This is a genomic window from Maribacter sp. 4U21 (assembly GCF_002742365.1).
Classification (GTDB): domain Bacteria; phylum Bacteroidota; class Bacteroidia; order Flavobacteriales; family Flavobacteriaceae; genus Maribacter.
The window spans coordinates 57339-115009 of record NZ_MDGN01000074.1; the positions used below are offsets into that span (position 1 = coordinate 57339).

Consider the following 57671-nt stretch of genomic DNA (forward strand, 5'->3'; position numbering starts at 1 on the left):
CTATAGCGAATTGCCCGAACACGCCATAACACTATTTCAAACTTTAGACTGGCCATTGCTCGTAGCCATAGTATTCGTTACTTCCCCGTCAGCGATTATCATGGGACAACTGTTGGAGGGGATGTCCAATCAAATAGAGACGAACCATAAGTCATTACCCAACGCGGGAAAATATATAGGAATTATAGAGCGGCTATTTGTGCTTGTTTTCATAATTATAGGCAAGTGGGAGGCCATAGGTTTGCTGATTACGGCCAAATCGGTATTTCGGTTTAACGATTTAAAGGAGACCAATAATAGAAAGCTTACCGAGTATATTCTGATCGGTACTTTAGTAAGTTTTGGTTTAGCTATAGTAACCGGCTTAATTTATACCATGTCAGTATGAAAAAGTATCATAGCTATTCGTTTTCCTCAATTTGTATCTTTCTCCTGATGTTCTCAAATGCTAGGGCACAAACCAATTATTTCACTTCATTTGATGACGTAGAGATTACCTATTCGGATGAAGGGTTTGGTAAGCCCGTATTACTTCTTCATGGATTTATTAATTCTAGAACATCTTGGGATATAACGCCATTAAAAAGTGAGCTTCTAAAAAAAGGCTATCGTGTTATCGTTCCGGATTTAAGGGGAAATGGTAATTCCGGCAAACCTCAAACGGAAGAATCGTACGCTAATGATGCGGAAGTAAATGATATAATACTACTGATGAGCCACCTTAATTCAAAAGAATTTTATGCCATTGGCTATTCTAGAGGAAGTATTGTACTGGCAAAATTAATGACCAAAGAGCCCCGCATTAAGAAAGCTGTTTTAGGGGGTATGGGTATTGATTTTACAGACCCGGACTGGGATAGGAGAATTATGTTTATGAAAGCTTTTGACGGAGAAGTCACAGAAGAAACTAAAGGAGCTGTTGCCTATGCCAAATCAATAGGGGCAGATTTGCGCTCCTTGCATTTGCAACAAAAGTACCAACCTGTCACTTCCATTGAAGAGCTGGGGGCTATAAAGGCTAAAATTTTGGTTATCGCGGGAGATGAGGATTTGGAGAACGGTAATCCAGAATTACTTCATAAAGCTTTTGGCAAGAGTAAATTGGTCATTGTACCTTGCGACCATAACCAAACCTATAAAACGGAGGCATTTTCAAAGGCAATTCTAAACTTTCTGTAGTACGGCTCTAAAATAGGTGGGCGTTATTTCCATAACACCTCAAAAACACTAAGCTGTGACGAAATTCCTATCAAAATCATAGGTTTTGGTTATAGGGATAACTTTTGATAACATTACTGTACTTCGGGTCGAATAAATTTTTATTTTTACCGCTTGTTTTTATTTGAATTCAAGGAATAAGAAAGTCATTAAAAATGGTAGAAGCAGGAAGAAAATATGTTTTTGATTTCGATAGTACGTTAACAAGGGTAGAAGCTTTGGATGTACTTGCGGAAATGACCCTACAGGGAAAATCCAATAAAGAAGAAATCATCAACGAAATACAGAAAATTACCAACTTGGGTATCGATGGTGATATTTCCTTTACGGAATCTCTTGAAAAGCGCATCAAACTATTAAATGCCAATAAATCTGATCTCGAAGGCCTCGTTGAGGAATTGCGTCAAAAAATATCAAAATCCATAGCTTCCAACAAAGAGTTTTTTGAAAAATATGCGGATGATATTTATGTAATCTCCTGCGGGTTCAAGGAATTTATTGACCCTATCGTAAAGGAGTATAATATTCCTTCGGAAAGGGTATACGCCAATACCTTTACATTTGATGAGGACGGAAATATTGTTGGGTTCGACGAAGACAATGTACTGTCTCAGCACAATGGTAAAATCGAGTGTCTTAAACAAATGAACCTAGAAGGGGAAGTACAGGTTATAGGTGATGGTTATAGTGATTATGTGATGCGGGAAGCCGGAATAGCAGATAAATTCTTCGCCTACACGGAAAACGTTCATAGGGATAAAGCTGCGGACAATGCCGACCATGTAACACCGAGTCTGGATGAATTTTTATTTGTGAACGATTTACCTAGGAATATATCTTATCCTAAGAATAGGATTAAAATTCTTTTGTTAGAGAATGTGCATACCGCTGCTTTTGAAAATCTATCGGACGAAGGTTTTTCGGTAGAATTGGTAAAACATAGTTTGCCAGAAGAGGAGCTCATAGAAAAGATTAAGGGCGTCCATGTTTTAGGTATCCGTTCAAAAACACAGGTAACCCAAAAGGTTTTGGATGCCGCGGATAAATTATTGGTCGTAGGTGCTTTTTGTATAGGTACTACTCAAATAAATTTAGAGTATGCCAAAAAGAAGGGTGTGGTAGTCTTTAATGCGCCATATAGTAATACACGTTCCGTAGTAGAACTCGCCATAGGTGAAATCATCATGTTAATGCGTAGTGTATTCGCCAGAAGTTCTGAAATCCATAACGGACAATGGCAAAAAACAGCCGCTGGATCAAGGGAAGTCCGTGGTAAGAACCTTGGTATTGTAGGTTACGGTAACATAGGCAAGCAATTGTCCGTTCTAGCGGAGGCCATAGGCATGCGGGTGTATTATTATGATGTTGAGGATAGCCTTGCACTTGGTAATGCCAAAAAATGCAACACCCTAGAGGATTTACTGAATATATCGGACGTGGTAACGCTTCATATTGATGACAATCCCGCCAATAAGAATTTTATTGGGGAACGAGAATTGAATCAAATGAAGAAAGGTGCCATGTTAGTTAATTTGTCCAGAGGTTTTGTAGTGGATATCGATGCTTTGGTAGCGGCACTGGAAAGCGGTCAAATCGGTGGAGCCGCGGTAGATGTATATCCTGAAGAACCCAGAAGTAATGGAGATTTTAAGACAAAACTCCAAGGTTTTTCAAATGTGATATTAACTCCTCACGTAGGTGGTAGTACAGAGGAAGCACAAAGAGATATAGCCGATTTTGTTCCGAATAAAATCATGGACTATATCAATTCTGGGAATACGGTAGACGCCGTTAACTTCCCTAATATCAGACTTCCGAAACAGAATAAAGCACACCGTTTCTTGCATATTCATAAGAACGTACCCGGTATTATGGCAAAAATCAACGAAGTACTGGCTAAGTTTGAGCTTAATATTTCCAGTCAATACCTGTCTACCGATAACGAAGTTGGTTACGTGATTACAGATTTGGATAAGGAATACAACAAAGACGTTATTAAAGCCTTGAAAAAGGTAGAGAATACCATTAAGTTTAGAGTGCTTTATTAGAATACCACAATGCAATAGTTATCAAATAGAGAATAATTAACAACTGGGTTTTTCGCCAGTTGAATTAACGCAATACTTTAAAAGGGTATAGCATGTATTGACCAGAGGCGGCCTCTAAATTGAGTTCGAATTTTTTAGTTGAATCCCTTTTTTCTATTGATGGTGATAGGGTTCATTCTTTAAAATGGTAAAGGCTCGGTACAACTGTTCAACCATGAACAACCGCACCATTTGATGGGAGAAAGTCATTTTAGACAAACTTATTTTCCCTGAAGCAGCCTTATAAACCGAATCACTAAAACCATAGGGTCCCCCGATTACGAATACCAATTGTTTGAGGCCAGAATTCATCTTTTTTTGTAGATACCCGGAAAAATCGATAGAAGAAAATTGTTTACCGCCTTCGTCCAAAAGAATAAGAGTATCCGTGCTAACCAGCTGTTTGAGAATTAACGCTCCTTCCTTTTCTTTTTGTTGTTCTTGGGAAAGGTTTTTGGTTTTTTTCAAATCGGGAATTACTTCCATCTTAAAATTGATATAATATCCCAAGCGTTTTTGGTACACGGCAATAAGTTGTTCCAGTTGGGTACTATCTGTTTTGCCAATAACCAATAGTTTTATAGTCATACACCAAAAGTAAATCAATTTCCCAAAATGGATTCGTATTTTAGCAGGTGATAATACGGTTTTATGATTTCAGAAGAACAGTTCAATAAAGAGATTAAAGGCATCATTTCAAATGCCATACGAGAGGACGTAGGTGATGGTGACCATAGTTCGCTGGCGTGTATTCCTGAGGACGCTATGGGCAAAGCAAAGTTATTGGTAAAGGACAAGGGAATAATTGCGGGCATCGCTTTCGCTAAAGAAGTCTTTTCATATGTTGATGAAAACCTAGAGGTAGAAACCTTGATTGAAGACGGCAGCCAAGTTACCCATGGTGATATTGTGTTTTATGTAAAAGGGAGCTCACAAAGTATTCTAAAGGCGGAAAGATTAGTGCTCAATGCCATGCAACGTATGAGTGCAATAGCGACTAAGACCAATTTTTTTGTCAATTTATTGGAGGGTACGGATACTAAAATTCTGGATACAAGAAAAACTACTCCGGGCATACGGGCTTTGGAAAAATGGGCGGTAAAGATTGGTGGAGGAGAGAACCACAGGTTTGCCCTTTACGACATGATTATGTTGAAGGACAACCATATCGATTTTGCCGGAGGTATTACAAAGGCCATTGAAAAGACACAGCGTTATTTAAGCGATACGGGCCGTGATTTAAAGATTATCGTCGAAGCCCGAAACCTCGAAGAGATAAAAGAAATCCTAAAATCAGATGGGGTCTACCGTATTCTTATCGATAACTTCAATTATGAAGATACGCGAGAAGCGGTTAGACTGATCGGTGACAAATGCCTAACGGAATCCTCAGGAGGTATTAACGAAGAAACAATCCGTAATTATGCGGAGTGCGGTGTGGACTATATTTCCTCAGGAGCGCTAACACATTCGGTTTATAATATGGACCTAAGCCTTAAAGCGGTATAAATGTCTGTAGAGATCGAGGAAAAATTGGATAAGATTCCTATTGTAAATTGGGTGGTTCGGCTATTGAAAACCGTGAAACTTCCCGGTTTTGAGGGTTTATCCATCTACGATCTCGCAGAGATGTATATTTTGGGAATTCTTGAGGGCACCTTATCTACCAGAGCAAGTGCCATCGCCTTTAGTCTGTTCATGGCACTTTTTCCACTTTTAATATTTATGGTCACCTTGGTACCGTTTCTGGTCTCGTACGTAAGTCTTGAGAACAGTAATTTTGATGCCGAATTCCTTTCTTTTCTAGAATCTTTCCTACCCTCGGTAACAGGGGAATATTTTGGGGAAATTTTTCAGCAGATCAAGGACCAAAAAAGAGGGGGCTTATTGTCGTCTTCTTTCATAATTTCCATATTCCTGGTGGCAAATGGGGTAAATGCGATTTTTGGAGGTTTTGAAACCTCATATCATATAGATTTAACGCGTAATTTTTTTAGACAATACCTGTTTGCGCTAATGGTAGGGCTTATTTTGGCCATACTTATCATTGTGGGCTTTGTTGCCTTCATTTATTTTGAATTCTATGTATTGGGCTATTTAACGGAATTTGCTGCTAGGCAAGGGGGCTATGTACTCGGTGAGGATGATATCATGGGCGTACAGATCGCCAAGGTGCTATTCTTTGTCATTTTATCCTATTTTACAACGGCTATCTTATATTATTTTGGAACTAGGGAAGGTAAACAAGCGCGTTTTTTTTCTATAGGTGCCTTAATGACTACCATTCTATTTTTGGTAACCTCCTACCTTTTTGGAATATATGTAGAAAAATTCGCCAGATATAATGAGCTGTACGGCGCATTGGGAGGTTTATTGATTTTGATGGTTTACATCTGGTTAAATTCTAATATCTTGCTACTTGGATTTGAGTTGAACGCCTCCTTGAATTCGCTAAGAAAAATTGCTAAAAAAGAAGAATGATAAATTCCGTTAGAGTATTGCTCATGCTATTTTTTGTGTGCGTCACAGGCACAATGATGTCTCAGTCCGTTTTTGGAAAATGGAAGACCATTGACGATCGCACCGGTAAACCCAAGGGGATTATCAATATTTATGAGAAAAATGGCTTAATGTACGGCTATGTTGAAGATATTTTGGAAAAAGGAAAAGAAAACGCCAAATGCATTAAATGTGATGGGGAATTAAAGGATAAACCTGTTGTTGGTATGGAAATCATCACGGCAGCAAAAGAAAATGAAGACGGAGAATGGAAGGGCAAACGTTTGTTCGATCCAGAACAGGCGATGACATTTCGATGTAAAATTTGGTTGAACCCCGATAATCCAAATGAACTAAAGGTTAGGGGTTATCTTGCTTTTATTTATCGAACGCAAACCTGGTTGCGTGTGGAGGGCTAATACGTATGGCACATTTTATAGATGTAATTTTACCTATTCCGCTAGAAAAGACGTTTACTTATGCCATAAATACGGAAGAAGTATCGTTCGTGGAAACGGGTATGCGGGTTTCCGTACCTTTTGGTAAATCAAAAATATATACAGGAATTGTAGCGGCCGTGCATCAAACGGCCCCAGAAATATACGAGGCAAAGGAAATACATCAAATTCTCGATGATTACCCTATAGTTTCTCCTTTACAGTTGCAGCATTGGAAGTGGATCGCTAATTACTACATGTGTACGCTCGGAGAAGTGCTACGAAGCGCCTTGCCTAGTGCATTTCTTTTAGAGAGTGAAACGTTGGTACTCTTGAATAAGGATGCTGAGGTAGATGAAGATATCTTAATGGATAACGAATTTTTGGTATATGAGGCGCTACAGCATCAATCCGTTCTAAAGGTCCATGAGGTTTCGGCCATTACGGAACGTAAGAATGTAATGCCGATTTTACAACGTTTGTTAGAAAAGAAAATCATTCTATTAAAGGAAGAGATTTATGAGCAGTACAAACCTAAATTGGTCAAATATATTCGGCTTGGGTCAGCTTACAAAACTGATGATGCTTTAGCGCTATTGTTAGAATCTTTAAAACGCGCTCCCAAACAGAGTCAGGCAGTATTGGCACTTTTTCAACTTCAAGGTGCTTCCAAGAAACCAATAGCCAGTACAGATTTGGAGAAATCCAGTAATACCTCTACGGCAGTGATCAAGGCACTGGTGGATAAGGGTATTCTAGAGACCTATTTCATTAGAAAAGATAGGGTAAGTTTTGATGGCTCCAAGGATGATAACGATACCAAGGATTTGAACGAGTACCAAGTAGCGGCTCTAAATGATATAAGAAAATCGTTGAATGAGGAAAAAGTTACATTGCTTCATGGTGTCACCTCCTCGGGTAAAACCGAAGTATATGTAAAATTGATTGCCGATTATATTAAAAAAGGAAAGCAAATCCTCTATTTGCTCCCGGAAATTGCACTGACTACACAGCTTATTTCTCGATTGCAGGAATATTTCGGAGAAAAGATCGCCATCTACCATTCAAAGTATAACGTCCACGAAAGGATAGAGGTATGGAATAACGTCTTGCGTCAAAAGCCCAAGGCACAACTGGTCATAGGGGCCAGGTCTGCTTTATTTCTACCTTTTAAGGAACTGGGACTTATTATTATTGATGAAGAGCACGAGAGTTCCTTTAAACAGTTTGACCCCGCACCAAGGTACCATGCTAGGGACGCTGCCATAGTTCTTGGGAACTTACATCAATCCATAATTGTTCTTGGATCCGCCACACCAAGCGTAGAAAGTTTTTACAATGTGCAACAAGGGAAATACGGCTACGCTGAAATAACTAGAAGGTTCGGTAATGTACTTATGCCGGATATGGAGTTGGTAGATATAAAGGAAGCCCAACGCAAGAAAAGACTTAAGGGCCATTTTTCAGAACGCTTACTCCAAGAAATGTCAGAAGCATTGGAAATGGGGGAGCAAATTATTCTTTTTCAAAATAGAAGAGGCTATGCACCCGTATTGGAATGCTTAACCTGCGGGCACACACCACAATGCCCTAATTGTGATGTTAGCCTTACCTACCATCAATATAAAAAGCAATTACGCTGTCACTATTGTAGTCACGCTACGGCAATTCCGGAGAGTTGCCTTGCCTGTGGAGGTTCGGATTTAGATACAAAAGGATTTGGAACGGAGCAGATTGAGGAAGAAGTAAAAAAACTATTTCCAGAGCGTAAGGTGGGGCGTATGGATTTAGATACCACCAGAGGCAAATATGCATATGAAAAAATTATAACGGCTTTTGAACAACAAGAGATGGATATCTTGATCGGAACACAGATGATTACAAAAGGCTTGGATTTTAGGAACGTGAGCCTTGTTGGAGTCATGAATGCCGATGCCCTTCTAAATTTTCCGGATTATCGTGCCCATGAACGTACCTTTCAATTGTTGACCCAGGTATCGGGCAGGGCAGGGAGGACCAAAAAAAGGGGAAAAGTAATTATCCAGACCTATAATCCTTATCATCAAATATTAAAGCAGGTATCCACGGGAGAGTATGACGGTATGTACCGAGAACAATTATATGAAAGGGAACAATACAAATATCCTCCTACGAATAGAATTATAAAAATCACCTTAAAACACAAGAATTACTATATTCTGAACGAGGCTGCCGATTGGTTCAGTAGCGCATTGAAGAATGTGGTGAAAGCTACGGTTTTAGGGCCAGAATACCCACCAGTATCGCGTATTCGTAACCAATATTTAAAAAACATATTGGTAAAAATAGATAAGAACGAATCACTCGGAATTTCAAAAAGAAATATCAAGAGAATAGAAAAGTCGTTCAAGGCAATCTCGGCATACCGCAGTGTCCGTGTTCTCTATAATGTAGACCATATATAAAAAAACCGCCTTCTAAGGCGGTTTTTTAAAGTACAATTTATATCATATAAGTCTTTATACGTTGCTCAGCGCTTCGGCCAATTCGGTTTTCTTATTTCTACTTAAAGGAATAGATCTTCCACTAACTTCCACGTTTTTACTATTGAATTTCTCAACTTTTTCCAAATTCACGATGTAAGACTTGTGAATCCTTAAAAATTTCTCCTCTGGCAATTGCTTTTCAAAGGACTTCATTGTTGATAAAATTACGATATTCGCCTCATCCGTAACCAGTTTAATGTAGTCACCAAGGGCTTCAATCCACTTAATATCATTTAAAATAACCTTTCTTTTCTTAAGATTACTTTTCACGAAAATATGCTCTTCGTCTTCGGTTACCCTGTTCAATTGCTCATATTTGGCAACAGCTCTTTTGACGGAGGCATCAAAACGTGCCATAGTAATCGGTTTATGTAAATAATCCGTTACATCATAATCAAAAGCTTTAAGGGCGTAATCAGGTTTTCCGGTAATCAAAATTACCTGAGGACTGTTATCTAGGGACTCCAGTAGGTCGAATCCTGTGATGATAGGCATCTCAACATCGAGAAAGATAAGGTCTATCTCGTTGTTTTTAATACCGTTTTTTGCCTCGATCGCATTGCTGTATTCAGCTACCATTGCTAAGTTAGGATGGTTGTTAACCAGTTTTGCAACGGCCATCCTTTGCATGGATGAGTCGTCAACGATAATACTTCTTAATTTCATAAGGGCTGATTTGTGGGGTTAAATCATCGACAAATTACCGAAAAACAACGCTGAACTGCAACAAAAGATGTAAACAATGCATTGTTAATTGTGTAACCGGCGATAACCATGGGTTTTAAGATTTGGTTTATTAATTTCAATATTGCTTCTTCCTATAACGAAGAATTTTCTCTTTTCTTATATTTATTTTAAAATAATACCTATTTTTGCACTCCTTAAAACAAAATATAATTATGAACCATTACGAAACTGTTTTCATTTTGAATCCCGTGCTTTCTGATGATCAGATTGCGGAAACAGTTAAGAAATTTGAAGATTTCTTAATTAAGAATGGAGCCAAAATGGTCGCCAAAGAGAATTGGGGACTGAAAAAATTGGCCTATCCTATCCAAAACAAAAAAAGTGGTTTTTACCACTTGTTCGAATTTACTAACTCCGGTGAGGTGGTTACGCCTTACGAACAAGAGTTTAGAAGAGATGAACGTGTTATGCGCTTTTTGACCGTTAAACTGGACAAGCACGCAATAGCATGGGCAGAAAAAAGGAGAACAAGAAACAAAACAGCTAAAGCTTAAGTATTATGTCTACATTACAACAACAAGCGAAAGGTAAAAAGGATGGGGAGATTAGGTATCTAACTCCATTGAACATTGAAACCAATACAAAAAAGAAATACTGTCGTTTTAAAAAATCCGGCATCAAGTATGTTGATTACAAAGACGCGGATTTCTTGATGAAGTTGGTAAACGAACAAGGTAAATTGTTACCAAGAAGACTTACAGGAACTTCCTTGAAGTATCAGAGAAAAGTAGCCCAGGCTGTTAAAAGAGCACGTCATTTGGCTTTAATGCCTTACGTTGGTGATTTATTAAAATAAAAGAAAAGGAATCATGGAGCTTATATTAAAGGAAGACGTAGAAAATTTAGGTTTTAAAGACGACTTGGTAACGGTAAAGAACGGATATGGTAGAAATTACCTTATTCCTCAAGGATTGGCTGCAATGGCCACCGTTTCCGCTAAAAAGGTCTTGGCCGAGAATTTAAAGCAAAGAGCGCACAAAGAGAAGAAAGTTGTTGACGCTGCAAAAAAAACGGCTGATGCATTAAAAGCATTAGAATTGAAGATTTCCGCTAAGACAGGAGCTGGGGACAAATTGTTCGGATCTGTTACTACAATGGATTTAGCTGCTGCTTTAGAGAAGGAAGGTCATGCAATAGATAAGAAATTTATCAGCATACAAGGTGGTTCCGTAAAAAGAACAGGCCCTTACAATGCTCAGATAAGACTACACAGAGAAGTCGTTTTAGATTTCCCTTTTGAAGTAGTTGCAGAAAAAAAGTAATTTTCATTACTTTAAGATGATAAGCCTTTCAGTTTTCTGAAGGGCTTATTTGTTTAGGCGATAATCGAAATTAAACCTGATTTTCCTTTCAATACCTCGTGGACTTGCCCCGAGATAGTTTACAACTATGAAGTATACAAGACTTACTAAAGAACAATTAGAGGAGTTGAACCAAGAATTCATCAATTTTTTGGCTACCCAGTCCATAACAGGGGAAGAGTGGGCTAAAATTAAAAAAAATACCCCAGAAGTTGCAGAAGAAGAGCTCGATGTGTTCAGTGATTTAATATGGGAAGGTGTTTTGACCAAGGTGAAATATTTAGAGAATATTTCAGAGCAACAAATGCATCTCTTCCATTTAGCTGAGAAAGAGATGAAACTCATTGCCGTTAAAGTGATGAATCCCGAAATTGATTTGACCACCAAAGTGGGATTTGAATGGTTCAAGAAAAATTGGCAATCCGATTTTGTGGACTATATGACCGCGTCCAAGGCATATACAGACGATAAGAACTTAGACAAATTTCAATTAATACGTCAAGGGGCCGTAATTACAAAGGGCGATTTATATCAATGGTTTGAATCAATGATGGAAGTTTCCTAGCGTAGGACTATATTTGCAAGAGAATTTTATTTCATGCCACAGAAACCATCCATATCCAAAGGCACAAGGGATTTTACCCCGTCCGAAGTTAGCAAGCGCAACTATATCTTTGACATTGTCAAAAAAAATTTCCAAACTTTTGGATATCAACCCATTGAAACTCCTTCTTTTGAAAACTCGGACACTCTATTGGGGAAGTACGGAGAAGAAGGGGATAGGCTAATTTTTAAGATTTTGAACTCGGGGGATTTTATAAGCAAAGTCGATGATGTAACTTATAGTTCTAAAAATTCGAATACCTTATCTCCAAAAATTTCGGAAAAAGCCCTTCGTTATGACTTGACCGTACCTTTTGCACGTTATGTGGTAATGCATCAAAATGAGCTGGATTTCCCGTTCAAGCGTTATCAAATTCAACCGGTATGGAGAGCGGATAGGCCCCAAAAAGGAAGATTTAGAGAATTCTTTCAGTGTGATGCAGATGTCGTAGGTTTCGATTCCTTGTTACAGGAAGTAGAGCTGATTCAATTATATGATACCGTATTTTCCGATTTAAGTTTAAATGGGGTTACCATTAAGATGAACAATCGTAAAATTCTATCCGGTATCGCTGAAATCATAGGCGCAAAGCACCAACTGATAGATTTTACGGTAGCGCTTGATAAATTGGATAAAATAGGAGAGGAGGGCGTTAAGAAAGAGATGTGGGCCAAAGGCATTGCTGAAACCGCTATTCAAAAGGCAGCTCCATTATTCTCTTTAAAAGGTAGCAACGCGGAGCAATTGGACAGCCTGTCAGACCTCCTGAGCGAATCTGAGGAAGGGAGTAAGGGCGTAGCTGAATTACGTTCTATTTTTGAGGCTATTGCTGAGCTAGGTCTGCAGTCAGCTCAATTAACCATAGACGTGACCCTAGCTAGGGGACTTAATTATTATACGGGAGCTATTTTCGAAGTAGCAGCTCCTGAAGGTGTCGCCATGGGCTCTATAGGTGGTGGTGGTCGTTATGACGACCTTACCGGTATTTTTGGGCTAAAAGACGTGAGCGGAGTCGGAATATCTTTTGGCTTGGACCGTATCTATTTGGTGTTGGAGGAATTGAACCTTTTTCCAGAAGCCATAGACCAATCGCTAGATGTGCTCTGTCTCAATTTTGGTGCTAGAGAAAGTATGGCCGCTCTTAAATTAACCACAGTTTTGAGAAAGGCAGGTTTAAAAGCAGACTTATATCCTACGGATGCTAAAATTCAAAAACAGTTTAAATACGCGAATAACCGCAGGGTTCCCTATGTAATTTTGTTAGGAGAAAAAGAATTGACGAATCAGTCTTTCGTAGTTAAAAATATGGAAAGCGGAGAACAGAAAATCTATAAATTACAAGAGACTCAACGTTTTATAGATAGTTTATAGTTGTTGTCTAATGGCTTTAATTACTCGCTTAAAATAAGAAGATTCGTGAGGAACGTACTTTTTTAGCCGTTCATTATTTTGAATTTCTTCATGAAATTTATCGATTAAAACCAAGTTTAATGCCGCTACCTCACTATCCTGTTTTTTTAACTGATGTAGTGGTAGCTGAAGTTCACAAATAAAGGTTTGATGGAATTCGCAATCTATGAGATTTTCATGATGTTTCTGAACAGATTTAAAAACACCTAATTTCTTTAATTGTTCCTTCTTAATCGGTAAACCTATTTCCTCTGCTACTTCCCTAACCGCAGAAATTTCGATTTCTTCTCCTGCACCAATATGGCCTGCGACGGAAACATCCCAAAGCAAGGGGTATGTGTCCTTTTTTTCTCCACGTTGTTGAATTAAGATAGCACCATCTTTGGTATAGAACCAGACATGTACGGTAGCATGAAAAAGTCCCATGCGATGCGCCTGGGACTTCAATTCAATTTTTCCAGTATAATCTCCTTTGGAATCTAAAATGTCTAGTAGTTCGTCCATAGATCGGTAACATCCTTTCCTTAGGGAGAATTTAAGAGGGTTCTTTAGTCAAAATAGCTAAAAGTTTCACCTTCCTTTATGTTCAGTAGCGTTTCGTAAATAAGCCGTATTACATTTTCAACATCATCCCTGTGAACGGTTTCAACAGTGGTATGCATATATCTCAAAGGCAGGGAAATCAAAGCCGACGCAACACCTCCATTACTGTAGGCAAAAGCATCCGTATCCGTTCCTGTTGACCTTGAAGCTGCCATACGTTGAAAAGGGATTTTATTTTTTTCGGCAGTGTCTATGATACGTTCCCTAAGTTTGTTCTGTACGGCGGGAGCATAAGAAATTACAGGTCCCGCACCAATTTCAGTATGTCCCTGAACCTTTTTATCGATTAATGGGGTAGTGGTATCATGGCACACATCCGTTACGATAGCAATATTAGGCTTAATGGTCTGTGTAATCATTTCCGCACCGCGCAAACCAATTTCTTCCTGTACGGAGTTGGTGATATAGAGTCCAAAAGGAAGCTCTTTTTTGTTTTCATGTAATAAACGCGCTACCTCTGCAATCATGAAGCCTCCAGCTCGATTATCTATGGCCCTACAAACGAATTTATCTTTGTTCAATATATGGAACTCGTCCGGATAGGTAATGACACATCCTACGTGAACGCCCATTTTCTCCACTTCTTTTTTATCCTTTGCTCCAATATCTATAAAAATATTATCCAATTTCGGTGGTTCTTCCTTACCGCTCTTTCGGGTATGGATGGCCGGCCAGCCAAAAACACCTTTTACAATTCCGTTCTTCGTATGGATATTTACCCATTTGGAAGGTGCTATTTGGTGATCACTACCACCATTGCGGATAACATAAAGTAAGCCGTTGTCTGTAATATAATTTACATACCAAGATATTTCATCGGAATGTCCCTCGATGACCACTTTAAATTCGGCATCAGGATTTATCACTCCCACTGCAGAACCGTACGTATCGGTAATAAAAGTATCCACGTAGGGTTTTAGATAGTTCATCCATAATTTCTGTCCTTCCCACTCATAACCCGTAGGGGAAGCATTGTTCAGGTATTTTTCAAAAAACTCTAGGGACTTTTTTGTGATAATGTTTTTTTTGGCCATATATAATTTGTTTACTCGATAGTTGAGATTAAAAATGCTCCAAGGAATACCTAGGAACTATACGATATCTTCCTTTCCAATACCCTGTAAACTTTTTACAAGGTAATTTACATACAAACTTAGCAATATTCGCTTGTTTTTGAATACTATGCTTTCTGAATTATCATTAATTTTGGCAAGGCTTTTGCTTTAAACGGATTATGAAAAAAGGTTTTTGGTTCTTATTTCTAGATTTACTACTAATAGGTAATGCTACAGGTCAGGTGGCAGAACAACCTTTGGATTCGGTTTCTGAGAAATTGATAATCATTGAAGGAGATTCTATCGTTCAAAGTTCCATAGCCTTGGAAGAGGCTTACGTTTTTGGAAGGCTGAAATTTAGCTCTTATGATGAAAAGCTACGGTACTATATTCTGCGTAGGAAAACACAAAAAGTATATCCGTATGCCAAACTGGCCGCAGAACGTTTGGTAGAATTGAACGATAGTCTGAAGTATATCAAAAGAAAAGGGAAACGTAAAAAATATACGAAGAAGGTTCAGAAATACATTGAGGAAGAATTTTCCGAGGAACTAAAGAAATTAACAAGAACAGAAGGACAAATCCTCGTAAAGCTTATCTACCGGCAAACGGGTACCACTGCATTTGACTTAGTAAAGGAGCTTAGGAGTGGATGGAGGGCGTTCTGGTACAATACCACTGCCAAACTTTTTAAGATTAGCATAAAGGAGGAATTTCATCCAGATAAAATAGAGGAAGATTACCTTATTGAGGACATATTGCAACGCGCTTTTGCAGCTGGAAAGTTAGAGCGTCAAGAATCTGTCTTGGACTATAATTATGCGGATCTATCCAATAAATGGAAGAAAAAACCCAAACCCAAGAGTTAAGGTTACATTACTTCTTTCCAAATAGAGAGTTCATAATTGTTTTGATTCCCCTAAAACCCATTCCAATGGCGGCTATCGCTAAAAGTATCCCGACTACTAAAACAGGCCAGTAAAAAGGATGGTCTTCATTCTTAAAAGCTTGCCATATGACTATAGGAGCTAAAAACATAAGCATTACCGTATAGGCTAACTGCTTAACACCCTTTACTAATATATCTTTATTGGTTCTCCTCATTCTTTTATAATGCGCTCTGAATATTGTTGGAATATAGCAAAATAACCAAGAGGAAAATTGTCAGGCTGATTTACGTTGTCGAAAAAATCATCGTTGTCAATATCCGTAACATCAAAAATATTACCACGTGCCGTACTAACGGGTGTTTCAAAAATATCGAATTCTCCACTGCTCTGTTCCAACACAACATTCATAAAATTATAATAAGCTTGGTCTATGCCCATAATTTTAATAATTATCTCCTGCTCAGGTTCAATGGTATTTTCGTAAAAATGAGAGAAGGAAAAGGATTGTCCTTGATAAAAAGTGTCCTCTGTAGTTTGAAAAGTATTACCCCCAAAATTAAAAAGGTAAAAGTCCTTTCTATCCTCTTTATCCGTATAATGTATGATTATTTCTAATTCGTCGTCGTCATTAAAACTATTTGTGCCTTGTACGAGGCTATCAATAGGCACGGTGGGAACATATCTGGTTCTGGAAAAATAGAGTCTATCCTGATAACGTAATTGAAGAATCAATTCTCCGTCTGTCAAAAATTCGGTCCCAACTTCACCTCTATATATGCCACTATCTTCCTCTTGCTCTATCAATATAACAAAACTATTACTGTCATCTGGATCTGTTCCATTTCCCAAATTGGTTATGGTAATTTGTGAAAGGTTGGCAACAGGTATGGTCTCGAAAAATGAATTGGTGAGACTAACCTTTACTTCAATTGGTATCGTATTCAATGAGGTGTTTACAGGTATTAGTGCTTCCACAACTAGCCTATGTCTCGTTTCGGGTAAACTTATTTCCACTACATCTTCGCAACCGGACAGTACTAATACAAAAACTAGAAATACAGCCAAGTTTCTCATAAGCTATGGTATCGCATCCAAAAGGTTATTCTATAGTAATGGTTCTTGAGAATTGTTGCACAACGGCAAAGTAACCCAGCACAAAATTTTCTGGTTGTCCCACATTGTCAAAAACCTCTTCGTTATCAATGTTACTGGCATTGATAATGTTGCCACGAACGGTTGCAGACGGCGTTTGGAAAGGTCCCTGATCACCTCCAGCTTGCACAATAAGCTGATTCATGTAGTTGTAAAACCCTTCATCGGCACCAAGAATATTAATAGCCACTTCATCACCAGCATTCAATTCATTATCGTAGAAATAGGAGAATTCAAATGTTTGTCCCTGGTAAAATTCGTCTTCGGTAACCAAGTATTCATTAAAATCAAAATCGAATATATAAAAGTCATCACGTTCCGCATCATCATTAAAAGAGACAATGATTTCCGTTTCATCCCCACTAAAGAGTGTTTCTGTACCTTGAGCTAAACTGGCAATGGGTACTGTTGGCACGTATTCCGTACGCGCTACGTAAATATCATCTTCATAATTTATACTCAAAAGAAGTCTACCTTCGGTCAGAAGGCTATTATCAACAGTTTTTTCATAAATACCACTTCCAGGTTCTTCTTCTATCAGCACCATAACATTCCCCGCCATATCGGTAGAGGCATCTAAATTGGTCACTGTAATCTGTTCTAGATTAGCAACGGGAGTGGGTTCAAAAAAAGAGCTCGTAAGTCTTACTTTAACCTGAATGTTGGTTATGGCGGAGCTATCCTGTATGCGTATCAGAGCATCCACACTTAATCTGGGAGGCTCCGACGGCGTCTCTATCTCAATGACATCTTCACAGGCCAAAAAACTAAACGTAGCCATTAGAATATATACCAATCTTTTCATCTTTTAAAATTTAAAATTATAAGTTACTGCAGGCACTACTCCGAATATGGAAGTTCTTATGGCCTCATTAACCCCCGTGTCCTGATTTCTTCTAAAATTAATAGATGCCGCATTACGTCTATTGTATAAATTGTAAATACTAAAAATCCATTCTCCCTGTACTTTTCTGTTGGCATTTTTCTTAGGTGTTAAAGTGGCCGATACATCAATACGGTGATAGTCAGGCAGACGTTCCTCGTTTCTAAGCCCAAAATAAGGTATGGTCAGTCCCTGAAATTCAAATTGTCCAACAGGATAATTGGTCGGTTGCCCTGTTTGATAAACGAAATTGGTGTTAAAACTCCATTTCTTGTTGAGTTCATAACTCGCAAAAAGGGAGACATCATGTGTTTTGTCGTAAGGGGTGTTGTACCATTGCCCCAAGTTTATTCCACTTTCTAAGTTACTTCTACCATTATCTTCAACCGCAGGCCTTCCTGGTGTTCTTTGTTCTGATTTTGATAAGGTATAGGCCAGCCACCCTTGAAATCTACCTTCATTTTTACGAAGTAGGAATTCCAAACCGTAAGCTCTCGCCTCCCCATTGAGAATAACTTGCTCTATGGCGTCGTTTGCTATAAGATTTGCCCCGTCAATATAATCTATCCTATTCTGTATGTCTTTATAAAAAACTTCCGATTCTATTGAATACTCCCCATCGTTTATATTCCTGAAATAACCAAGAGCGTATTGGTCCAAAAGTTGGGGTTCTACAAAAGGGCCACTGGGTGTCCAAACATCCAAAGGAGTAGGGGAGCTGGTGTTAGAAAGTAAATGCAGGTACTGAGCCAAACGGGTATAACTCGCTTTTATCGAACTTTTAGAGTTGAAAGTATATGCTAGAGAGGCCCTTGGTTCAAAATTACTGAAGGTGGCAAGGCTACCGCCTCTACCGGGATTAATTACCTCTATCGGCTCCGCCTCTTGATAAATGAGTAGAAATGGGTCAAATAACACTGGATTGTCATTTTCATAAATATTAAGTTCATCTTGCCCTAGTCGTATAAAATTACTGAAACGTAAGCCATAACCTAAGCTAAGATTTTCCGTCACCCGATGCTCCACATCGATATAGGCGGCAAATTCATTAGCATATTTTTGAGTAAGCTGTTCCTCAAGAATTCCGGATTCCGAATTACTAGGCTCAATTTTGCCCGGATTAAATTGGTAATAGATATTGTTAAGACCGTAGTTGATCTGTAATTTATCGTTCACATAGTGCTTGAGGTCGTATTTTACATTAAAATTTCGAATTCCAGAATTCCAGTTAAAGCCTACAAAATCCAATTTAAGACCGTAATAGTAATCAGAATATATTAAGGATAGGTTGGAAAATAATTTATCGGAGAATAAATGGTTCCATCTAAAATTGGCTACGGTATTCCCATAGGTATTAACAAAACTATCGTTTATGCCAAAAACGTCTCGACCAAAATAACCGGAGAGAAAAATATTATTATTTGCATTCAGCTTATAATTTAATTTAGTGTTCAAATCAAAGAAATAGGCGGTATTATCAACATCAAAGAGCGGTAAAAATAAATGCGCATAGGACGCTCTTCCACCGATTAAGAAAGCCGCCTTATCCTTCTTTATTGGACCCTCGACCAAAAGTCTACTGGCTACCGCACCAATACCACCATTCACTTTAAGTTCCCTGCTATTACCTTCTTTTTGAAAAATATCCAAAACCGAGGAAACCCTACCTCCATATCTGGCTGGAATCCCACCTTTATACAGTTTAATATCTTTAATGGCATCAGGGTTAAAAACAGAAAAGAATCCAAAAAGATGTGAAGAATTGAAAATGATGGCTTCATCCAAAAGAATAAGATTTTGGTCAACCGCGCCACCACGTACATTAAAACCAGAGGCCCCTTCACCTGCGTTGGTTACACCCGGCAATAGGAGAATGGATTTTATAACATCCGCTTCTCCAAGGATTACAGGTATTTTTCTTATGGTGCTCACGGATAAGGTGTTTACACTCATCTGGGGTTTTCTAATATCCATTTTTTCCACATTCTCGGTAACCACAACTTCCTCTAGCTGTTCAGCCTCTTCAGTGAGCTTAAAATCGATTTTGGTGTCTTTATCTAAAGCAATGTTCTGCACAATTTCCTTAAAACCTAAATAGCTTACCAAAACTTGATACTCACCTTCTGGAAGTGTTATGGAGTAAAAGCCATATTCGTTAGTGGTAACGCCTGTACGCAACTCTGGAAAGGCAATGGTTACGCCTATTAGGGTTTCGTTACTGTTCTCCTCAGTAATTGTGCCACTGAGGGTATACTTTTGTTGGGCCGTTATTGTAATTAGGGAAAAAAAAGATAGTCCGAGGAGAAGACTTTTAAGGTTATTCATTCAAAGTTTTTTTAAAAATAAACAGAAATGTGAGACGTTTGAAAACCTTAACAGTTTTTCAATAAAAAAAAGGTCCGCTAAAGAAGCGGACCTTTTTTTGAGTTTGATATATTTTAACTTATATCATATCTAAAATCTCGTTGAACGTAGCACTAGGGCGCATGGCCTTTGAGACCAATGCTGCGTCTGGGATATAATAACCACCAATATTCTGGCCACTTCCTTGAGCATCTATCAACTCGGTCAATATCTGTTGTTCCTTTTCCTTAATGGCTTTATCAATTTTTTCGAAAATGGTCTTTAGTTCCATATCCTTGTGCTGTTCAGCAAGTGCTTCTGCCCAGTACATGGCTAAATAAAAATGACTACCTCTGGTGTCTAGCTCTTTTACTTTTCTAGAGGGTGATTTATCGTTCAGGAGAAATTTTTCTGTGGCCGTATCCAAAGCGTCGCCCAGAATCTTGGCTTTTGTATTGTTATTCTTATCACCATAAAAGTCCAACGAAACACCTAGCGCTAGGAACTCCCCCAAAGAATCCCAACGTAAATGACCTTCTTCGATAAATTGCTCTACGTGTTTTGGAGCCGAGCCACCTGCACCGGTTTCAAATAATCCCCCGCCGTTCATCAACGGCACTATGGATAACATTTTGGCACTGGTGCCAACTTCTAAAATCGGGAATAAATCTGTTAGATAGTCCCTTAGAACATTACCGGATACTGAAATGGTGTCCTTACCTTCTTTAATCCTTTTTAAGGTATAGGTCGTAGCCTTGATGGGAGACATGATTTTTAGGTCCAGACCTGTAGTGTCATGATCCTTTAGGTACAAATTCACTTTTTTAATCAACTCCGCATCGTGTGCCCGCGCTTCATCCAACCAAAAAATCGCAGGATCGTTCGTGGCCCTAGCTCTGCCTACCGCAAGTTTTACCCAATCTTGAATCGGCGCATCCTTAACTTGGCACATGCGCCATATATCTCCGGTTTCTACGGTATGTTGCAGTAATACTTCTCCCGTTGCCAAATCCTCGACACTTACTGTACCACTATCCTTTATTTCGAATGTTTTATCATGCGAACCGTATTCTTCAGCTTTTTGTGCCATTAGACCAACATTGGGAACGGTTCCCATGGTAGTGGGGTCAAAGGCGCCGTTTGCCTTGCAAAATTCTATAGTGGCGTCGTAGATACCGGCATAACTACTATCTGGAATAACCGCTTTTGTATCTTGGGATTCACCCTCGGCATTCCACATTTTTCCGGAGTTCCGTATCATAGCGGGCATAGAAGCATCAATAATAACATCACTCGGAACATGTAAGTTGGTTATGCCTTTGTCAGAATTGACCATAGCTAATGCCGGACCTTCATTCAAAATATCCGCTATATCTTTTTCTATTTCTTTACGTTCGTTGGCAGGCAACCCTTCCAATTTGGTGTAAAGATTTTCAAGTCCGTCATTAGGCTTAACCCCAAGTGCATTGAAAGTCGCAGCATGTTTTTCAAAAAGCGGAGCCAAAAACGTTTCCAGTACATGACCAAAAATAATGGGGTCGGAAACTTTCATCATCGTTGCTTTCATGTGTACCGAGAAGAGCACTCCTTTTTCTCTGGCATCCTTGACCTGTTCTTTTAAGAATGCCAACAACGCCTTTTTACTCATCACCGTGGCATCTATGATTTCCTTTTCCTGTAGCTCAACTTTATCTTTCAAAAGCGTTGATTCACCATTAGATTTGTGTAGTACAATTTTAACGTTTGCGGCCTTGCCTAGTGTTAGGGATTTTTCATTGGATTTAAAATCACCCTGCGACATCGTGGCCACATGTGTCTTGGAGTCGGAGCTCCATGCGCCCATTGTATGTGGATTCTGTTTTGCGTAGTTTTTTACGGCCCTTGGTGCACGGCGATCAGAATTCCCCTCACGCAGCACAGGGTTAACGGCACTGCCCTTAATTTTGTCATATTTGGATTTTATTTCTTTTTCGGATTCATTCTGCGGATCATCCGGGTAGTTGGGCACGTTATAACCCTTTTGTTGTAATTCTGCAATGGCCTCTTTAAGCTGTGGTATGGAGGCACTGATGTTCGGTAGTTTTATAATATTCGCCTCGGGAAGCTTTGCCATTGTACCAAGTTCTTCTAAATCATTGGTTACACGTTGTTCAGCTGTTAGACAATCAGGGAATATGGCGCAAATTCTTCCTGCTAAGGAAATATCTTTAGTTTCTATCGTTATTCCGGAAGTTTTAGTAAAAGCTTCGATGATAGGAAGAAAAGAAACCGTTGCCAAAGCAGGCGCTTCGTCGGTTTTGGTATAAAAAATTTTGGACATGCGTGTTAGTTTTATTTCAAGCGGAGCAAAGATACAATATTATCTAGCCTATCTATAATTGGGTGATGCTGAATATTTGGTGATTTTGTTAGATTCTTTAAATGACAAAAGCCATATCATTGTACAAGTACATTGATATGGCTTTTTAGAAATAGCTTACAGACTTTTGTCCCAACATTTAAATTGAAACGGCAACCATTGATTGCCTCTGCATCACTAATTCAACGTTGTGAAATGTTTCTGTTCTTCAGTAGTACACCAAGCAACAGCTCCGATTTTTTCTTATTGTCTTAATGCAATTTAAAATTTAGTTTTCATTATTTTTTTTACATCCATAATGCGCTTCAAAGGCGACAGCTTTTGAGCTATTAATCACCGTAGGCATATATTCTTCCTATGGAAGATGCTATGCTTTACAGTTGAACAATAATGTAAAGAACGTAAACTCTATAATGAACATCAGTTACATCCTTAGCGATGTTTCTCTTTGTTCATATTTAAAGATACAAAAAAATAATAAGGAGTAGTATTTCGTAAAAAATTAATAATCAACACCTTATGAACCATAGTTGTTCACAAATGTTCATAAAAAAACACCAACTCTAGGTTGGTGTTTTTGTTTATCGTTTCGCTAAGTTTAAGACCTTACTTCTTTAATTCTAGCTTTCTTACCGGTTAAGCCTCTAAAGTAGTAAATACGTGATCTTCGAACTTTACCTTTCTTATTGACCTCTATTTTCTGTAGTGCAGGTAAGTTGACCGGAAATATACGTTCAACACCTACGGTACCAGACATTTTTCTTATTGTAAACGTTTCCGTTGTACCAGACCCTCTTCGTTGTATTACGACTCCTTTAAAGAACTGCGTACGTGTTTTCTCACCTTCTTTAATTTCATAATAAACCGTTAGGGTATCTCCTGCGGAAAATTTTGGGAATTCTTTTTTTGTTACGAATTCGTCCTGTACATATTTTATTAGTGATTCCATTGTCTTTTAAATTGGAATTGAATCAAAACAACTTTCACGATTTTCGTCAGAGGTTGATTTAACAGTGTGCAAAAATAGTTCTAAAATTAGAACCTACAAGTATTTTTATAAGATTTTTAAGGGTTGTCTATTCTAATAGGTCCGGCCTCAGTGCTTCCGTTCTTAAATGCGCCTGTTCTTCTCGCCATTGTTCTATTTTTCCAAAATTGCCACTCAACAATACCTCAGGCACTTTCATGCCCTTATATTCTGATGGTCTTGTGTATACCGGTGGTGCCAAAAGACCATCTTGAAAGCTATCCGTTAATGCCGAGGTCTCATCGTTAAGCACGCCCGGGAGTAATCGTATGATTGTATCACAAAGTACGGCGGCACCCAGCTCGCCCCCTGAAAGAACGTAATCGCCAATAGAAATTTCTTTAGTTATGAACCTATCCCTGACTCTCTGGTCAACACCTTTATAATGACCACATAAAATGATAATATTTTTTAAGAGTGATAAGTTATTCGAAATTTTTTGATTTAACCGCTCTCCGTCAGGAGTCATATAGATTACCTCGTCGTAGTCTCTTTGTTCGGTTAGGGCGGTGATGCACTTATCAATAGGTTCTATCATGAGCACCATACCAGCGCCACCACCAAATTGATAATCGTCCACCTGATTATAACTTTTTTCGGTATAATCCCTAATATTATGAAAATGAACTTCAACAAGATTTTTGTCAATGGCTCTTTTTAGAATAGAGGCGTCAAACGGACTTCTTAACAACTCAGGTAACACCGTTATGATATCGATTCGCATATTTCTTTAAAGGATTTAATTTTAGGCTGTCCAAAAATAATGAAAACAATGAGAATCCTTTTTCCACTCCAGTTTCTCGTAAAGCTTTTGCGCAGGGTTGTCAATTGCGGTCTCCATGGCCAATCCTTTTTGCCCTTTTTCCCTACAATACTTTTTAGCGCTTTCGAGAAGTTGTGACCCTACTTTCTTTTGACGGTGATTTTTCAGAACAAATAAGTCGTTCAGAATAAGATACGGTTGCAAGGATACTGAAGAGAAAGTTTGATATAGTTGCGTAAACCCTACAGGAATCGCCTTTTCATAAGCGATAAAAATAACGGACTCCTGTTTGGTAATCCTATCTTTTAAGAATTCGGTCGCTGCTTCCTGATTCGATGGTTGATAGTAAAACACACGATATAGATCAAACAGGGGAACTACATCCTCCAAATCCAATAAGTCGGCTTGTTTTATAGTAATCATAACGTATAAAAAAGCTCCTTTAAAAGGAGCTAAAATATTATTTAGGTTTTTTCTGTTTGTTTATTTCGTCCTGTAACTGCCTACTGATTTTCTGTTCTCGTTCTAGCGCCCTTCTTCGGTGATCTTCATATTCCAATTCCAGTTCAGAAAGATTCTGCTTGGCCTCTTGTGTTAAGATATTACTATTTCTGAATTTATAAACGAATAATCCTAAAAGTAAAAATAGTCCGGCTATAATAGTCCAGAGAATAATATTGTAAGTTCCTTTGGATACCTGTATCCCTAAAAAGGACATACTATCCTTTTCTTCTGTAACAGCCGTTAAATTAGTGGTCGTTTCCTCAAGTTTTTTATTCAAGGAAGTAATTGTGGTTTCATGACCGGATATGGTCGATTTTAATTCCGCCGTTTTCTTGTTCATTACGGCGATGGAATCCAGTACATTTTTCCTGATTTTATAGAGGTTGGATTCTTTGACCACTTCGTACCTGACGCCATCTGCTCTATAATTACCAGAACGTTTAGAGATATAATCAAACTGCTGGCTTATGGGTCCTTCGTTTAATGATAATTTTTGCTCTTCAGTAGAATCTTGCCCATAATCGATGTTAACAGTAAGTAGGACCGTCAAAACATATAATAGTCTCGTGATTTTCATTTTATAAAAAAATTGCCGTTAAATAATGATTTAGAGAGAACTAAAGTAATTGAATAAAATCAATTAAGAAAAAAAAACGGGTAAACCTTATTCGCCTCTTTAAACGTACGTTTCAACTAGGGGAAGTGGACGTCTTAATTTTAAATTTTAATAATAGGTATACCTTCTAACTTTAGAAATATATTTAGCTAATCTGATTACTTGGTGGGAGTAGCCATATTCGTTATCATACCAGATATACAGAATAAGGTTTTTCCCGTTATCCGATACTAGTGTCGCCTTGCTGTCGTATATAGAAGGTGCAGAAGTACCTACGATGTCCGACGATACTAACTCCTTACTTAGGGAGTATTTTATCTGCTCTACCAAATCTCCCTCCAGAGCATACTTCTTAAGAATAGTGTTGATGCCACTTAAGGAAGTTTTATTTTTAAGGTCTAAGTTTAGAATAGCCAAAGAACCATTGGGTACGGGAACCCTTATGGCATTGGAGCTTAGCTTACCCTTTAAAGCGGGTAAGGCTTTCGCTACCGCTTCTCCCGCACCGGTTTCTGTAATGACCATGTTAAGACCGGCGGCGCGTCCACGTCGGTATTTGCCATGCATGTTATCTACTAGGTTCTGGTCATTGGTATAAGCGTGTATGGTTTCTAAATGTCCCTTTCTGATACCCAGCGAATCTTCCACAACTTTCAATATTGGTGTAATGGCATTGGTGGTACAGGAAGCAGCGGAGTATATGTTAGTAGTATCCGGATCATGTTCCAAATGGTTTACGCCATGAACAATGTTGGGAACTTCTTTGCCGGGAGCAGTGAGAAGCACCTTACAGGCACCCTTGGCCTTTAAGTGCCGGGATAATGCTTTTTTATCTCTGAAAGCGCCAGTATTGTCAATAATTAGTGCATCGCATATCCCATATTTGGTATAATCTATTTCTTCGGGTTGGTTGGCATTTATGACATGAACCGTAGTGCCGTTTATGATAAGTGCCTTGTTTTTGCTGTCAATACTCACCGTACCCATAAAATTACCATGAACGGAATCCGTTCGTAAAAGACTTGCTCTTTTCTCAAGTACAGCCTCATCCATTGTACCTCTTACTACTATGGCACGGAGCCTCATTTGATTGCCCTTACCTGTTTTAGACATTAACTCCCTTGCCAAAAGACGACCAATTCTACCAAAACCGTAAAGTACCACATCTTTAGGTTGAATCCCGTCATAATCGGCTGCTGACTTCAATTTTTCAATGACGAAGGCTTTAACGTTGTTGGAATTGTTATCGTCAGCGTGATATTCATACGTTAATTTTCCAATATCCAATTTAGAGGGCGGAAGCTTTAAATCATTGATAGCCCTTAAAAGTTCTACAGAATCAAATATGGAAATAGGTTTTTGAACGAACTCGCCCGCATATTCATGAAGGTGTATGATATCGCTAACATTTCTGTCAATGACCTGGTTTTTAAAAAGGACTATTTCAATGGACTTATCATACCAAAGGTCACTTATAATTTTAATGAACTCAGTGGTGGCTTTTCTTCTGTCTGCCTGGAAGGCCAACTCTTTTTCGTAAGATACTTTACGTGACATATTTTGGGTATAGGTTGTTATATTTTTTTGCAAAATTACTATTTTCAAACGTTTTCGTAACAATTTCGCATTAAAAAAGCATCTGCTTTTAACAGATGCTTTTTTTTACCAATAGCTTATAATCTATTGAAATATCAGTCGTTCTCTTTCCCCATCTTCGTTCAGCATTGTAATAACTGTTTTACCATACCTGGAGATGCCCCCGAAGGCATTTTTCGCGTCGGTAATATTTTCAATCTCTTTGTCGTCTACCTTGATAATAACTTTTCCATCAAGACCGTAGCCTCTATATCTTTCTGGAACACCGGTGATTTTAACGCCGATTTTAGTCTTAAACTGTTTTTTATCCTTTTCGGATAGATTTTTTACTTCCATACCCATTTCAGGTACAATAATCGTTTGGCGTTCTTTTAGTGTCACTGCTACCGTAATCTCCTCATCGTCTCTATCAATTAGCATCTCTACCGTATCTCCAGGTCTTTTGGTACTTAAGTACCCCGTTAAATCCGGGTATTTCTTAATTTTTATTTTATCTATCATCTTTACGATGTCACCTTCTCTCAAATCAGCCTCTTCCGCACCAGAATCTTCAACGATACCGGATATGTATACCCCTTCTATCTCATTTAATCCTTTCTCTATGGCATAGGGTGTATTTACGGGAGCCACATTAATTCCTAGCACACCTTTCTGTACATTTCCATACTCTAGGATATCATCGATTACTTTTTTAGCGATATTACTAGGAACCGCAAAGGAGTACCCTACATAAGAACCTGTACGTGAAGAAATGGCCGTATTTATTCCAATTAAATCTCCGTTGGTATTCACTAAAGCACCGCCAGAATTTCCGGGATTTACGGCAGCATCAGTTTGTATAAAGGATTGGTTAGACCTTGTATCCAAGCTCCTCGCTTTGGCACTAACTATGCCCGCAGTTACGGTCGATGTTAAATTGAAAGGATTGCCAACCGCTAAGACCCATTCCCCAATTTTGGTGTTATCAGAATCTCCAAAGGCGAGGTAAGGAAGCTTTTCATTGGTTTCAATCTTTATCAGAGCGATATCGGAATTTGGGTCACTACCCACGAGCTGCGCATCATAGGTTTTATTGTTGTTCAAGGTAACCTGCAATTGACTTGCGTTGGCAATGACGTGGTTGTTGGTGACGATATGGCCGTCCTGTGAGATAATAACCCCGGACCCTGTTCCTACCTGGGGAGCTGACTTACTTCCTCCAGAACCGTAGAAGAAATCAAAAATATTATTGGGACTTTTACCGAGTGTTACGTTCTTCACGTGTACCACGGCATTCACGGTATTCTCCGCAGCCAAGGTAAAATCTACCTCATTGATACCTGCACCTTTTGCCGAAGTAGGGGTAAAGCTGGTATTTATTAAGGAACTGTTTTCATCTGCCGCAACAACGGTATACGAATTCTTTTCGAAGAGGAATTTGTAGGCCCCTAAAGTTATGGCTCCTGCAAATACTGCTACTATCAATAGACTTCCAATTCTTCTCATATGCTTTGAATTTTAACTTATTCCTTGTAAAATTAGTTGAAATTATAATTTTTCATTGTGATTTAACGACTTTTTAACTGCCAAAAAACCCTTAATAATATCCTATCTTTGTTGCTTTAACTACGGCATGGAAACAACATTTTTTAAATATCAAGGGACTGGGAACGACTTTGTTATGATAGATAATCGAAAGTCCTTATTTCCAAAGGACGATTATAAGCTTATAGCGAAGCTATGCGATAGAAGATTTGGTATTGGTGCTGATGGGTTGATTTTGTTAGAGAATGATGCGTCTACAGACTTTAGAATGGTGTATTTCAACGCGGATGGTAGAGAAGGTTCCATGTGTGGCAACGGAGGCCGGTGTATTGTCGCTTTTGCCAAGTTTTTGGGTATAATCGATATGAATACCGCATTTATGGCCGTAGACGGTTTACATGAAGCCACTGTAGCTAAAGATTTGGTCAGTCTGAAAATGCAGAACGTAACGGAAATTAAATCAAAAACCAATTCCTTATTTATGGATACCGGCTCCCCTCATCACGTTCAATTGGTAGCAGGTCTTAAGGATGTTAATGTGGTAAAAGAAGGTGCAAAACTCAGATACGGACTATATGGTGAGTCAGGTTCAAATATCAATTTTGTTCAACAAGATACACCAGATTCATTTTCCATTAGAACCTACGAAAGAGGTGTAGAAGATGAAACTCTATCATGTGGCACGGGGGTTACTGCAGTAGCTTTAGGCATGCATAATTCAGGAAAAACGAAATCAAATACGGTTAAGGTCAACGCCCTGGGAGGGGCCTTAGAGGTATCCTTTGAGCTAGAGGAAGGTGTTTACCAAAATATTTATCTCAAAGGTGCCGCAAAACAGGTTTTTAAAGGAGAAGTGTCTTGGTAACGTTAGAAGGAAAACACATATATCTCAGGGCTCTTGAGAAAGAGGACCTTGATTTTTTATATAAACTAGAGAACAGTACTGCGGTCTGGGAAATTAGCGGAACCGTTACGCCTTATTCTAAAAATGTTCTTGAACTTTATCTAGAGAATGCCCATAGAGACATTTATGATGTAAAGCAGTTACGACTGGTAATTTGTAATACCGACCATAAACGTATTGGGCTAATAGACTTGTTCGATTTTGACCCTAAGAACAAGAGAGCTGGTGTAGGAATCATTATTTTGGATAAGGCGGATAGAAATCACGGTGCTGGTTTTGAATCCTTACAGGTACTCTGCGCTTATGCCTTCAAAACTCTTGGATTACGACAAGTTTATGCCAATATTCTCGAGGAGAACAGCGCAAGTATTCATTTATTTCAAAAACTTGGTTTTGAACGTGTAGGTATAAAAAAGGATTGGATTTACTCCGATGGTGAATATAAAAATGAAGTCTTATTTCAAAAGATAGAACACTAATGTATATTAAACGTATTTTACTAGCTATTGCAATAATCGGTCTTTTGGCTGGGGGAGCCTTTGCCTATATGGTCTACAGTGTATTCTTCACTCCCAATACCGCCTTCAATAATGAGGAAGCCTTTGTGTATATTCCGTCTGATGCCTCGTTTGCAGAAGTTAAGACCAACCTAGAACCCATACTGATAGATTTGGATGCGTTCGAGTCGGCCGCAGAAAGAAAAGGATATGCCCAAAACGTTCGGGGAGGGAAGTACCGTATTGCGAAAGGAATGACGAACAATGATATTATAAACACCCTGAGAGTGAACAATATTCCCGTGAAGGTTGCCTTTAACAATCAGGAACGCGTGGAGGATTTAGCCGGTAGAGTAGCTATGCAGATAGAAGCGGACAGCGTATCGCTACTGCGTGTATTCACGGATAACGATTTTTTAGAGTCCAATGGTTTTAATGAGGCCAACCAAATTTCCTTATATATTCCAAATAGTTATGAGTTCTTCTGGAATACGACGGCCGAAGGGTTTAGGGCCCGTATGCTCAAGGAGTATAAAAAGTTTTGGAACAAGGAGCGTATGGCAAAGGCAAAGACTTTGGGACTAACACCTAACGAGGTCATTACTTTGGCATCCATAGTACATAAAGAAAGTGCAAAGGTAGATGAGCGGCCACGTGTGGCCGGGGTGTATTTAAATAGACTCAAAGCCGGTATGCTCTTGCAAGCTGACCCAACCCTTATTTATGGAATAAAAAAGAAGGCCAATGACTTTGGTCTGGTCATCAAAAGAGTGCTATACAAAGATTTTGAGTTAGAATCGCCGTACAATACCTATAAATATGGTGGTCTTCCTCCAGGACCTATAACAATGCCCGATATTAGTGCCATTGATGGTGTCCTCAATGCCGAAAAACATAAGTATTATTATTTTGTGGCAAATGTTAAAAACTTCGGATATCACATGTTTGCGGAGGATTTAGCGCAACACAACCGGAATAAGGCGCAGTACATCCGATGGATTAATAGTAAAAATATCAACAGGTAGTCCATAATCGGAATTTTAAGACATGTTAACTAAATCTGTATTAATTTAACAAAGACTTCTCAAACTCTCATTTTCTCCGACATAACTTTGTACTGTGAAATTTAAGCACGCAATTTTAATGCTATAAGTCTTAAGAAAAGCAAGTTATGAGAAAATGGATATATTATGCATTTCCGATTATCGTAATATTTATTCTGTCTAGCTACGGCTTTACCCTTAATAAAGTAGAGGTACCAAAAGCACTACGGGTAAGTGAGGCATTTTTAGTAGCAAACCCCCAACGACATAGCCAAATTAATGAACAAGAAGTAATCCCTCCTTTTTTAGGGAGTAGGTTTACTGGTTTTAAAGAGGCCTTGGCTTTTAAGGAATCTCAAGGTAATTATTTTGTAGTAAATACCTACGGGTACTTGGGCAAATATCAATTTGGTATAAATACGCTCAATTTGGTAGGGGTATACAGTGGTAAGGAGTTTTTAAGTGATCCACAGCTTCAGGAAAAGGTTTTTGATATCAATCTTTCTCGGAACAAATGGATTTTAAGAAGGGATATCAAAAGGTTTCAGGGTAAATATATCGACGGAATAAAAATCACGGAATCCGGTATTTTGGCTGCGGCACACTTAGCAGGACCAGGAAACGTGCAACGGTACTTACGTTCTTTTGGAAAAAAAGATGTGACCGATGGTTATGGTACATCCATAGCCAACTACATTCATAAGTTTTCTGGATACGACACCTCAGTAGTCACAGCGGTAAGAAACCCAAGGATATAAAAAGTTAAATTAGATATGAAAATGGGGAACCCTGGCATTAAGTTGTCAGGGTTTTTTTATGCTTGAATAATAAAGATAGTGGGTCTTTTGTGTAAATCGATATGCTCGTGCTTCCATTGAGCAATGGATTTAGTAGCAATATATTCTGTGGTCAAGGTAATATCGCAAGCTACACATACCATAGTGGAGGGAAGCAAGGTTTTCTGTAGTTCTTCTAAAAGCTTGTTGTTTCGATAAGGGGTTTCTATAAAGAGTTGCGACTGTGCTTCTTCCCTAGATTTTTTCTCCAAGCGTTTAATTTCTTTTTTTCTATCCGAACTATCTATCGGTAGGTAGCCGTTAAAAGCAAAATTCTGTCCGTTAAGACCACTTGCCATCAAAGCAAGAAGGATAGAGGAGGGGCCTACCAAAGGAACTACCTTAATATGCTTTTCGTGTGCTATTTTCACCACCGCAGCACCAGGGTCTGCTACCCCTGGGCAACCAGCTTCCGAAAGAATGCCCATATCGTAACCTTCTAGACAGGGGTCTAAAAAATTGGGTATTTCAGAGGCCTCGGTAAATTTATTGAGTGCAAATAACTTTAGGGATGGTTGGGATTTTCTTGGGCTAATTTTTTTTATGAAATGGCGTGCTGTCTTTTCGTTTTCAACAATATAGTGTTCAATTTCCTCAATAGCTCTCTTAATGGAAATGGGCAATACTTCCAATGGCGGTATATCTCCCAAAGTGGAAGGTATCAAATAAAGTTTTCCAAGTTTATCGGCCATAATTTATTTCAAGTTTTGCAGCAATTTTGGCACAGGCGCTATCAATGAGGTGATACACCATCTCAAAGCCATCATGTTCACCATAATAGGGGTCGGGAACCTCCGTTTCAGCACTGTCCGATTCCTCTAAAAGCAATTTTACTTTTGATATGTCATCCGCAGTTGTAGCCAGACGAACGATATTATTATAGTTGCTTTCGTCCATAGCATAAATCATGTCAAAGCTATCAAAATCACTGGGTGTAAATTTCCGGCACCTTTGTTGGCTAATATCCATACCATATTTCTTGGCTACCGCAATAGACCTTGGGTCCGGCGCATTACCTATATGATAGCCTGCTGTACCCGCGGAATCTACAAAAACATTTGATGTATCCACTTTATTTTTGAGAATACCTTCCGCCAATGGTGACCTACAAATATTTCCTAGGCATACCATTAAAACACTCTTTTTCATCTAAATTTTAAGAGAATTTCTTTGTCAGATCGTCAATATACTTACGAAACTGCTTATCTGTTTCGGCAAGATTATCTACTGTTTTACAGGCGTGTAGTACTGTGGCGTGATCTCTTTTACCTATCTGTGAACCAATACTGGCGAGAGAGGCTTTCGTAAACTTCTTAGCAAAGAACATTGCCAGTTGCCTTGCTTGAACAATATGTCTTTTTCTAGTCTTGGACTGTAAAGTGGCCACATCCATTTCAAAGTAGTCGGACACCACTTTTTGAATATAGTCTATAGATACTTCTCGTTTGGTGTTTTTTACGAATTTCTCAACCACCTGTTGTGCTAATTCTAGAGTAACCTCACGTTTATTCAGTGTGGACTGGGCTATTAGGGAAATTATGGCACCCTCTAACTCTCGGATATTCGTTTTTATATGTTTGGCAACGTACTCGATAATATCTTCGGGCATTTCAACGCCGTCACGGTATAGCTTATTCTTTAGAATAGAAATACGGGTTTCGTAATCCGGACTTTGCAATTCTGCGGATAAGCCCCATTTGAAACGGGATAGTAAGCGTTGTTCAATATCCTGCATGTCTACAGGAGCTTTATCGGACGTGAGCACCACCTGTTTGCCGTTTTGATGTAAATGATTGAAGATGTGGAAGAAAACATCTTGAGTTCCGGACTTACCGGAAAGAAATTGGACATCATCAATTATCAATACGTCAATAAGCTGATAGAAATGAATGAAATCGTTTCTGGTATTCTTTTTTACGGACTCTATATACTGTTGAGTGAACTTCTCCGCAGAGATATACAGCACCGTACGTTCTGGGTATTTATCTTTTATTTCAACGCCAATGGCGTGGGCTAAATGGGTTTTACCTAAACCAACACCACCAAAAATCAATAAGGGATTAAAAGAAGTGCCCCCCGGTTTGTTCGCAACCGCCATACCGGCAGAACGCGCAAGCCTGTTGGAATCTCCTTCCAAGAAATTATCAAAATTATAATTAGGGTTCAGTTGCGATTCTATCTTAATATTGCGGATACCTGGAATAACAAATGGATTCCGAAGTTCAGGATTTTTAGATTTAATAGGAACATCCATTTCCTGCGGAGTCATGTTACCACGATTAGAACTTGGTATTTTCTCCGTAAAGGGTTCCTTGTTACCATACGTGTTTTCCATACGTATGATGTAGACCAATTTGGCAGTTTCACCTAGTTCCTTCGTAAGGGCCACTTTTAAGAGTTTTACATAGTGTTCCTCTAGCCACTCGTAAAAGAATTTACTAGGTACCTGAATGCTTAATGCATTCTCTGTTAATTTGATAGGCTTAATGGGTTCAAACCAAGTTTTGAATGCCTGCGGTTGGATATTATCCTTGATAAATTCCAAACAATTTTCCCAAACGGAATTAGCAGTAACACTCATAGTTGAAAACGTTCTCGTTTATTGGTTAGTTAATAGTTTGCTAGAGCTTCAATTTCGTATAGATTTGATGCTCTTATAAGGTAGGCAAATATGTGAACAAAAATTCTAAAAAAAAAATCAATTACTATTGAATTTGAGCTTTTTTTTTACCATGTTCGCTGCCCTAAAGGGGGAGCTTCTAAATATATACCTTTTACTTTAAAAAAATGAAAGATAATACAATTTCTTTTCGCGTTAGGTATGGAGAAACAGACCAGATGGGCGTGGTTTATCACGGTAATTATGCTCAATATTTGGAGATGGGGAGAGTAGAGTGGCTCCGTAAACTGGGCATTTCTTATAAGGAAATGGAAGAAAATGGAATTATGCTACCCGTTATCAATCTCAATATCAAGTATTTAAAGTCGGCTTATTATGACGATCTAATTTTTGTAAAGACCACACTCAAAAAAACGCCCTCCGTGAGGATTGAGTTCGACTATATCATTATCAATGAGAAGGAAGAAGTTTTGGTAGAGGCGAACACCGTTTTGGTCTTCATGAACGTTAGTAAGAAAAGACCTATAAAATGTCCAGATTTTATTCTAGATAGATTGGAGTCTTGATAATACTTTTTTAAAAGGAAAGAATACCGTTCAGTCCATTACGGATACCTCAATTTTATGCAAGGTTTTTAAATCATCGACTACCGATTTCATTTCGCTCTTGCGGACCGCTAAACGAATCTCACAATGCAAATTCATTTTTCGTGAGCTTATTCGTAACTGCTTCTTTTTAATGAAACGCATCACTTGGTCCATCTCCGCATATTCAAATTTTAGGCATAGCTGTGCCTCAATGACCTTTTCAATAATAACAGCCTGTTCTAAGACAAGTTTAGCAGTTTCCCTGTAAGCACTGATTAAACCACCTACTCCCAGTTTGGTTCCACCAAAAACACGGACCACGGCAACAAGGATGTTTGTAACCTCAAAAGACTGTATTTGTCCATAAATGGGCATTCCTGCCGAGTTATTTGGTTCTCCGTCATCATTTGCCCTGTAGGATGGATTTTGAACGCCTAGCTGCCAAGAATAACACACGTGGTTCGCGGTTGGGAACAGTTTTCTAAGTTCTTCGGTGTACTGTTTAGCATCTTCTTCATTTTCAATAGGAAAGGCAAATCCGTAAAATTTGCTCTTCTTTTCTTTGAAAAGTACTTCGTCCGTAGCCTTGATAATTGTTTTATACGTGTCCTTTTCTTCCATAATTAAGAAAATGCTACGAGTAGAATACTGATGATGGCAAGACCAATACCCAGCCAGTTTCTAGATTCAAGTTTTTCTTTGAACAACAAAATACCGAGAAAGGTAGATAGCATAACAATGCCTACGTTGTTCAAGGTAAATATGGAAGCACTGCTTAAGCCTTTATAATCTAGGGCTTTTAAGAGAAAGTATATGGAAAAGAAATTAGGCACTCCTAAAAGTATACCTCCGCTAATATTTTTTAAATTTACTTTTAGTGGTTTTCTTCTACTGTTAGTTAGAATAAAAACAAGACCGACCACGGCCGCTGCCGCAAAAACGGTGGCAGAAAACAGGGCAAACTCATTTTCGGGAACATACAGTTCTTGAAAGAATTTAATGGCCGTGTCTATGGCCCCGGAACCTAAGAAAACCAAGAAGGGAAGGGTCAACATGGATAGTTTAAAAACATCGCTATTTCTTTTAACGGAAACGAAGTACACCGCAAGAACGGCGATAATAATCCCGATTATCTTCACCGACCCGAGATATTCCTTATAGAGGAAAACCCCTAGAAACGCAGGGAGTACAAAAGACATTTTAGTTGCTACCGAGGCTACGGCAACCCCAAGTTTTTGCGAGGTTGCGGCCATGATATTAAAAACAAGAATGAACAGGACCCCTAAGGCCAAAGCACCCAAAAACCAATTTTTTTGGGGGATACTACCCAACTCCACTTTACCTTCATAGAACAATAGCCCTACGATACAGGCTACCACATAATTGGTGATGATGGCATAAAGGGTCTCTATTTTAAACCTGGTGTAAAGTTTAAAGATTACAAAAATAAAACTGGAAAAAAGTATACTCAGGAGAAGGTATTGCATCTAAATTCTTTTGGTTAATTCCGTAATATCTTCTTGTCCTACACTTAGGTTCCAAACTTTTATTCCCAATAACGATGCGCTATCCGTATTTTCTTTGGTATCGTCAATAAACAGGGTTTCAGTAGGGCGGAGTCCGTTTTGGGTTAATACGTATTCGTAAATATCCGCATTTGGCTTTCTCATGTGTATTTCGTGAGACAGGTAAAATTCCTCAAAACAATTTTTAAATCGGTTATAACGGTCTAAACCCATGGTTTCCTTGACGTAGGTAATATGCAAATCATTCGTATTGCTCAATAAAAAGAGGCGGTACGTGTTTTGCTTTTTTAGTTTTTCGATAAAGTCCAAGCGGTGTTCTGGAAAATCAAGGATAATGGAATTCCATGCGCTGACGATGCGCTCTTTATCCGCCTGCGGAAAAATTTCATTCAGGGCTGTCACATAACTGTCCGAACTCATCAGGCCCATCTCGTAGTCCTTTGCCAAGGTGTCCAATTCCGGTGTAAGTTCCGTGAATCCAAAAAGGGCCATATGTTTAAAAATCGCTGGTTTATCCAGGTTGATAAAGATGTCCCCAAAATCAAAAATTATATTCTTAATCATTCTTTAACACGGTTAACTGGTCGTTTTCAATCGTCTGCTGGGAAAGGATACGGCCTTTAATTACGGGCGCTAAGACACCATTTTCAAAGGAAATTTGACCTGTAAATACGCGTGCTTCATCCCATAAATTAGCATCAATAAAGCTTTGTAGGGTCTGGGTACCTCCCTCTATGATGATACTTTGAAGCTGCAGTCGGTATAAGGCATCGCAGATTTCCTGGGCAATGTTTTCTGAACGAAGCACTTCATAGCGAATACTGGCAGTGTCCGCGGGCGTATCCGTTTTTCTTGTAAAAACTATCGTTTTTTGACTTCCGTCCAATACATTATAATCATTTGTAATCTTTAAACTCGTATCAATGACAATCCTAACCGGTGATTTTCCTGTCCAGGACCGTACATCTAACCTTGGGTTGTCTTCCAAGACGGTCGTTGTGCCCACCAAAATACCCTGTTCTTCACTACGCCATTTATGCACCCATTGCCTGGAAGCGACCGTGGTAATCCAATACGGTTCAGGATTGGCCGCTCTACGTTCTTTACTCGGGGCAATAAAACCATCACTTGTCTGGGCCCACTTTAGTATAATAAAAGGACGCTTTTTAAGGTGAAAAGTCAGAAAACGTTTGTGATGTGCAGCGCAGTTTTCTTCTAGAACGTCTGTGACCACCTCACAATTGGCCTGTAACAGTTTTTCTATTCCCTTGCCCGCAACTTTTTCGTGAGGGTCCTGCAGCCCAATGACCACCCTTGGGATTTTATGTTTCACTATCAAATCCGCACATGGAGGTGTTTTTCCGTAGTGGGAGCAGGGTTCTAGGGTAACGTACAGACAGGCCTTGGAAAGTAAGGACGTATCGTCCACCGAGTCAATAGCGTTCACTTCGGCGTGCGGACCACCAAAAGGACTGGTATATCCTTCACCGATGATTTTACCATTATGTACGATAACAGCACCTACCATGGGATTAGGGGCCGTAGTACCCAATCCGTTTTTGGCAATTTCGAGGCAACGCAGCATGTAGCGTTCGTCTGTAGAAAGGCTGTTCTTCTTTTGGTCGGTCATCGGTCGCAAGGGTTTATTTCTAGCGCTAAAGACTTTAGGATTATACGCAATTCACGTATCTTCACGCATCAAAAATAGTACATTAAAACCTATTGAAAAGCAATATTATGGCAACTGCGCTAATCAGGGAAATAAAGAAAGCGGACAACGCCCAAGTAGCTCGTGTAATCCGGAAAGTACTGGTTGATTTGGGGGTTCCAAAAGTAGGTACTGCCTATGCCGATACCGCTCTAGACCACATGTACGAGAATTATGATGTACCTAGGGCCAATTATTATGTGGTGGAGGAAGATGGTGAGATACTCGGTTGCGCTGGCATTGCCCAACTGGAGAACTACGATGGTAACGTTTGTGAGCTACAGAAAATGTATTTTCTGGAAGAAGCCAGGGGAAAAGGATTGGGCGCACAAATGATGAGCATTTGCCTAAAAAAAGCTAGGGAACATGGCTTTGAGCAGTGCTATTTGGAAACCATGCCCTTCATGAAGGCAGCTCAAAAACTGTATCAGAAATCGGGATTTAATTATATTGATGCTCCCATGGGCAATACCGGGCATTTTTCCTGTCCCGTTTGGATGTTAAAAACGCTGGATTAAAATCGTCGAAGTGTGACTAAAGTTTTACGAAATCATCATCATAAGATAAATTTAATGGAGTCCTTTCCCGGTCAGGTTGAGGCTTTAGGAGAGGGGCTATGCTGTTAAGCGAAATAAAGAACATTTTCCATCAGGAATTGAATCCGCTTTACGGAGAACAGGAAGTTTCTAGCTTTTTTTACTTGTTAATTGACCATTACCTAGGACTGGAAAGATTTGTACTGGTCCTACAACCCAATCTAGTTTTGACCAAAACGGAGGAAGAGCCTCTTTTTTCAGGATTAAGTGAATTAAAACAACATAGACCCATACAGCATATTATAGGGTACACGGAGTTCATGGATATGAAATTCGAGGTGGGTCCAGAGGTGCTTATTCCACGGCCGGAAACCGAAGAATTGGTTCGGTGGATTCTAGAGGATTGTAATACTCAAAAAGAGGAGCGGTTACAAATTCTGGATATGGGCACGGGAAGCGGTTGCATCCCCATTAGTCTGGCCAAGCATTTAGGGTCGGCCATAGTACATGCCTTGGATGTTTCACCGGATGCTTTGCGTATCGCAAGGGAAAACGCAGCGATGAATGCAGCTGATGTACACTTTTTTGAGGCGGATATCTTTCAATTAGAGATCCAAGCTACATATGATATTATTGTATCTAATCCGCCTTATGTCAGGAAGTTGGAGAAAAAAGAAATGAGTCCAAATGTTTTGGAATACGAGCCCGATATAGCCCTGTTCGTTAGCGATAAAGACCCATTGGTATTTTACAGGGCGATTGTTAATTTTGCAGCACAAAGTTTATCCGAAAAGGGTTGTCTGTATCTAGAAATAAATCAATATTTGGGCGAGGAGATGGTGCAGTTGTTAGCGACACATAATTTTAAGCATATAGAACTAAGAAAAGATATGTTTGGAAATGACCGTATGATAAAAGGGGTGGTGAGTTGAGAGCTGGGAGTAGGAAGTTGACAGTGAGCAGTAGGCAGTTAGCAGAAACAGTGGGCAGTTGACAGTAGGCAGTGAGCAGTAGGTAGTTTTAGTGAAAAGTAGTATCCCATATTTCACAGTTCAGCTTAATTTTGGTCTAACTACTAAATACTGAATACTAGTTACCAAGTACTCAATACTAATTAAGGAATATTTGATTTTAACCGTTATAGTGTCGTAATGAAGGGAATTGTAGTTTTTTGTGGAAGTAGTGCAGGAGCGGACCCCAAATTTGCTCAGGATGCGCACGAGTTAGGTGCTGCCATGGCAAAACAGGGCATAGACCTAGTATATGGCGGTGCTAAAATCGGTATTATGGGCAAGGTCGCACAAGGCGCGCTCGAAAATGGTGGAAAGGTAATAGGCGTTATCCCGGAATTTTTAAAGCGAAAGGAAGTATATCACGATGGCCTTTCCGACCTCATCATTACCCAGAATATGCACGACCGCAAATTAAGAATGCACGAGCTTAGCGACGGCATAATCATGCTCCCGGGCGGATTCGGAACTTTGGAGGAGTTTTTTGAGATGCTCACATGGGCGCAGTTGGGCCTACATCCTTATCCAATAGCTGTTTTAAATACCAATGGGTTTTATGATGAATTGTTGCAGATGTTGGCCAAGATGGTAGAAAAAGGCTTTGTGAAAGCAGAAAATCTCAATGCTATTTTGGTGGATACCAATGTCGATGCGCTACTGGATAAAATGAAAGCGTTTCAACCGCTCCCCAGACCGCAATGGATGACTAAAGAACAGATATAATGAGTATTGAACGTACGATTAACGCGCTGCGCGAGGAACTTAGAGGACATAATTACAATTATTATGTACTTGATAATCCAACGATTACGGACTTTGATTTTGATATGAAATTGAAGGAGCTACAGCGTTTGGAGGCAGCGCATCCAGAATTCTATGATGAAAGTTCCCCGACGATCCGGGTGGGTGGTATGGTCACCAAGAACTTTGAGACCATTGTACACGAGCATCGCATGTATTCCTTGGACAATTCGTACTCCAAGGAAGATTTAGAGGATTGGGAAAAACGGATTCAACGTAACCTGGGCGATGTTCCCGTGGCCTACACCTGTGAGTTGAAATACGATGGCGCATCTATCAGCATCACCTATGAGGACGGAAAATTGGTACGTGCCGTAACGCGTGGAGATGGCTTTCAGGGCGATGACGTCACGACGAATATCAAAACGATAAAATCGGTTCCCTTGCAACTAAAAGGTGATTATCCACCAAAGTTCGATATCCGTGGGGAAATCGTACTGCCCTTTGACGGTTTTCAAAAAATGAACGAGGAACGTGTTGCCAATGGGGAAGAACCCTATATGAATCCTAGGAATACGGCTTCGGGAAGTTTAAAATTACAGGATAGTGCCTTGGTGGCGCAACGTCCCTTAGAGTGCTTGCTGTACAGCATCGTAGGGAATAATACGGGAATTAGTTCGCAATTTGAGATGTTGGAAAAAGCCCGTGCTTGGGGCTTTAAAGTGCCTACAGTGGCCAAATTATGCCAAAGTACGGCAGAAGTCATGGAATTTGTGGAGGAGTGGGATGTGAAACGGCACAGCTTGCCCTATGAGACCGATGGCGTGGTGGTGAAGGTAAATAGCCTACAGCATCAAGAGGAACTGGGGTACACGGCCAAAGCGCCCCGTTGGGCCATGGCCTATAAATTCAAGGCAGAGCAGGTGTTTACCGTGCTCAATGAAATTACCTATCAGGTAGGGCGTACAGGGGCCATTACCCCAGTGGCCAATCTAGCACCTGTGCTGTTGGCGGGTACCACGGTAAAAAGGGCTTCGCTTCATAATGCCGACCAAATTGAAAAATTGGACATCCGTGAGGGCGATACCGTATTTGTGGAAAAAGGAGGGGAGATTATCCCTAAAATAATAGCGGTAGACCTTACCAAAAGACCGGTTCATTCGGTACCTACGGAGTATATTTCCCACTGTCCGGAATGCCATACCCCTTTGGAACGTACCGAAGGCGACGCCAAGCATTACTGCCCCAACGAGTATGGTTGTCCGCCACAAATTACGGGACGCATTCAGCATTTTATTTCGCGCAAGGCCATGGATATTGAAGGACTAGGCGGCGAAACTGTAGAATTGTTGTTCCAAGAAGGCTTGATTGAAGATTATGCCGATTTGTACGACTTGACCAAAGAAGAAATCTTGCCCTTGGAGCGTATGGCAGAAAAATCCGCTGACAATCTCATTAAAGGCGTGGCGGAATCGGTTAACATTCCCTTTGAGCGGGTCATGTTCGCTTTGGGGATTAGATACGTAGGTGAAACCGTAGCTAAAAAACTGGCCAAGGCCTATAAGAATATTGATGCTCTTTCTAGCGCTACCCAAGAAGAATTGGTGGCTGTGGACGAAATTGGGGAACGTATTGCGGAGAGTGTTGTTGCCTTTTTCAGTAACGAAAAGAACTTACAGGCTATTGCCCGTCTAAAGGCCAAAGGTGTGCAGTTTGAACTCTCGGCGGAGAAACTGGAAAATCAGACCGAAATCCTAAAAGGAAAAACAGTGGTGGTTTCCGGTGTTTTTGAGACGGTCAGCAGGGACGAGCTTAAAAAACTGATTGAGGATAATGGGGGCAAGGTAGGGTCGTCCATATCTTCCAAGACCAGCTACTTGGTCGCCGGGGATAAAATGGGACCCAGTAAAAGAACAAAAGCCGAAAACCTGGGAGTGCCCATCATCACGGAACAGGAGTTTTTGGAAATGCTATAGTGGCTAAGCCACAATTATAAAATTAGGCCATGTCTTTTCCAGGATAAAACCGGTATTTAGAGGAGCATGCATTTAACATAAAACTATGGATTACTTTATCATTGCTGCAATACTCGTTTTTATATCCGCCATATTCGGCTATATCAATGTGCGCTTTCTAAAACTGCCCAATACCATTGGGCTTATGCTCATAACCATTGTGTTTACCCTTGCGGTATTTGGTATCAGTTATTTTGATGATACCCTCCTTAATGTCGAACGGTATATCATCAGTCAAATCGATTTTAAGACCGTTCTTTTGGATGTTATGTTGAGTTTTCTGCTTTTTGCAGGGGCCTTGCACACCAATTTTGAGCAGTTAAAAGTACAACGCTGGCCCATATTGGTATTTTCTACTTTGGGCGTGCTGGTCTCCACCTTCTTGGTCGGTACCATCATGTTCTATGTATTGCAGGCTTTTAGCTTACAGGTAGATTTTATTTACTGCCTACTTTTTGGCTCCCTGATTTCTCCGACGGACCCTATTGCCGTACTTGGAATTTTAAAGCAAGCGGGAGCACCAAAGAAACTGGAAACCAAGATAGTAGGAGAGTCCCTTTTTAACGATGGGGTAGGCGTCGTGGTATTCTTGACCATTTTTCAGATTGCCTCGTCCGGGATGGATGCCATAACCCCTTTGGAAATCGCCGAACTTTTTGGTGTGGAAGTCATTGGTGGTGTTGTCTTGGGGCTAGTCATCGGGTGGATTACCTACCGCCTTATGCGCTCTATAGACGATTACGATATTGAGGTCATCATTACCCTTGCCGCTGTAATGATGGGTACCGTGGTAGCACAGAAATTTCACCTCTCCGCACCCTTGGCCATGGTTACCGCCGGTTTGGTGGTAGGGAACGATACCGTTCGTAATTCCGCCATGTCCAAAACCACGGAAACCTATGTAGATAAATTTTGGGAGCTGCTGGATATTCTGTTGAATACGCTCTTGTTCGTATTGATAGGGATGGAAATGCTGGTCATCTCCTTTGAATTCAATTATGTTGTGGCCGGTTTGGTGGCCATACCCATTGTATTAGCCTGTCGTTATTTATCCTTGCTGTTACCCATTAAATTCTTTGAAGAAAAGCTGGACTTTGTGCCCGGAACCAATCTCGTGATGACCTGGGGCGGACTCCGCGGCGGTATTTCCATTGCCCTGGCATTGGGCTTAACACAAGACATGCACCGCGACCTCTTTTTGGTCATCACCTATGTGGTGGTGGTCTTCTCCATTATCGGTCAAGGGCTTACCGTAGGCAAACTAGTGAAAAAAGTAACCGCTGATGCTACCTAAGGATTATACCGAGTTTAAGGAGACACTAGAGCACGCAGTACCACATGTGGACTGGCCCGAAACCCTTAAAGCCCTGTGGTTTGACGCCAAGGGCGACTGGGAAAGTTCCCATAACATTGCCCAAGATATGCATAACGAGCTAGGCAGCTGGATGCATGCCTACCTACACCGAAAGGAGGGCGACCGTTTTAATGCCGGCTACTGGTACCGCCAAGCAGAGAAAAGCTATCCTGAAATGAGTCTAGAAGCGGAATTACAGGAAATGGTGGCGTTTGTTTTGGAGCGCTGCTAGAAGTATGCGTTATCGGTTTGGATATGAGAAGGAGGTGAGGTACGAGGCTACTGCTTCATATCTCTTGTTATGGCCTGATTTCTTTAGTCTAACTGTGATATTCGCCAAACAGAAGAAGCTTGATTTCCTAGCCATTCTTGTCTATTATCAATCGAGTTTGGAGTCCAGTTTGGGTTTGCAATATTTTTAGTCATTTCGTATCGACTTGTAATATAGATATCCTTTTTATCAGCAAAAGGTAAATCAGAACACTCTCTATTCTTAGCTCCTTCAAGAATAGTATAGTTACCTAATCGATAAACTATCGAATCATGAATCGCTTGAGGAAAGTCTTCCAAATAATGTTGGTTGCCATTTTCAGGTAATATATGTTCAATAGTTCCAGAATTTTCCTCAAAATCATAATCTACGTTATTAAGATGATTTTCAATATTAAACAAAATATACCTGACAAGCTTTGTTCCTCTTTTTGTTGAAATCGATTTCGTGACAAAGCTATTCTTAAATTCCTTATCATTTGGATATAAAGGCTTTAATAGGGTTGCAATTTCAGTTAAACTAATCTCAGGGTTTTGAGTGATTGCAATTGCAGCTTTGTTATAAATATCTTCTTTCAAGTTGGTGTGTAGTTTAGAGATTACGGTATATCTGAAAGTTATAACACTTACGAACTTCAATACTGAGGAAAATTTTTCTTCAGTTAAATTATTATAACTAGAAATGAGTAATGGATAAGCTTGTTTCTCCTTAAATAACGTAAGCTCTTTAATTCTCTTTTTGATTTCCCTATGACCGCCCCAAAATGAATCCGAGTAATTTGATATAGCGTTGTATAATTTTGAATTTTCATCCAAATTATCAAGTAACTCTATGACTTGAGGTGAAGTTGAGATATATTCTCTTAGAGCTCTAAATAAATACTCTTGTCGAATAAGTTTGTTTTTCGAAACCCAATAATGTCTAAGAAATGTTGGGAAGTTGTCTAGGCCAATTGTCTCAACGATTGATTTCCACTTTTCTTTTATATGCGGTAAGTCAACTTTTGAAGATACGGAAAATAGATAATTCTTCAGTAAGTCAGTTACAGTTAATCCAACGCCTCTTGAATTAAGCGTTTCAAAGACAGTATATGCACTTAATTCGTCCTCAACAATTATTTGAATAAACATTAATTTCTCGGCTACTATTTTATTGAGAAAATTGGCAACTATTTCACCATTAGATTCCTTTTTAAACAAATTGGAAATCTTATCTGTAAAGTAATGGTATGCATTCCAAATTAGCTTATCAGAGTCAATTAGAGTTCTTGGATTAGTAGGTTCTCTCTGGACTAAGAGGTTAGTCTGAAAGAAGCTGTTGTTGTTTTCATTTAACTTTAGTTTAGATGAATAGGTCAAAGAACCAGGGTCTTTGTCACCAATAAATTTCTTTTGAAGAAGACTAATTCGCTCCGTATTTTGTTCTTGGTCAATATTTTGTTTTACTAATTCCTGAAGTTTACTGATTGTGGCCAGTACTATTAAGGTTAGTGTTGAAAATCTTTGTTGTCCATCAATGACATGATAATTTTTATCGCCAAGGTCTTGGAGGACAATAGACCCCATATAATGAACATTGTTTGATTGATAAACATTGTTAATGTCGTTCCACAAGTCTTCCCATTGGTCTTTTTTCCAAGAATAGTCCCTTTGATATGGAGGAACTTCATAGGTTTTTCCATTGCCAATTACATCACTGAGACTAACAGTGCTTGTATCTAAAAGATTGCTTACAGCCATAATTCAAAGGTAAGGTTTTAAGACTATTTTTTTTCTTTTGTTATGATTCTGCTTGCCCATAACACATCGATAAGTGGTGTTAGTATACTTTGACAGGGTAAGCACAGGTTCCATTTATCCGTTGCTAACGAAGTTCGTTGATTCTAAAATGGGTATCAAGTGCTTCCTATAGGATTTGTACGAAAGTTTTTAACAACATACTTTGTGGTTTTTAGTGTTGGTGTACCCAGCTCCACGGGGATAATCGTTTATACCGGCTCCGTAAAGAAGATGACCATTTTAACCCTGGGTATTGGTACCGCCAAGCGCGAAGGAGCTATCCCAAAATGAGTCTAGAAACGGAACTACGGGAAATAGTGGCGTTTGTTTTGGAGCGCTACCAAGAATCATTCGTTATCGGTTTTGTATAAGAATAGTAGGGCTTAAAATAGTCGTAAGTCATTCGGTTTAACACAAGCCGAATTTTCAATCTTTACTTATTATATTTTTTCAATAAGCCAAATTTAAAAATTTGGCGGCTTCGCAAAAGTGGCATTTCCATTGAGCTAAGCACTCACTATCCTATTATTTTTTATACGTTGTTGTAAAAACTTTACTTTCCGAACCCAATATTCGGTTTTTCAGGTTTTACGGTTCTCTTTAATTCCGAATATTTAGTATCAAACTCGTCTTTTGAAATTGCGCCAATAGATTTCAACCATTTAAAATTCGACAATTGGCTTTGATAATCTAAATTTTCATCAATTACTAAATAATTCTCTCTCAAATATTCGTTGCGTTTTTGCATTAAACTATTGATGAATTTTTTAGGCGCATCTTTGTTTGGAATATTTTTATGAATGTAAAGATAGTTGTTGTCATTTAGTTTTAGTTTCCAAAAATTTTCTTTTGTCAACCAGTAAAAAGCCAAAATCACAGTTGCAATAAATACCCAAAATAACCAAGCGTAATTCTCTCCACCGCCACCTCTTATTTTGCTAATAAATAGTGCAATCGCAACAACATAGACAACAGCCGAAAAGAATAATATTGTATTATTCGACGTTTTATGAGTTACTTTTTCGCCCTCGATATTTTCATAAGGAATATCAACTTCGTTGCTATTTCCAAATTTTGAATAATTGTAAAAGACTTTATTTTCAGTCAACCTTAATTCTCTTTTCGCAAAGTTTTTGGTTTGCTTTAATTCGTTCATAAAGTTTTTTTTAATGTTTCAAAACGCATAGAAAGGTGGAGTTTTAATACTGAAATAAATTCAGCACAAGTTTCCATTTATCGGTCACCAACGAAGTTCGTTGATTCCAAGATAGTTATCAAGCGCATTCTACATGATTTGCACGAAAGTTTTTAACAGGATAGTTTGAGGTTCTGTGGTTTATCCTTTGGTACCCTTAATGGGGAGAAGTTTCCTAATTCTCTTATTGTAGCCTTCTATGGTATCTCCTTACCGCTATTTAGACACCAAAACGTTCCTTTAAGGCTTCCGTTAGTATGGCATAGCCCTTCAATAAATCTTTCTTTTCGGCCCCGATTCCTATTCTAAAATGCTTATCCATCCCATAAACATCTCCCGCCAGAATAAATACGCCTTTTTCCAAACGTAACCAATCCGAAAGTTCGGTAGAATTAATCGGGAATTTATATTTAATAAATACCATACCTCCGGCTTTTGGTGGTACGAATTCAATAAGGTCCTTATATTGTTTGGCCCATTCCGCCGTAACTTTTAGATTCTCGTTAAGCATGGTAATGTTACGGTTCAGTATTTTTTTGCGCATTTCTGGTTGCAAGGCTATTTCTCCGATTTTATGACTTAAGATTCCTGCGGTTATGGACGTATAATCGTGATAGGCCCACGTATCTGCAATAAGAGCTTTAGGCCCTACCAACCAGCCTAAACGCAAACCTGGCAATGCATAGGCTTTAGATAATCCGCCGTTGACCATGACCTTGTCGTACATTCCGTAAAAGCTAGGTCCTTCTACACCGTCTAAATCTGCTCCTTTGTACACTTCATCACAATAAATCCAAGCATCGTACTTTTTGGCTACAGCTACGATAGCTGCCATTTCTTCATCAGTAAGTACATAACCTGTTGGGTTGTTCGGGTTACACAACGCTATCATCTTTGTTTTAGCACTCATTTGCGCTTCTAGTTCTTTTAAATCAGGCTGCCAGCCGTTTTCTTCAACCAAATGAAATTTCTTTGGCGTACATCCCATTTCTTCTGCAATACCCCAAATCTGCATGTAGTTGGGCACCATCATCACCACTTCGTCACCTTTTTCTAGCAAGGTGTGGCAAGCAACGAAATTAGCCTCCGCAGAACCATTGGTTACCAGCACATTGTCATCGTCTCCATTAGGGTAGAGGTTGGCAATGGCCTTACGCAGCGAAATGGAACCGTTCGTTTGTCCGTAACCTAAAACGGTGGTCGTTAGCATTTTTATTTGCTCTGCCGTAAGTAATTCTTCCAAGGTATACGGGTGAAAACCACTCTCCGTAAGGTTAATAGGTACTGTATTTTCATAAAGGGATTGAATACGCTATAAGTCAAAAGTTCTAATGTTCATCGGTTGTATTTTTATAGGAATTATAGACGGCCGTAGCAATGATGATGTCTTGAACGGCTACGCCAGTTAAATCCGCTACGGTTATTTGCTTATCGTTTACTCTACCTAAAGCGGGGTTTTGAATCAGGTTGCCTAATTCAACAAGTTTAGTTTCGTCTAGGCACTGCTGTTGTCTTGCCCTGAAAATTTCCCCTCTTGTTTTGGATTGTGCGATACTGTCCGAAATGATGATATCCGCTTTTTGGATAATAGCCGTATCCAGTTCTATTTTTTTTGAAGTATCGGAACCAATAGCTGTAATATGCGTGCCTTTTTTTATTTGAGAAGCTTGTAACAAAGGTGTGGTAGCTGGTGTTGTTGTAATAATGACATTACATTTTTCGGCTAGCTCCGCTATGGAATTTGCTATCTGAATCTGATAATCACTGTCTTTAAAGTGCTCTGTAAATGCATTCGTTTTTTCCGGATTCCGCCCCCAAACTACGATGTTTTTACAGGCAGTAACCATAGGTAAATAGTCTAATTGCAGTTTGGCCTGCGTTCCTATTCCAATAATTCCAATGGCTTTGATGGCTTTTGGTGCTAGGTGTTTAATGGTGATTATACTGGCAATGACCGTGCGTATGTCCGTTAACCGACCTTCATCTAAGAGTACCGCTAGTAATTGCCCCGTGTGTTTAGAGAACAGTAGCATAACGCCTTGGCTAGATGAAATGCCCAAACTGGGGTTGTTATAAAAACCGGAAGCGATTTTAATCACGTAGTAATCCTGTTCTTTTATATAACCGTACTTAATATATGTTTCGCCTGGCGGGTCATCAAAAAGTAACTCGCCAACGGGCGGAACTACGGCTTTTGATAAGGATAAATCCACAAAGCCTTGTTCAATAGCGGAAACTAAATCTAACTGTGGCAGATACCTCAGAATTTCGGGAAGTGTAAGTATTACGGGTGTTTGTGGTATCATATCTAATAAAAATATCCATTATTTTTATTAGAGTAGCGCAGTATCGGCGCAAGAACGAAACTTATTTCCCAAAAACCTTCTCTAATGTTAGAAATAAGCACAACACATGATTTCGTGTCAAAAGTTCTCCTAAGGTATATATAATATCTTTTATTGGCACAGCAAAGGATGTGCTACCCCGAGGCTTACCTCTAAATGAAGTGTTTAATTCCTAAGAATGCCCAGCGAGCTTGCCCTGGAGAAGTCTACTTAAATTTTCGCTCTTGCTCCGTAATGGCCAAATCATTGATGCTAGAGAATCTTTTTTTCATTAATCCATCAGCATCAAACTCCCAATTTTCGTTTCCGTAGGCTCTAAACCATTGTCCTTCTTGGGTTTGGTATTCATATTCGAACCTAACTGCAATACGGTTGTCCGTATGGGCCCAATATTCTTTTCTAAGCTTGTAGTTGCGTTCTTTCTCCCACTTGCCGGTTAAAAAATCAACTATTTCTTCCCAGCCGTTTATGAAGGTATCTCTATTTCTCCATTCGCTATCCTCAGAATAGGCCTTGGAGATTTTTTCAGGGTTCCTACTATTTCAGGCATCTTCTGCCTTTTGTATTTTTTCTATAGCATCCTCTAAGCTAAAAGGGAGAAGTGGAAATTTTTGTTCCATGTGTCGTGTTTTATCCTTTTGGACTGTCTTAGTCGTATAGCGATGCCATTGAATTACATGAATTAACTACTATTATGTTATTGACATTGACCTACTAAATTGTTGCAACAAAATCTAAAAAGACCTTTTTATGAAGTTCAAGGTCCATATCGGGTGAAAGTGCCACACGTGCAATATAGTCCTTATCACCTTCCTTGGTGGTTCCTTGGGTAGACGTTGCCGGTATGGTCCAATAACATCCTTTTAATTGACCATAACTTACGCAGTATTTACTTTCATGCGGTATTTCGGTAATCATTAAATGAATCAACTTATGGTTCAAGGCTCTTTTGTAGGATTCTTTTTCTTCTGCCGTATTTCCTTTTGTGGGGAGGTCCAATGAAAACACGGATGGCGTAAATCCTTTCGCTGCCAATTCCTTTGAGACAAAATTTATTTTCGCTTCGGGTAGGGTCTCCTTGATAAAATCAACAAAGGCACGTGTATTTAAATACGCATCTTCAATCCTTTGATTCATGGTAGGTAGTTGCGTTGCCAGTATTTCTTGTTGAAGCGCGGTAGCCTCATTATCACATAATCTTAGGTGTAAGGCTATTTTCTCCATATAGCGCTCTGCCTTTTTATTGGAAGTGCAATAACCAGCCGTACATTTGCCCCCACTTGGGAATTTGGACCCACTTACATAGGTAATCGTATTAACGTTCGATAGGACTTCGCCTTCGCCCAAAAAATTGGTGTTGGGACAAAAGGTTTGGTCCAATATAAAAACAGGTGCAATTGCGAGCTTGCCCCTTGGTGTTTTTCGTACTTTGGTTAACGCCGCTTTTAGTTTTTGCATATCCGGAACTTCCACCCTAGGGTTGGTCGGTATTTCGGCGATGATATAGGGGATAGCATCTTGGTTGGCGATTTCATCTAGAATACGGTCAATACTTTGGGCCATATCGTTATCACCATCAACCGGTAAGTCCACCACTACCACGTTAGCAACACTAGTGGCAACACGTCTGGCTTGGTCATTTGTACCGCCATAACAATTGGGAGGGACAAGGATTTTAATGGATTTTCCCTTATGATTGACCAGCGCATGATGAATTAAACCCATTACAATGGCATATTGTATGGAAAGTCCGCTTGAGCCTACAACCGCATTTACATCGGTATCCGTAATTTTTTGAATTGCATCCAAGACAAGCTTATTCGTATCGCTTGGCGCTACACTGGTACTATGTGAGTCATTATTTGGGCTAGCATCACTATCCGAAGTTTCCGTTAACCTTTGTAAGGCAATAAGAGCGTTCGCCGGGGTCATGGCAATACTCTCCCTTCTTCTTACATGCTGAATGGCTGCGATGTAGGGTTGGTTCTGTGCTCCGTTTACCGCAATAATGCTTCCAAGCTTAGGGTAAAGACCTATGAAAAAATCAATATTTGAGTTAAGATTGAAATCACCTACCGTGTCTTCTTGGGAAATAAAAATAGTACTACCATTGAACGCTGCAATCGCTGATGCATCATCAACTTGCTTTACATCAAAATCATAACCATATATGCGTCGCACTACATCAGCATCAAAGCCTTCTGGGAGTTCCCCTTTATAAAGAATTTGTGTGTCTCTGCCTTCCAATGCGTTTTTTCTCAATACGGCTAAAATAGGCATCGTCTTTGACGAAAAACTGATTACATTTTCAGCTTTTAACTTGTTCTGTTCGGCTATTGCCCATTCTAACACAGAGGATAAGGGATGGCCCAATCGTATATAGTCATACGCCGTGGGTAAGTTATTGAGTGCTGCTGTTGTTGTGTTATTGTCTTGATATAGCTTTTCAAACTGGGATAAAAACTGAGTTTTAGCCAGTTCTTCTTCGTAGATATCCAGTCGGTGCGTTGTTAAATTTAACCAGTCTGGCGGTAGGTTTTCTAACACACCTTCAATATACTTTACTGTTTTATTTGACTCCATAATTGCTGCGGTTAACGAGGTCACGAAGATATTAATAAGGATGATGTATACGTCGCACCAACCTTGATTAAATTACAGTAAACTACTAGTGTTCTTTTAGCTGTGTTTTGGAAGTTTTTTTGAAATGGTATGCGCTATAATCTGATTTTTAAGAAATAGCTGTTTCGTTGTCGGTTGGATGCGCGATTTTTTTTCATTCATATTTTACTAAGGAAGTTTGTTGATTCCAAAATCGTTATTTAATGATTCCTACAGGGTTTGTGCGGAAGTTTTTAAAATAGCATGGTTTAGTTGAAATAAATATCAAGTGGACCAAAAAGTAAATAGGAATATGATAAAGCGATAAAACAGGTTGGCCAGGTTTACGGACAACAATACCAGAATACCCACTGGTATGGCCCAATACCAACGAATTTTCATAAACCTTTGAATACTAAAAATGGCATAAAGCCCCGGAATAACAAATGCGAAGAGATGAAATGCGCCATTAGAAAGCAAAGAATCTTCATCACCTGTGATAAGAAAAAGCAGCTTACTTACCCAAGGTAGCATAATCCAACTGGCCATAAACAAGGAGAAAAAATGAAAAGCAAAAATGAGACTGTCATAATAAAAGCGTCTTTTTTTTAGTGCCAACAAATACACAAAAAGGGCAATCATGGGAATATTGATTATCATGATAGACTTGGAAATAGTGTCGCTGCTATTTTGATAGTTTACAGCATAGGAGGTGCCTTCCAAACCTTCAGTTTTAAGTTTTGAGACTACCCATTCACGGACCCAATCACTATAGGGTTGCGAATACACTTGGTCTACTAACGAAAGTGAGTAATCGGATAAGGGGTTGACAAAGAAATAGATAAGGTTAAAAAACAGGAACAAGGTAATGGGGGAGATAAACTTCTTTAGCTTACCCTTTAAAAATTCAACCGTCATCAGGCCCGTATACCTGAAGAGGTACCAGACACTTAGTAAAAAACGATTATCCAAAAAGAAAATATTACCAAAAAATTCTCCCAAAAGCTTCCCAATGGAGCGGTCCGTATTGTCACGAACGGCCTGCCCACACTGTTGGCAAAAGTTTCCATTGCTAGGTGCGCTGCTATTAAGACATTTTGTTTTTATGATGACATGGTGTTCTTCCATGGTTACTCACAGTGTTTGGTTTTGGTCTTTCGTAAATATGGAGATTTTATATTTAAATTACTAATAAACCCTTTTCAGGATTGGATTGGTGCTTCTGGATACAGATGTTGTCAGTTCGATTTCTATGACGTTACCAAACGATTTTGATAAAATGTTCGGTTATTTATCAGAGCAAAAACGAGGTGTATGATTTTGTTTCTAACTGCGTTTAAAACGCTCATTTTGTTCTTGCCTTCTTTGACTTTTCGATGATAGTAAACGGCCAGATCGTTATCCAACCGTATTACGCTCAGGGCACCTAGATGTAGTAGTTTTTTAAGCCCTTTGTCCGCATGGTTTGAGACTTTGTTCCTACCAAATACGGACACTCCGGAAGTGTTCGCGAACGTTGCCACCCCTGCATAGCATGCAAGTTTTCTAGGTTCCCTTATGGTCTTGAACTCATTTGTCTTCACGATTAGGTTCATGCACAATATCGGCCCTACGCCCGGTATCGACCGTAAACTTGAAGCCAGGTCCTTTATCCGTTCACAAGAGTCGATAAGCTGTTTTATCTCCAATTCTATCGCACCGATTTGTTCGGTCAGTTACTTTATCAGTTTCTTGTTTTTGGAAAGGATCGACCTGACGAGCTTTACGTTGCCCAGAACAAGTATTTCCTTACTTTTAATCTTGATTTCCTTACGCTGTTTTACCCTGAACTTCCTTTCCGAGACCAGTACCTGTTGGGATTCCAGCTCCGTTCTTCTTTCTATGTAACAATCCATTTCACCATGGTTCCTACGAATGAACCTAGCTATCCTGACCGCATCTATTACATAATTTTTTCCGCGTACGAGCCCTAGGTTTTTCTTTAGGTGTAATGGGTTTACGACATAAAAGCTACACTTCAGCCCGGGAAGTATTCTCATCAGTTCCCAAGAATACTTCCCTGTGTTCTCGACACAGATATGATACTCGTGAGTAGTATTCTTCAAAAGCCTGCCAAAGTACTTTATTATGGATTGTTCAGTGTTTTCAATGACCAAGGATTCAGGAGAATCCGATAGAACGCATACGTCCAAAGTGGCCTTGCTGACATCGATTCCGATGAACTTTAATTCGGTTTTCATAAATTCGCTTTAGTTAATCAAATAGATAGTACTCAACTCCTTGATAATGGGCTTAAGATTCCGAATTTCTAATTTGAGTTTTATCGTAAACGGAAAAGATATGAATCGAACTTTGAGCTTGTATCTCAGAATGAATTGATAGTGTATCTTTTCCGTTTTTAAGTTAATCATTCGCTAAAACAAATCTAAAGGAGTGACGTCCTGAAAGAGACGTTGTATCGAGAACGTTCGGAAGAGAATGCTCCGACTGAGCTTAGGCAAACGCCCTCGGGAACACAAGAGCTTCTCGATACTCCTTTTACTCCCGAAAAGTTCGTAAAAGCCACTCGAAGTGACATGATGAGTTTATATTAAATTAATAACAATTATGGATGACGGTATGAGTTGTCAGTTCGAGTGACGTCCTGAAAGAGACGTTGTATCGAGAACGTTCGGAAGAGAATACTTCGACTGCGCTCAGGCCAACGCCTCGTGAACACATGAGCTTATCGATACTCCTTTTACTCCCGAAAAGGTCGTAAAAGCCACTCAAAGTGACTTGATGGTATTAAGTATTATTCTATTTCTACAATGTCAGTTCGAGTGACGTCCTGAAAGAGACGTTGTTCCCGAGAACGTTCGGAAGAGAATCCTTCGACTGCGCTCAGGCCAACGCCCTCGTGAACACAAGAGCTTTTCGATACTCCTTTTACTCCCGAAAAGGTCGTAAAAGCCACTCGAAGTGACTTGATGGTTTTAAGTATTATTCTATTTCTACAATGTCAGTTCGAGTGACGACCTGAAAGAGACGTTGTATCGAGAACGTTCGGAAGAGAATCCTTCGACTACGCTCAGGCCAACGCCCTCGTGAACACAAGAGCTTCTCAATACTCCTTTTACTCCCGAAAAGGTCGTAAAAGCCACTCGAAGTGACTTGATGGTTTTAAGTATTATTCTATTTCTACAATGTCAGTTCGAGTGATGTCCTGAAAGAGACGTTGTTCCCGAGAACGTTCGGAAGAGAATCCTTCGACTGCGCTCAGGCCAACGCCCTCGTGAACACAAGAGCTTCTCGATACTCCTTTTACTCCCGAAAAGGTCGTAAAAGCCACTCGAAGTGACTTGATGGTTTTAAGTATTTTTCTATTTCTACAATGTCAGTTCGAGTGACGTCCTGAAAGAGACGTTGTATCGAGAACGTTCGGAAGAGAATGCTCCGACTGAGCTTAGGCAAACGCCCTCGGGAACACAAGAGCTTCTCGATACTCCTTTTACTCCCGAAAAGTTCGTAAAAGCCACTCGAAGTGACATGATGAGTTTATATTAAATTAATAACAATTATGGATGACGGTATGAGTTGTCAGTTCGAGTGACGTCCTGAAAAAGACGTTGTATCGAGAACGTTCGTGAACACAAAAGCTTCTCAAAACAAATCACTTAATCACCAACACCTTAGGATTTATAGGGTACAACCATTCAATACCACGTTCGGTAATGACCGCATCATCCTCTAAAGGAACACGCAGTTTTTTACCGCCCCATTCCGGAACTTTGGTATAAGCGAACAGTTCAATGGATATCAGATTTGAAGGTTTTAGCTCATACCCCAAACGTACGGGATTGAAAAACGCGATAGACGGACCAATTCCGTGTCCCCAGTTGCCAACGGAGTGACAGCCGATAATGACATCGGTCTTATCCAAATCGGTATATTTATTAAAACCTTTCATTTTGTTGAACCCCGCTTTGGTTAAAGCGGCGTACACCGCATCTTCTGCCTTTTGCGCCGTTACACCGGGTTGTATCGTTTTTTTGATGATATCCCGAACCTTTACACCTTGGTCAAAAGCATTCTTAATGCCTGCGGGAACTTCGATTTCGCCCTCTCTTAATACGTAGGCCATGCGTTTCATATCGGTAAACATGTTCATGAGACCAACGCCCCAATCCAACATCAGCACATCACCCCGTTGTATGATACGGTCGCTAGAGGTGGCCACAACACCATCTGGACCCGTTATATAAACAGAAGGCATTCCAAAGGAAGAACCCAGATTATTCTTATACTGCTCCTCTTTCATGAACCAGGCCACGTCTTCCAAGGTAGTGACCCCGGGCGTAATTACCTCGTTAGAAAAAGCCCTTTCCGCAATGGTATAGGAGAATTCACCTGCCTCACCGTATATGGCGATTTCACTGGCCACACGACGCGAACGAAAATCAGAAACCAATTTCTCCGCGGAAACAAAACGCTTGGCATAATCCTCACCCAGAATTTCCGAAAGCTCTAGATAAGCTGAGTGGGTGAGTCCGTCCGCTCCTCCAAAGTTTTTGGAGATATTAAGACCAATGGTTTTGGGATTTCGTTTCTGAACGAACTCCTTCAGTTCGTCCGCTGCACCAAAATAGTCGTACGTACCACCTTCCTTCAGCAAATAGCCCCCTACACCCAGTGCTGCACGTTCTATACGCTCTTCACCAGTATCATAAAAGATATAATACGCATTTGCGGTAACGTAGCCTTCGCCCATATCGGCATACAAGGGGTCTAGATTACCTTCCCTATTGGTCACGATCCACATGTCTATGTTGTTTTCCCGCATAGCGGAAGGTAAGACCAAATCAAATTTATCTTGCCGTACTTGATTCATTTTACGCCAACGGCGCATGGCTTCCTGACCAAATAAATTGGTGCATAGGAGTACGAGAAAAAACAAGGGTAATCTTTTCATTAATAGCTATTTTGATGAATTCTAAAAATAGAGATAATTTGTTGAATATTATCTAAAATATATCTGACTACAGCTTGATTTTTTAGCCTATTCTGGCCATACCTTTTTAAAGCGTTCACAGACGATAAGCATATCCTCCGTTGGTTGTTCTCCGCTTTCGGCTAAGAAGGATTCAAAAAAAGCCCAATGCGTTTTTTTCCATTTTTCAAGCGGTTGCTCAGTGGTGCCCATATCCGTAGCGGCATATTCCGATGAGACTTTGTGAAATGGGACAGTATCTACTTGTACGGTTGTTATAATCGCCAGGGCATTACCCTCAAAATCGGTCACGATTTGCATATCGCCCGGGCGGGGCACATCTACCTTATACTTTTGATAGAGCGAATATAGCGAGGAAGCCGCGGTCTTTTCTCCTTCTAAGATAAGCTGTCCGAGCCTATTTGCATCCGCCTCGTTATTGTGAAAAAAATCGACATCCGGCGTGGCAGCGGTGGCGTACTCGGGATATGCGGTGATATAGTCTTGCCATAATATTTCTGGGGTTTTTAGGGCGGGTTCACTTTTACAGCAGATGGATAACAGGAAGAACATTAGTATACTGGAATATCGCATAATCGTTGGTGTTTAGGATGACCTTATTGACTCACAAATTACGCTATTCTTTGGTTATCCAAACAAGTAAGCGGATGCGGGTGTTCTTTTAGGTCCCCCAACGTTACGAATTCCTTTCGCATTACAATTCCTATGATACGCGGTAAGAATAGCGCGTCAGAATCTTTTTCTTTGTAATTAGAAATCACTTATGGTATTTTTTACATGTTTATTTTTTGGATTTATTATCGCTGCATCGGGCAGTATAAGCCCTAGCTTTTTAAACCTTACCGTAGTTAAGTTCAGTCTTAAAAGTGGACGCAAATCGGCTTTGTACCTTATTGGGGGCTTCGCAACAGTACTTTTCTTTCAGGCGAACATTGGGGCGTATTTGGCCAGTGTACTCATGAAAAACTCGG

At 39.6% G+C, this 57671-nt stretch carries 59 protein-coding genes and 1 pseudogene (2 of these 60 cut by a window edge); 25 read left to right on the forward strand and 35 right to left on the reverse strand.

From position 1 onward, the window contains the following. From BFP77_RS15260 to serA, 3 genes are all read left to right on the forward strand, one after another. Nucleotides 1–388 carry the 3' portion of a DUF3307 domain-containing protein gene (locus tag BFP77_RS15260; protein ID WP_099574911.1) on the forward strand. It extends 314 nt beyond the left edge of the window, so 388 of the gene's 702 nt are visible here — the last part of the coding sequence; the start codon falls outside the window, past its left edge; its stop codon occupies nucleotides 386–388. Beyond that, complete coding sequence (locus BFP77_RS15265) at nucleotides 385–1179, forward strand: alpha/beta fold hydrolase (protein ID WP_257212995.1); 795 nt, start codon at nucleotides 385–387, stop codon at nucleotides 1177–1179. The genes BFP77_RS15260 and BFP77_RS15265 overlap by 4 nt, the downstream gene beginning before the upstream one ends. Before the next feature lie 194 nt (nucleotides 1180–1373). Then, the gene (gene serA / locus BFP77_RS15270) at nucleotides 1374–3266 is read left to right on the forward strand and encodes a phosphoglycerate dehydrogenase (RefSeq protein WP_099574913.1); all 1893 of its coding nucleotides are present in this window, start codon (nucleotides 1374–1376) and stop codon (nucleotides 3264–3266) included. 153 nt (nucleotides 3267–3419) lie between these two features. On the opposite strand, the gene rlmH is transcribed toward serA, so the two are convergent. Beyond that, nucleotides 3420–3893, reverse strand: coding sequence for a 23S rRNA (pseudouridine(1915)-N(3))-methyltransferase RlmH (gene rlmH / locus BFP77_RS15275; protein ID WP_099574914.1), 474 nt, complete (start codon nucleotides 3891–3893; stop codon nucleotides 3420–3422). 63 nt (nucleotides 3894–3956) lie between these two features. Here rlmH and nadC point away from each other — a divergent pair, with 63 nt between their 5' ends. From nadC to priA, 4 genes are read left to right on the forward strand one after another with little or no spacing between them, the layout of a single operon-like run. Beyond that, nucleotides 3957–4814 carry a carboxylating nicotinate-nucleotide diphosphorylase gene (gene nadC / locus BFP77_RS15280; protein ID WP_099574915.1) on the forward strand — a complete coding sequence of 286 codons (858 nt, stop codon included), beginning with the start codon at nucleotides 3957–3959 and terminating at the stop codon, nucleotides 4812–4814. Continuing rightward, the gene (locus BFP77_RS15285; RefSeq protein ID WP_099574916.1) at nucleotides 4815–5786 is read left to right on the forward strand and encodes a YihY/virulence factor BrkB family protein; all 972 of its coding nucleotides are present in this window, start codon (nucleotides 4815–4817) and stop codon (nucleotides 5784–5786) included. After that, nucleotides 5783–6223, forward strand: a complete 441-nt coding sequence (locus BFP77_RS15290) for a DUF2147 domain-containing protein (protein WP_099574917.1) — start codon at nucleotides 5783–5785, stop codon at nucleotides 6221–6223. Before BFP77_RS15285 ends, BFP77_RS15290 begins: the two co-directional genes overlap by 4 nt. A 5-nt stretch (nucleotides 6224–6228) precedes the next feature. Further along, nucleotides 6229–8685, forward strand: a complete 2457-nt coding sequence (gene priA, locus BFP77_RS15295; protein ID WP_099574918.1) for a replication restart helicase PriA — start codon at nucleotides 6229–6231, stop codon at nucleotides 8683–8685. 54 nt (nucleotides 8686–8739) lie between these two features. Here priA and BFP77_RS15300 read toward each other — a convergent pair whose 3' ends face one another. After that, nucleotides 8740–9432 (reverse strand): LytR/AlgR family response regulator transcription factor, encoded by a 693-nt coding sequence (locus BFP77_RS15300; protein WP_099574919.1) that lies wholly within the window; start codon nucleotides 9430–9432, stop codon nucleotides 8740–8742. Nucleotides 9433–9665: 233 nt separating this feature from the next. Between BFP77_RS15300 and rpsF the strand changes: the two genes are divergently transcribed. From rpsF to hisS, 5 genes are all read left to right on the forward strand, one after another. Then, nucleotides 9666–10007, forward strand: coding sequence for a 30S ribosomal protein S6 (gene rpsF, locus BFP77_RS15305; RefSeq protein ID WP_099574920.1), 342 nt, complete (start codon nucleotides 9666–9668; stop codon nucleotides 10005–10007). Between the two features lie 5 nt (nucleotides 10008–10012). Beyond that, nucleotides 10013–10309: a 30S ribosomal protein S18 gene (gene rpsR, locus BFP77_RS15310; RefSeq protein ID WP_047245121.1), complete on the forward strand. Its 297-nt coding sequence runs from the start codon at nucleotides 10013–10015 to the stop codon at nucleotides 10307–10309. Nucleotides 10310–10322: 13 nt separating this feature from the next. Continuing rightward, entirely contained in the window at nucleotides 10323–10775 is a 453-nt protein-coding gene (gene rplI / locus BFP77_RS15315) for a 50S ribosomal protein L9 (RefSeq protein WP_099574921.1), read from the forward strand. 127 nt (nucleotides 10776–10902) lie between these two features. Beyond that, the gene (locus tag BFP77_RS15320; protein WP_099574922.1) at nucleotides 10903–11379 is read left to right on the forward strand and encodes a DUF6495 family protein; all 477 of its coding nucleotides are present in this window, start codon (nucleotides 10903–10905) and stop codon (nucleotides 11377–11379) included. Nucleotides 11380–11412: 33 nt separating this feature from the next. Then, entirely contained in the window at nucleotides 11413–12789 is a 1377-nt protein-coding gene (gene hisS, locus BFP77_RS15325; RefSeq protein WP_099574923.1) for a histidine--tRNA ligase, read from the forward strand. On the opposite strand, the gene BFP77_RS15330 is transcribed toward hisS, so the two are convergent. After that, entirely contained in the window at nucleotides 12784–13332 is a 549-nt protein-coding gene (locus BFP77_RS15330) for an NUDIX hydrolase (protein WP_099574924.1), read from the reverse strand. The two genes, hisS and BFP77_RS15330, sit on opposite strands and share 6 nt — an antisense overlap. 44 nt (nucleotides 13333–13376) lie before the next feature. Beyond that, nucleotides 13377–14465: a M42 family metallopeptidase gene (locus tag BFP77_RS15335; protein ID WP_099574925.1), complete on the reverse strand. Its 1089-nt coding sequence runs from the start codon at nucleotides 14463–14465 to the stop codon at nucleotides 13377–13379. A 200-nt stretch (nucleotides 14466–14665) separates the two neighbouring features. Here BFP77_RS15335 and BFP77_RS15340 point away from each other — a divergent pair, with 200 nt between their 5' ends. Then, nucleotides 14666–15355, forward strand: a complete 690-nt coding sequence (locus BFP77_RS15340) for a DUF4294 domain-containing protein (RefSeq protein WP_099574926.1) — start codon at nucleotides 14666–14668, stop codon at nucleotides 15353–15355. Between the two features lie 7 nt (nucleotides 15356–15362). On the opposite strand, the gene BFP77_RS15345 is transcribed toward BFP77_RS15340, so the two are convergent. The 11 genes from BFP77_RS15345 to BFP77_RS15395 form a co-directional block, all read right to left on the reverse strand. After that, nucleotides 15363–15590, reverse strand: a complete 228-nt coding sequence (locus BFP77_RS15345; protein ID WP_099574927.1) for a DUF6095 family protein — start codon at nucleotides 15588–15590, stop codon at nucleotides 15363–15365. Next, the gene (locus BFP77_RS15350; RefSeq protein WP_099574928.1) at nucleotides 15587–16450 is read right to left on the reverse strand and encodes a DUF4249 family protein; all 864 of its coding nucleotides are present in this window, start codon (nucleotides 16448–16450) and stop codon (nucleotides 15587–15589) included. The genes BFP77_RS15345 and BFP77_RS15350 overlap by 4 nt, the downstream gene beginning before the upstream one ends. 25 nt (nucleotides 16451–16475) lie before the next feature. Further along, nucleotides 16476–17333 (reverse strand): DUF4249 family protein, encoded by an 858-nt coding sequence (locus BFP77_RS15355; RefSeq protein WP_099574929.1) that lies wholly within the window; start codon nucleotides 17331–17333, stop codon nucleotides 16476–16478. A 3-nt stretch (nucleotides 17334–17336) separates the two neighbouring features. After that, a complete protein-coding gene (locus BFP77_RS15360) occupies nucleotides 17337–19736 on the reverse strand; it encodes a TonB-dependent receptor (RefSeq protein ID WP_099574930.1) in 2400 nt (799 codons plus the stop codon). A gap of 118 nt (nucleotides 19737–19854) precedes the next feature. Next, nucleotides 19855–22074: an NADP-dependent isocitrate dehydrogenase gene (locus tag BFP77_RS15365; RefSeq protein ID WP_099574931.1), complete on the reverse strand. Its 2220-nt coding sequence runs from the start codon at nucleotides 22072–22074 to the stop codon at nucleotides 19855–19857. 637 nt (nucleotides 22075–22711) lie between these two features. Then, nucleotides 22712–23062, reverse strand: coding sequence for a 50S ribosomal protein L19 (rplS, locus tag BFP77_RS15370; RefSeq protein ID WP_099574932.1), 351 nt, complete (start codon nucleotides 23060–23062; stop codon nucleotides 22712–22714). Nucleotides 23063–23189: 127 nt separating this feature from the next. Next, nucleotides 23190–23864, reverse strand: a complete 675-nt coding sequence (trmD, locus tag BFP77_RS15375; protein WP_099574933.1) for a tRNA (guanosine(37)-N1)-methyltransferase TrmD — start codon at nucleotides 23862–23864, stop codon at nucleotides 23190–23192. Nucleotides 23865–23885: 21 nt separating this feature from the next. Beyond that, nucleotides 23886–24326 (reverse strand): GNAT family N-acetyltransferase, encoded by a 441-nt coding sequence (locus tag BFP77_RS15380; protein ID WP_099574934.1) that lies wholly within the window; start codon nucleotides 24324–24326, stop codon nucleotides 23886–23888. Between the two features lie 37 nt (nucleotides 24327–24363). Then, nucleotides 24364–24984 carry a tRNA (guanine-N1)-methyltransferase gene (locus BFP77_RS15385; RefSeq protein WP_099574935.1) on the reverse strand — a complete coding sequence of 207 codons (621 nt, stop codon included), beginning with the start codon at nucleotides 24982–24984 and terminating at the stop codon, nucleotides 24364–24366. 147 nt (nucleotides 24985–25131) lie between these two features. Further along, a complete protein-coding gene (locus BFP77_RS15390; protein ID WP_099575130.1) occupies nucleotides 25132–26580 on the reverse strand; it encodes a glyceraldehyde-3-phosphate dehydrogenase in 1449 nt (482 codons plus the stop codon). 123 nt (nucleotides 26581–26703) lie between these two features. Continuing rightward, entirely contained in the window at nucleotides 26704–28104 is a 1401-nt protein-coding gene (locus BFP77_RS15395) for a S1C family serine protease (RefSeq protein ID WP_099574936.1), read from the reverse strand. 127 nt (nucleotides 28105–28231) lie between these two features. Here BFP77_RS15395 and dapF point away from each other — a divergent pair, with 127 nt between their 5' ends. From dapF to BFP77_RS15415, 4 genes are all read left to right on the forward strand, one after another. Then, nucleotides 28232–29008, forward strand: a complete 777-nt coding sequence (gene dapF, locus BFP77_RS15400; RefSeq protein WP_099574937.1) for a diaminopimelate epimerase — start codon at nucleotides 28232–28234, stop codon at nucleotides 29006–29008. Continuing rightward, nucleotides 29002–29526 carry a GNAT family N-acetyltransferase gene (locus BFP77_RS15405; RefSeq protein ID WP_099574938.1) on the forward strand — a complete coding sequence of 175 codons (525 nt, stop codon included), beginning with the start codon at nucleotides 29002–29004 and terminating at the stop codon, nucleotides 29524–29526. The genes dapF and BFP77_RS15405 overlap by 7 nt, the downstream gene beginning before the upstream one ends. Further along, on the forward strand, nucleotides 29526–30569 hold the full coding sequence (mltG, locus tag BFP77_RS15410; protein WP_099574939.1) for an endolytic transglycosylase MltG: 1044 nt from the start codon (nucleotides 29526–29528) through the stop codon (nucleotides 30567–30569). Before BFP77_RS15405 ends, mltG begins: the two co-directional genes overlap by 1 nt. 146 nt (nucleotides 30570–30715) lie before the next feature. Then, nucleotides 30716–31345 (forward strand): hypothetical protein, encoded by a 630-nt coding sequence (locus BFP77_RS15415; protein WP_099574940.1) that lies wholly within the window; start codon nucleotides 30716–30718, stop codon nucleotides 31343–31345. A 56-nt stretch (nucleotides 31346–31401) separates the two neighbouring features. On the opposite strand, the gene BFP77_RS15420 is transcribed toward BFP77_RS15415, so the two are convergent. The 3 genes from BFP77_RS15420 to dnaA are packed head-to-tail and all read right to left on the reverse strand — an operon-like array spanning nucleotide 31402 to nucleotide 34004. After that, nucleotides 31402–32115 carry an SAM-dependent methyltransferase gene (locus BFP77_RS15420; protein ID WP_099574941.1) on the reverse strand — a complete coding sequence of 238 codons (714 nt, stop codon included), beginning with the start codon at nucleotides 32113–32115 and terminating at the stop codon, nucleotides 31402–31404. Further along, nucleotides 32105–32572 (reverse strand): low molecular weight protein-tyrosine-phosphatase, encoded by a 468-nt coding sequence (locus tag BFP77_RS15425; RefSeq protein WP_099574942.1) that lies wholly within the window; start codon nucleotides 32570–32572, stop codon nucleotides 32105–32107. The genes BFP77_RS15420 and BFP77_RS15425 overlap by 11 nt, the downstream gene beginning before the upstream one ends. 7 nt (nucleotides 32573–32579) lie before the next feature. Then, a complete protein-coding gene (dnaA, locus tag BFP77_RS15430) occupies nucleotides 32580–34004 on the reverse strand; it encodes a chromosomal replication initiator protein DnaA (RefSeq protein WP_099574943.1) in 1425 nt (474 codons plus the stop codon). A 206-nt stretch (nucleotides 34005–34210) separates the two neighbouring features. Between dnaA and BFP77_RS15435 the strand changes: the two genes are divergently transcribed. After that, the gene (locus BFP77_RS15435; RefSeq protein ID WP_099574944.1) at nucleotides 34211–34609 is read left to right on the forward strand and encodes an acyl-CoA thioesterase; all 399 of its coding nucleotides are present in this window, start codon (nucleotides 34211–34213) and stop codon (nucleotides 34607–34609) included. Between the two features lie 30 nt (nucleotides 34610–34639). On the opposite strand, the gene BFP77_RS15440 is transcribed toward BFP77_RS15435, so the two are convergent. Genes BFP77_RS15440 through ribD form a run of 4 tightly spaced genes read right to left on the reverse strand, consistent with a single transcriptional unit; the run spans nucleotide 34640 to nucleotide 37786 of the window. Continuing rightward, the gene (locus BFP77_RS15440; protein ID WP_099574945.1) at nucleotides 34640–35251 is read right to left on the reverse strand and encodes an IMPACT family protein; all 612 of its coding nucleotides are present in this window, start codon (nucleotides 35249–35251) and stop codon (nucleotides 34640–34642) included. A 2-nt stretch (nucleotides 35252–35253) separates the two neighbouring features. Further along, the gene (locus BFP77_RS15445) at nucleotides 35254–36117 is read right to left on the reverse strand and encodes a DMT family transporter (RefSeq protein ID WP_099574946.1); all 864 of its coding nucleotides are present in this window, start codon (nucleotides 36115–36117) and stop codon (nucleotides 35254–35256) included. Further along, nucleotides 36118–36720, reverse strand: coding sequence for an HAD family hydrolase (locus tag BFP77_RS15450; RefSeq protein WP_099574947.1), 603 nt, complete (start codon nucleotides 36718–36720; stop codon nucleotides 36118–36120). Continuing rightward, nucleotides 36713–37786, reverse strand: a complete 1074-nt coding sequence (ribD, locus tag BFP77_RS15455) for a bifunctional diaminohydroxyphosphoribosylaminopyrimidine deaminase/5-amino-6-(5-phosphoribosylamino)uracil reductase RibD (RefSeq protein WP_099574948.1) — start codon at nucleotides 37784–37786, stop codon at nucleotides 36713–36715. The genes BFP77_RS15450 and ribD overlap by 8 nt, the downstream gene beginning before the upstream one ends. Nucleotides 37787–37893: 107 nt before the next feature. Between ribD and BFP77_RS15460 the strand changes: the two genes are divergently transcribed. The 6 genes from BFP77_RS15460 (at nucleotide 37894) to BFP77_RS15485 (ending at nucleotide 43752) form a co-directional block, all read left to right on the forward strand. Further along, nucleotides 37894–38382, forward strand: a complete 489-nt coding sequence (locus tag BFP77_RS15460) for a GNAT family N-acetyltransferase (RefSeq protein ID WP_099574949.1) — start codon at nucleotides 37894–37896, stop codon at nucleotides 38380–38382. A gap of 98 nt (nucleotides 38383–38480) precedes the next feature. After that, a complete protein-coding gene (prmC, locus tag BFP77_RS15465; protein ID WP_099574950.1) occupies nucleotides 38481–39332 on the forward strand; it encodes a peptide chain release factor N(5)-glutamine methyltransferase in 852 nt (283 codons plus the stop codon). Nucleotides 39333–39551: 219 nt separating this feature from the next. Continuing rightward, nucleotides 39552–40133 (forward strand): TIGR00730 family Rossman fold protein, encoded by a 582-nt coding sequence (locus BFP77_RS15470; protein ID WP_099574951.1) that lies wholly within the window; start codon nucleotides 39552–39554, stop codon nucleotides 40131–40133. Then, nucleotides 40133–42127, forward strand: coding sequence for an NAD-dependent DNA ligase LigA (gene ligA / locus BFP77_RS15475; protein ID WP_099574952.1), 1995 nt, complete (start codon nucleotides 40133–40135; stop codon nucleotides 42125–42127). The genes BFP77_RS15470 and ligA overlap by 1 nt, the downstream gene beginning before the upstream one ends. A gap of 85 nt (nucleotides 42128–42212) precedes the next feature. Further along, complete coding sequence (locus BFP77_RS15480; protein ID WP_099574953.1) at nucleotides 42213–43460, forward strand: cation:proton antiporter; 1248 nt, start codon at nucleotides 42213–42215, stop codon at nucleotides 43458–43460. Beyond that, nucleotides 43450–43752: a hypothetical protein gene (locus BFP77_RS15485; RefSeq protein WP_099574954.1), complete on the forward strand. Its 303-nt coding sequence runs from the start codon at nucleotides 43450–43452 to the stop codon at nucleotides 43750–43752. Before BFP77_RS15480 ends, BFP77_RS15485 begins: the two co-directional genes overlap by 11 nt. An 83-nt stretch (nucleotides 43753–43835) precedes the next feature. Here BFP77_RS15485 and BFP77_RS15490 read toward each other — a convergent pair whose 3' ends face one another. From BFP77_RS15490 to BFP77_RS17040, 13 genes and pseudogenes are all read right to left on the reverse strand, one after another. Continuing rightward, the gene (locus tag BFP77_RS15490; RefSeq protein WP_099574955.1) at nucleotides 43836–45530 is read right to left on the reverse strand and encodes a DUF262 domain-containing protein; all 1695 of its coding nucleotides are present in this window, start codon (nucleotides 45528–45530) and stop codon (nucleotides 43836–43838) included. A 279-nt stretch (nucleotides 45531–45809) separates the two neighbouring features. Further along, on the reverse strand, nucleotides 45810–45920 hold the full coding sequence (locus BFP77_RS17150) for a putative porin (RefSeq protein ID WP_218963479.1): 111 nt from the start codon (nucleotides 45918–45920) through the stop codon (nucleotides 45810–45812). Nucleotides 45921–46122: 202 nt separating this feature from the next. Beyond that, nucleotides 46123–46725, reverse strand: a complete 603-nt coding sequence (locus tag BFP77_RS15495) for a hypothetical protein (RefSeq protein ID WP_099574956.1) — start codon at nucleotides 46723–46725, stop codon at nucleotides 46123–46125. A gap of 259 nt (nucleotides 46726–46984) precedes the next feature. Continuing rightward, complete coding sequence (locus tag BFP77_RS15500) at nucleotides 46985–48007, reverse strand: aminotransferase class I/II-fold pyridoxal phosphate-dependent enzyme (protein WP_099574957.1); 1023 nt, start codon at nucleotides 48005–48007, stop codon at nucleotides 46985–46987. An 85-nt stretch (nucleotides 48008–48092) separates the two neighbouring features. After that, nucleotides 48093–49070, reverse strand: coding sequence for an ornithine cyclodeaminase family protein (locus tag BFP77_RS15505; protein WP_099574958.1), 978 nt, complete (start codon nucleotides 49068–49070; stop codon nucleotides 48093–48095). A 245-nt stretch (nucleotides 49071–49315) separates the two neighbouring features. Beyond that, nucleotides 49316–49729, reverse strand: a pseudogene (locus tag BFP77_RS15510) (nuclear transport factor 2 family protein). Between the two features lie 94 nt (nucleotides 49730–49823). After that, nucleotides 49824–51692: a PLP-dependent transferase gene (locus tag BFP77_RS15515; protein WP_099574959.1), complete on the reverse strand. Its 1869-nt coding sequence runs from the start codon at nucleotides 51690–51692 to the stop codon at nucleotides 49824–49826. A 303-nt stretch (nucleotides 51693–51995) separates the two neighbouring features. After that, nucleotides 51996–52838 carry a DUF3667 domain-containing protein gene (locus tag BFP77_RS15520; RefSeq protein WP_099574960.1) on the reverse strand — a complete coding sequence of 281 codons (843 nt, stop codon included), beginning with the start codon at nucleotides 52836–52838 and terminating at the stop codon, nucleotides 51996–51998. Nucleotides 52839–52960: 122 nt separating this feature from the next. Continuing rightward, nucleotides 52961–53398, reverse strand: coding sequence for a transposase (locus BFP77_RS15525; RefSeq protein ID WP_180272370.1), 438 nt, complete (start codon nucleotides 53396–53398; stop codon nucleotides 52961–52963). 27 nt (nucleotides 53399–53425) lie between these two features. After that, nucleotides 53426–53950, reverse strand: a complete 525-nt coding sequence (locus BFP77_RS15530; protein WP_099574962.1) for an IS110 family transposase — start codon at nucleotides 53948–53950, stop codon at nucleotides 53426–53428. Nucleotides 53951–55362: 1412 nt separating this feature from the next. Then, a complete protein-coding gene (locus BFP77_RS15535) occupies nucleotides 55363–56661 on the reverse strand; it encodes a M24 family metallopeptidase (protein ID WP_099574963.1) in 1299 nt (432 codons plus the stop codon). Between the two features lie 87 nt (nucleotides 56662–56748). Next, nucleotides 56749–57273, reverse strand: coding sequence for an ASCH domain-containing protein (locus BFP77_RS15540; protein WP_099574964.1), 525 nt, complete (start codon nucleotides 57271–57273; stop codon nucleotides 56749–56751). Nucleotides 57274–57311: 38 nt separating this feature from the next. Then, nucleotides 57312–57461: a hypothetical protein gene (locus BFP77_RS17040; RefSeq protein ID WP_180272371.1), complete on the reverse strand. Its 150-nt coding sequence runs from the start codon at nucleotides 57459–57461 to the stop codon at nucleotides 57312–57314. Between the two features lie 2 nt (nucleotides 57462–57463). Between BFP77_RS17040 and BFP77_RS15545 the strand changes: the two genes are divergently transcribed. Further along, nucleotides 57464–57671 carry the beginning of a LysE family translocator gene (locus BFP77_RS15545; protein ID WP_099574965.1) on the forward strand. It continues 410 nt past the right edge of the window, so the window shows 208 of its 618 coding nt (coding positions 1–208); it begins with the start codon at nucleotides 57464–57466; its stop codon lies beyond the right edge, outside the window.

Coding starts and splice junctions, on each gene's coding strand:
- serA (WP_099574913.1), top strand. CDS start 1,374: ATGGTAGAAGCAGGAAGAAAATATGTTTTTGATTTCGATAGTACGTTA.
- BFP77_RS15330 (WP_099574924.1), bottom strand. CDS start 13,332: ATGGACGAACTACTAGACATTTTAGATTCCAAAGGAGATTATACTGGA.
- BFP77_RS15390 (WP_099575130.1), bottom strand. CDS start 26,580: ATGTCACGTAAAGTATCTTACGAAAAAGAGTTGGCCTTCCAGGCAGAC.
- BFP77_RS15350 (WP_099574928.1), bottom strand. CDS start 16,450: ATGAGAAACTTGGCTGTATTTCTAGTTTTTGTATTAGTACTGTCCGGT.
- BFP77_RS15530 (WP_099574962.1), bottom strand. CDS start 53,950: ATGAAAACCGAATTAAAGTTCATCGGAATCGATGTCAGCAAGGCCACT.
- BFP77_RS15535 (WP_099574963.1), bottom strand. CDS start 56,661: ATGAAAAGATTACCCTTGTTTTTTCTCGTACTCCTATGCACCAATTTA.
- BFP77_RS15265 (WP_257212995.1), top strand. CDS start 385: ATGAAAAAGTATCATAGCTATTCGTTTTCCTCAATTTGTATCTTTCTC.
- BFP77_RS15340 (WP_099574926.1), top strand. CDS start 14,666: ATGAAAAAAGGTTTTTGGTTCTTATTTCTAGATTTACTACTAATAGGT.
- BFP77_RS15540 (WP_099574964.1), bottom strand. CDS start 57,273: ATGCGATATTCCAGTATACTAATGTTCTTCCTGTTATCCATCTGCTGT.
- priA (WP_099574918.1), top strand. CDS start 6,229: ATGGCACATTTTATAGATGTAATTTTACCTATTCCGCTAGAAAAGACG.
- BFP77_RS15360 (WP_099574930.1), bottom strand. CDS start 19,736: ATGAATAACCTTAAAAGTCTTCTCCTCGGACTATCTTTTTTTTCCCTA.
- dnaA (WP_099574943.1), bottom strand. CDS start 34,004: ATGAGTGTTACTGCTAATTCCGTTTGGGAAAATTGTTTGGAATTTATC.
- rplS (WP_099574932.1), bottom strand. CDS start 23,062: ATGGAATCACTAATAAAATATGTACAGGACGAATTCGTAACAAAAAAA.
- BFP77_RS15365 (WP_099574931.1), bottom strand. CDS start 22,074: ATGTCCAAAATTTTTTATACCAAAACCGACGAAGCGCCTGCTTTGGCA.
- BFP77_RS15460 (WP_099574949.1), top strand. CDS start 37,894: ATGGCAACTGCGCTAATCAGGGAAATAAAGAAAGCGGACAACGCCCAA.
- BFP77_RS15345 (WP_099574927.1), bottom strand. CDS start 15,590: ATGAGGAGAACCAATAAAGATATATTAGTAAAGGGTGTTAAGCAGTTA.
- BFP77_RS15395 (WP_099574936.1), bottom strand. CDS start 28,104: ATGAGAAGAATTGGAAGTCTATTGATAGTAGCAGTATTTGCAGGAGCC.
- prmC (WP_099574950.1), top strand. CDS start 38,481: ATGCTGTTAAGCGAAATAAAGAACATTTTCCATCAGGAATTGAATCCG.
- BFP77_RS15490 (WP_099574955.1), bottom strand. CDS start 45,530: ATGGCTGTAAGCAATCTTTTAGATACAAGCACTGTTAGTCTCAGTGAT.
- BFP77_RS15505 (WP_099574958.1), bottom strand. CDS start 49,070: ATGATACCACAAACACCCGTAATACTTACACTTCCCGAAATTCTGAGG.
- dapF (WP_099574937.1), top strand. CDS start 28,232: ATGGAAACAACATTTTTTAAATATCAAGGGACTGGGAACGACTTTGTT.
- BFP77_RS15320 (WP_099574922.1), top strand. CDS start 10,903: ATGAAGTATACAAGACTTACTAAAGAACAATTAGAGGAGTTGAACCAA.
- BFP77_RS15385 (WP_099574935.1), bottom strand. CDS start 24,984: ATGAAAATCACGAGACTATTATATGTTTTGACGGTCCTACTTACTGTT.
- BFP77_RS15445 (WP_099574946.1), bottom strand. CDS start 36,117: ATGCAATACCTTCTCCTGAGTATACTTTTTTCCAGTTTTATTTTTGTA.
- BFP77_RS15435 (WP_099574944.1), top strand. CDS start 34,211: ATGAAAGATAATACAATTTCTTTTCGCGTTAGGTATGGAGAAACAGAC.
- BFP77_RS15485 (WP_099574954.1), top strand. CDS start 43,450: ATGCTACCTAAGGATTATACCGAGTTTAAGGAGACACTAGAGCACGCA.
- BFP77_RS17150 (WP_218963479.1), bottom strand. CDS start 45,920: ATGATTCTTGGTAGCGCTCCAAAACAAACGCCACTATTTCCCGTAGTT.
- BFP77_RS15515 (WP_099574959.1), bottom strand. CDS start 51,692: ATGGAGTCAAATAAAACAGTAAAGTATATTGAAGGTGTGTTAGAAAAC.
- BFP77_RS15425 (WP_099574942.1), bottom strand. CDS start 32,572: ATGAAAAAGAGTGTTTTAATGGTATGCCTAGGAAATATTTGTAGGTCA.
- BFP77_RS15290 (WP_099574917.1), top strand. CDS start 5,783: ATGATAAATTCCGTTAGAGTATTGCTCATGCTATTTTTTGTGTGCGTC.
- nadC (WP_099574915.1), top strand. CDS start 3,957: ATGATTTCAGAAGAACAGTTCAATAAAGAGATTAAAGGCATCATTTCA.
- BFP77_RS15480 (WP_099574953.1), top strand. CDS start 42,213: ATGGATTACTTTATCATTGCTGCAATACTCGTTTTTATATCCGCCATA.
- BFP77_RS15300 (WP_099574919.1), bottom strand. CDS start 9,432: ATGAAATTAAGAAGTATTATCGTTGACGACTCATCCATGCAAAGGATG.
- rpsF (WP_099574920.1), top strand. CDS start 9,666: ATGAACCATTACGAAACTGTTTTCATTTTGAATCCCGTGCTTTCTGAT.
- BFP77_RS15520 (WP_099574960.1), bottom strand. CDS start 52,838: ATGGAAGAACACCATGTCATCATAAAAACAAAATGTCTTAATAGCAGC.
- hisS (WP_099574923.1), top strand. CDS start 11,413: ATGCCACAGAAACCATCCATATCCAAAGGCACAAGGGATTTTACCCCG.
- BFP77_RS15470 (WP_099574951.1), top strand. CDS start 39,552: ATGAAGGGAATTGTAGTTTTTTGTGGAAGTAGTGCAGGAGCGGACCCC.
- BFP77_RS15380 (WP_099574934.1), bottom strand. CDS start 24,326: ATGATTACTATAAAACAAGCCGACTTATTGGATTTGGAGGATGTAGTT.
- BFP77_RS15355 (WP_099574929.1), bottom strand. CDS start 17,333: ATGAAAAGATTGGTATATATTCTAATGGCTACGTTTAGTTTTTTGGCC.
- BFP77_RS15335 (WP_099574925.1), bottom strand. CDS start 14,465: ATGGCCAAAAAAAACATTATCACAAAAAAGTCCCTAGAGTTTTTTGAA.
- BFP77_RS15420 (WP_099574941.1), bottom strand. CDS start 32,115: ATGGCCGATAAACTTGGAAAACTTTATTTGATACCTTCCACTTTGGGA.
- rpsR (WP_047245121.1), top strand. CDS start 10,013: ATGTCTACATTACAACAACAAGCGAAAGGTAAAAAGGATGGGGAGATT.
- BFP77_RS15415 (WP_099574940.1), top strand. CDS start 30,716: ATGAGAAAATGGATATATTATGCATTTCCGATTATCGTAATATTTATT.
- BFP77_RS15440 (WP_099574945.1), bottom strand. CDS start 35,251: ATGGAAGAAAAGGACACGTATAAAACAATTATCAAGGCTACGGACGAA.
- rplI (WP_099574921.1), top strand. CDS start 10,323: ATGGAGCTTATATTAAAGGAAGACGTAGAAAATTTAGGTTTTAAAGAC.
- trmD (WP_099574933.1), bottom strand. CDS start 23,864: ATGCGAATCGATATCATAACGGTGTTACCTGAGTTGTTAAGAAGTCCG.
- rlmH (WP_099574914.1), bottom strand. CDS start 3,893: ATGACTATAAAACTATTGGTTATTGGCAAAACAGATAGTACCCAACTG.
- BFP77_RS15450 (WP_099574947.1), bottom strand. CDS start 36,720: ATGATTAAGAATATAATTTTTGATTTTGGGGACATCTTTATCAACCTG.
- BFP77_RS15285 (WP_099574916.1), top strand. CDS start 4,815: ATGTCTGTAGAGATCGAGGAAAAATTGGATAAGATTCCTATTGTAAAT.
- ligA (WP_099574952.1), top strand. CDS start 40,133: ATGAGTATTGAACGTACGATTAACGCGCTGCGCGAGGAACTTAGAGGA.
- ribD (WP_099574948.1), bottom strand. CDS start 37,786: ATGACCGACCAAAAGAAGAACAGCCTTTCTACAGACGAACGCTACATG.
- BFP77_RS15495 (WP_099574956.1), bottom strand. CDS start 46,725: ATGAACGAATTAAAGCAAACCAAAAACTTTGCGAAAAGAGAATTAAGG.
- mltG (WP_099574939.1), top strand. CDS start 29,526: ATGTATATTAAACGTATTTTACTAGCTATTGCAATAATCGGTCTTTTG.